The sequence below is a fragment of the Streptomyces sp. NPDC093510 genome (assembly GCF_040683555.1).
Classification (GTDB): domain Bacteria; phylum Actinomycetota; class Actinomycetes; order Streptomycetales; family Streptomycetaceae; genus Streptomyces.
The window spans coordinates 56,919-112,836 of record NZ_JBFBEE010000024.1 but is presented as its reverse complement, the minus strand read 5'-3'; the positions used below and the strand labels follow the sequence as shown (position 1 = coordinate 112,836).

The window sequence follows — 55,918 nt, the reverse complement described above, 5'->3', positions numbered from 1 at the left end:
GCCACCCACCGAGCCCCTGCCCACGCGGCGGTTGCCCGCCCAGCCCCTGCCCGCGCGGCGGTTGCCCAGGCAGCAGCCGCCCACCCAGCCCCTGCCCGCGCGGCGGTTGCCCAGGCAGCAGCCGCCTGCCCAGCCGCTGCCCGCGCCGCTCCTGCTCGCCCAGCCACTGCCCGCGCCGCGGTTGCCCGCGCCGCCCCTGCCCGCCCAGCCGCTGGGCGGCGGCTCTTCCCCGCTCGCCTGCCTGGGCACCAGGCGGTGGAAGGGCGGGTGGGTGGGGAGGTGACGTCCGGGCGACGACACGACGGTCAGCACTCCGCACCGCCCAAGGCGCCCACGCCAGAACCCGCGCCCACGCCAGACAACGCCTCCGCCCGCAACCCCGCCGCCCTCCGCAGCGCCGCCACCGCCGGATCGTCGGGGTCGCCCGACGAGCCGTGGGCGGCCGCCAGGACCTCGCCGATGGTCGTCAGGCCGCCGAGGTCACCGCGGAGCGAGCGGCCCAGGGCCGTCACCTCGTCCTCCTCGCGGGCCCGGTCCCGGCAGTGGAAGGCCAGCTCGCAGGTGGAGAGGCACTCGGGGGCGTACGCCGCGGGGACCGACTCGACCGCTGCCCTCAGCTCGTCGGCGGGGCGCCGCACGTCGAAGGTCGTGCCCTCGGGGAGCTCCGCCGCGATGTCCTCGACGCGGGTCAGGCGGGCCAGCTGGCGGCGGGTCACGGACAGCTGCTTGCGGACGTCGATCGCGGACGCCGTCGGCTGGTTCGAGAAGTCCTTGGGGCAGACCAGGAGGACGTGGTGCCGGACGCGGGGGGCGGCCTGGTCCGAGTGCATGCGTTCGGCCACCCGCTCCAGCGCCAGTGCGTACACCGCGGACTGGCGCGCGGCCGCGCCCACCTTCGCCGCGTCAGCGGAACCGTCGATCATCGGGAAGGACTTGATCTCGACGACCGTCCAGCTGCCGTCCGGGTGGACGACCACCGCGTCCGGCTCCAGGAAGGCGGGCGTTCCCGCGACGTCCAGGGCGAGCATGGGGTGGTCGAGGAGCGTCCAGCCACCGGCGCCGGTGGCGTCCCGCAACGCGAGCGCGGTCCGCGCGGCACGGCCCTCGGGGCCCGCCGCGGACAGGTCGGGGACGGAGGACCCGCCCGGCACCGGCTCGGGCCCGCCGCCCACACGCGCGTGCGTCAGGCGCAGCAGCTCCGCACCGCCGTCGGCCTTGACCCGCGCCTCGAAGGCGTTGCCCCGCATGAACGCGAACTGGGACTGGCCGAAGCCCGAGGGGGAGCCCAGCGACTGGGCGAGCGCCGTCTTGTCCACGCCCGCGCCGTCGAGCAGCGCGCGCCGTCTGCACCCGGGGTTCGCCGCGAGCGCGGCCAGCGCCCGGGCGTCCAGCGGCCGTGCGGGAAGGTCCGCGCCGCGCAGCTCAGTGAGCCTTGCCCAGGCTCTCGGCCTCGCTGGGGAGGGGGATTCCCCAGCCCGGAGCGGCTTCCCCCGCGTCGGCGGGTCGGCCGGCGTCTGCGGGGCGGGCACTCGACTCGGCGCCGGAGGTGGCACTTTGCTTGCGCTGTCGGGGAAATCGCTCACCTGTCGAAGTCTGGCATCCAGCACTGACAAACGAGGGCTCCGCGACGGATGAGGGACCGGAGGACGGCAGGAAGCGTGCCCGCAGCCGGTTCATCACGGGTTTCGTGAGCCGCTGCACGGGCCGCACGAGGAGCAGACCGACACCCATCACCGCGGCGCCCGCGAGCGCGTCGAAGAGGTAGTGGTTGGCGGTGCCCATGACCACGATCGTGGTGATGAGCGGATAGGCGATCGCGGCCACCTTGGTCACCGGGGAACGCCCGCACCGCCACAGCATCACGCCGCACCACAGCGCCCACCCCACATGCAGGCTGGGCATCGCCGCGTACTGGTTGGTCATCCCGCCGAGGCCGCGGGGCGCGCTCGCCTCGCCGCCCCACCAGCCGTAGTTGCTGTACTGCGCCATGGTGTCGACGAAGCCGTACCCCTTGCTGAGGAGCCGGGGCGGGCAGGTCGGCAGGAGCGTGAAGCCGACCAGGCCGATCATGGTGGAGATCATCAGCCACGCGCGTGCGGCCCGGTAGCGGATCGCGCGGCTGCGGAACAGCCAGACCAGGACGGCGGGCGTGACGAGGTAGTGCAGCGAGGCGTACCAGAAGTCCGCGGGGACGCCGATCCAGGCGTTGGCGGTGAAGAGACGGTTCAGCGGGGTCTCCGCGTCGATGCGCAGGAACCGCTCGGCGTTCAGGATTCCCACGCCGTGGTCGATCGCACTGGAGACATCGCCTCGGACGATCAGCCGGCCCGCCGAGTACGCGGCGTACACCAACACGATCAGCGGCAGCTCCGTCCACCAGCGCAGCCGGGGCGCGGATATGCCCGTGATGCCCGGCACGTCGGTCTTCGGCATCCGATAGGTCCCCCATCGTCTCTGTTCACACGGCGTATGCCGCCGCCTCACTTTACGGCGTACGCGAAGGCCGTCGAGGAGTCCCCCGGTCGTCTTAGACGCAGAGATCGGCGGCCGGGTTGCCAGACCCGGCAGGTGCTCGATCAAGGGTGGGCGATGATGGAGGGGGCAGGTGTGCCCTGTCCGTAAAAAGCATCAAAAGTGTCATCGGCACGAGTGGCCGGATGCACGTGCGTACGACTTGGAGAGATCTTCATGGCCCCCCGCATCCTGCTGGCCCGGCACGGACAGACGGAATGGTCCCTGTCCGGGAAGCACACCGGCAGGACCGACATCCCCCTTCTCGACGAGGGCCGCCGCGGCGCCAAGCTCCTGGGCGAGCGGCTGCAGCGCGCGCCTCACGACGGCCTTCCCGGCGTCGAGGTGCGCACCAGCCCGCTCTCCCGCGCGCGGGAGACCTGCGAGCTCGCCGGGTTCGGGGACCGTGCCACCACCTGGGACGCGCTCATGGAGTTCGACTACGGCGCGTACGACGGCATGACCCCCGCCGACATCCGGGCGATCCGTCCCGGCTGGCTGATCTGGCGGGACGGCGTCCCCGAGGGCGAGACGCTGGCGCAGGTCTCCGCGCGCGCGGACGAGGTCGTGGACTGGGCGAGGAGCGCCGACCGCGACGTGCTGGTCTTCGCGCACGGCCACATCCTGCGGGTCATCGGCGCGCGCTGGCTCGGCCTCGGCATCGAGTTCGCCGCCCGCATCCGGCTCAACCCGACGTCCCTCTCGATCCTCGGCTGGGCCTACGGAGAGCCCGCCGTCGAGTCCTGGAACGAGACGGGACACCTGGCGTAAGCCCTACCGCACGGCGCGCGGCACGCACGCGTGTCTCTCCAGGAAGTCGCTCACCCCGGAGGCGCTGCGGTGCGGCAGGAGCACCCGGGCCGTCGTGTCGAGCATCGACTGGATGCGGGAGGACTGCACCTCGCCGAGGAGGGCGAGGACCTCGAGTCCCGCCGCCGCAGCCTCGTCGGGGCGGCCGGCGCGCGCCAGGTCGTCGGCGAGCTCGGCGGTGTAGAGCGCGATGTTCCGGGTGAACTGCGGGGTCTGCGAGGAGGCGGTGGCCGCGGCGAGCCGGGCGTGTCCGCTCGCCCGCTCCCACTCGCCGAGGGCCGACCAGCACTGTGCCTCCAGGCCCGCCAGCTCGGCGGGGCCGTAGAAGCTCATCCACTCCGGGTCGTCGTCCCGGACGCCGCGGTCGAAGAGCCTGTGGGCGCGGGCGAGGGCCTGCTCGCACCCCGAGCGGTCGCCGAGGCCCGCCCAGCCGCCGGCCTCCCGCAGCACGATGAGCGAGAGCAGCCGGTGGGAGCCGAGGTGGCGGGCGGCGCGCGTGGCCGCCTGGGCCGCCCGCACCGCCTCCCGGGGCCGCCCCGCGTCGCGCGCGAGGAAGGCCGTGTTGCAGAAGGCGTGCGCCTCCAAGGCGGCGTCTCCGGAGACCCGGGCCGTCGCGAGAGCCTCGGCGTAGTGCGAGCGGGCGTCGTCGAAGCGGCCCGAGTCGTGCGCCAGCCAGCCGACGGAGATCGCCAGCTCACCGGCGCCCGCGTGCAGCCGGTCCGAGGTGGACTGCCGGGTGGTGGTCCCGGCGTCGAGCAGGGTGTAGGCGGTGCGCAGGGGGGCGGCCGCGCGCCGGTAGAGCCCGTCGGCGCCGTGCCGGTCGTCGAGCAGCCTGATCTTGCGCACGGCCTCCTCGACCGCGACGGCCTCGGCCTCGCCGACCTTGCGGCCGCGCAGGGCGACCGCTTCCGCAGGACCGCCCAGGGTGAGCCCGATGGGCCCCAGGGCGGCGGCCACGGTGGCCGTCGAGCCGGTCATGAACGCGCGACGCTGCACGTCGCTCTCCTCGTGGGTCTGGACCGCGTACGGATCGCAGGCGCGGGGATCGGACCCGGACGGATGGGACTCGTACAAGTGGATCGTGGTGGTCGGTTGTTCGGTGCGCGCCCCCCTTCCGCGCACCAGCGCGCGGGGGGCGAACCCCAGGTCCGTCAGCGTCCGGCCGGGGAACATATGCAGGAACACGCGTTCGTAGGCGTAGTTGGGGCAGCGGATCTCGCCCGCCTCCACGCGCCCGATGTAGCGGGCGTCGCAGCTGACGCGCTCGCCGATCTCGCGGGCGGAGCGCCGGACGGCCGCGGCGAACTCGCCCGGTGAGCGCTGTCCGCGGAGCTGTCGGAATGCAAGGTTCGGTCGTGGGGACTGAGTTGACGATGCCATCGGTGACGACGCCATGGCCGGACCCTCTCGTGCGGATCGTGCCGGATCGTGCACACGCTCGCGCACTGGACGCCGCGCCCTGGATCTCGCGGGCCCGCCCTGTTCCGGCGGAGCACGAACGTACCGGTTGTCATGGGTCCACCACGCGGAGTTTGGCTACAAACCGGATATCTCACCCGGCATCCGCCATGAACTGCCATCCTTTGCGGCGGCGTGCCGCAGTGCCTGTTGACGCTTTCGCGCGTTGAACCATGAGGAGCGGGAGCCGGGCGGCTGCCGCACTGGCGAGGAGGGTTTCCTTGTTGGAGATCGGCATGGAGAGCGGCGACCCCTGTACGGGGGACGGCTCGTCCCCGGCATCGCTGACGACGGCGCGGCACCGGCCCACCCAGGACGGCAGCGTCTTCCCGCCGTCCGGCGCGGCGACCTGCGACGACGAGTGCTGCGACCTGGTCACGGTGCCGGCCAGGCAGGGCCTCGAGGCGGTCGACATCCTGCGCCGCGGCGCGGGCGACACCATCGGCCCGGTGCTGCACGACGGCGGCTGCGACACCCTCGGCTTCCTCGTCCCGCCGGGCACCGCCGACGGCTGGGACCTGCCGGGCAGCGCCTGCACCCAGACCTTCGGACGCGGCATGAGCGTGTACGCGGAGCCGGGCCTCGCGCAGGGCGGGCAGACCGCCCCCGCCGTCCCCGAGCCGCCGGTCGCCGGCACCGGCTGGCTCCTCCCGCCGGGCGGCGAGACCGACCCCGTCACGGACCCGGCCGTCCTGCGGGCCGCGCTCGGCCAGGCCGCCCGCACCATCGAGGCCGCCGACAACTGCCGCTGACCTCTCCGGCCGACCTTTCCCGCATCCCGGCCCCCGCACGGGGGCCCCGCACGGGCCGGCGGGCCGCGTCGTCCGCGTACGCCGATAATGGCCGGATGGCTAGGAACAAGCGGGCCCGGGAAGCGCGGGAGGCCGTCGTCGAGAAGGTGGACGGCGGACTCGCCGAGCTCATGCCGGACCGGGACAGGCCGCGCGCCTGGACGCTGCTCGTGGACGGCGCCCCGCAGTCCCACGTCGACCTCGACGACCCCGCGTACCTCGACTTCGAGTACCAGCGCAGGATCGGCCACATCGCCGACCTCGTCGCCCCGCCCGGCAAGCCGATACACGCCCTGCACCTCGGCGGCGGCGCCTTCACCCTCGCCCGCTACATAGCCGCGACCCGCCCCCGCTCCACCCAGCAGATAGTCGAGCGCGACACCGCCCTCGTCCAGCTCGTCCGCCGCGAGCTGCCCCTGGACCCGCAGACCCGGATACGGGTGCGCGGCACCGACGCCCGCGAAGGTCTCGCCAAGATCGCCGACGGCTGGGCGGACCTCGTCATCGCCGACGTCTTCAGCGGCGCCCGCACCCCCGCCCACCTCACCAGCACCGAATTCCTCACCGACGTGCGCAGGGTTCTGAAGCCCGGCGGGTACTACGCCGCCAACCTCGCCGACGGGCCGCCCCTCGCGCACCTGCGCGGCCAGCTCGCCACCGCCGCCGCGCTCTTCCCCGAACTCGCCCTCGCCGCCGACCCCGCCGTGCTCCGCGGCCGGCGCTTCGGCAACGCCGTGCTGCTCGGCTCCGACCGGGCGCTGCCCGTCGCCGAACTGACCCGGCGCTGCGCGGGCGACCCGCACCCCGGCAGGGTCGAACACGGCCGCGGGCTCAAGGACTTCAGCGGGGGAGCGGCCGCCGTCACCGACGCCGCCGCGGTCGCCTCACCGGCGCCGCCGCCCTCGGTCTTCCGCTGACACGCCCCGGGCCCCTCGAAGCTCAGGACTTCTCGATCTCCACCCGCGGTGCCGTGTCGTGCCACGTGCAGAACACCGACACCTGGGCCGCGCCCCCGGTGAAGTCCACCCGGATCCACTTGTCCTGCTTCCACGTCCGCACCGACCAGCCCGCGGCCGGGGTCGCCGAGACCAGCGTCGCGGAGTCCTTGCCGAGATCGAGGACGACCCGGCCGCCGTCGGTGCTGTAGCTCTTCACCGTGCCGGTGCCGGAGCTTGTGGGCGGCGGGGAGGACTTGCCGGATTGCTTTCCGGAGGGGGCGGGGGATTTCGGGGACTCCGGTGACTCGGACGACTTCGCCGGTTTCGACGGCCGCCGGGACTTCTCGGCCGGCGCGGACTCGGGCCGGTGCGTCGAGGACGCCAGCGGCTCGGCGTGGTCCGCGCCGCCGTCGTCGCCCGCCAGCGGCAGGGCCCGCGGCGGGTCGTAGGCGGTGCCCGCCATCACCGTGTGGACGCCCCACCAGGACAGCGTGACCGCCGCGCCCGTGGCGAGCGTCCACGCGATGGTGTGTACGAGTCCTCTGTGCATCGCGGGCCATACTGCACCACGTTCCGCGGCTCTGTCCCCCGGGGCGGGGCGTCCTCCCGGAGAGGACCGCGTTCCTCCGTATGGCGTACGGTGCCGCCCATGGCAAGTGTGCTCGTCGTCGAGGATGACCAGTTCGTACGCTCCGCCCTCATCCGGCATCTGACCGAGGCATCGCACACCGTGCGCAGCGTCGGCACGGCCCTGGAGGCGCTGCGGGAGGTCGCCCATTTCCGCTTCGACGTGGTGATCCTGGATCTCGGCCTGCCCGACCTCGACGGGTCGGAGGCACTGAAGATGCTCCGCGGCATCACGGACGTCCCCGTGATCATCGCGACCGCGCGGGACGACGAGACGGAGATCGTGCGGCTCCTGAACGACGGCGCCGACGACTACCTCACCAAGCCGTTCTCCGTCGAGCACCTCTCGGCGCGCATGGCCGCCGTGCTGCGCCGCGCGCGTGTCCCGGCCGGCGACGTGCCGCCGAGCAGCGTGCTCCAGGTCGGCGGGCTCTGCATCGACCCGCTGCGGCGCCAGGCCGAGCTGGACGGGGCGCGCCTCGACCTGACGCGGCGCGAGTTCGACCTGCTCGCCTTTCTCGCCGGGCGGCCCGGCGTCGTCGTGCCGCGCAAGGAACTGCTCGCCGAGGTCTGGCAGCAGAGTTACGGCGACGACCAGACCATCGACGTACATCTGTCGTGGCTGCGGCGGAAGCTGGGCGAAACGGCCGCACGCCCCCGCTACCTCCACACTCTGCGCGGGGTCGGCGTGAAGCTGGAACCGCCCCTGCCGGAGCACGCGCGGTGAGGTGGGCCCTCGTCAAGGTCTGCCTGGCCGTCACGACGATGGTCGTGGTGGCCTTCGCGGTGCCGCTGGGCCTCGTCGTCAAGGAGATGGCGAGGGACCGCGCCATCTCGAACGCGGAACGGCACGGCGCGGGCATGGGCCCCACGCTCTCCATCACCACGGACCGCGAGGAGCTCACCCGGGCCGTCGCCTCGTCAGAGGCGGGCGGCGACGGCCGGATGGCCGTGTACGTACCGGCCGTCGACGGCGACGAGGCCTTCGAGGTCGGCGACCCGAGGGCCGGGGCGCGGGCCGTGGAGGCGACCCGCAAGGAGGGCCGGGCCAGGACCACCGGGGTGCCCGGCGGCTTCGTGGTCCTGCAGCCCACCGCGCTCAGCTCGGGCACGGCGGTCGTGGAGATCTACGTTCCCGAGGCCGAGGTCAGCAATGGCGTGACCACGGCGTGGCTGGTGCTCGCGGGCGTCGGTATCGCGCTCGTCATCGGCTCGGTGGCGGTCGCGGACCGGCTCGGCGTACGCATGGTCCAGCCCGCCAAGCGCCTGGTGGGCGCCGCGCACGACCTCGGCGAGGGAAAGCTGGGGGCGCGGGTGCCGGAGGAGGGGCCGACGGAGCTGCGGCTCGCCGCGGTGGCGTTCAACTCGATGGCCGACCAGGTCGTCCAACTCCTGGCGAACGAACGCGAGTTGGCGGCCGACCTCTCGCACCGTCTGCGTACGCCGCTGACCGTGCTCCGGCTCAACGCGGCCTCGCTCGGCGAAGGACCCGCCGCCGAACAGACGCGCACCGCGGTCGAGACGCTGGAGCGTGAGGTCGACACCATCATCCGCACCGCGCGCGACGCGAAGCCGCGGACCGCGGCGGTCGGGCCCGGCGCCGGCTGTGACGCCGCGGAGGTGATCCGGGAGCGGATGGCGTTCTGGTCGGCGCTCGCCGAGGACGAGGGCCGCGAGGTGCGGGTGGCGGGCGTCGAGAGGCCGGTCCGCATCCCGGTGGCCCGCCCCGAACTGGTCGCCGCACTCGACGCGTTGCTCGGCAACGTCTTCCGGCACACGGGCGAAGGCACCGCCTTCTCGGTGGACGTCCACAGCGGCGAGGACGCCGTGATCGTGCTCGTCTCCGACGCGGGACCCGGCATCGCCGACCCCGAGGCCGCGCTGGCCCGGGGCGCGGGCTCGGGCGAGGACGGCTCCACGGGCCTCGGCCTCGACATCGTGCGCCGCCTCGCCGAGTCGACGGGCGGCGACGTCCGTATCGGCAGGTCGGTCCTCGGCGGCACGGAGGTCCGCATCTGGATTCAGCTGGACGCCCGGCGCCCCGCGGAGGGACGCCGGGGTCACCGGGGGGACGCGGTACGCCGCCGCAAGCGGACGCCTTAGTTCCTGCGTTGGGAGGCGCTACTTTTTCTGTCCGCGTGGGTCATCGCGTCGCACAGTACGGATTTCTTCGGCCGGTTCGCTCCGGTGGCCGACGACGAGCGGCTCCTTGCGACGGCTCTCTGGGCGTACTGGGGTTTCGCCTTCGACGACGCCCGTCGTGACAGCGGACCGCTCAGCAGGTGCAGCGGGCCTGCGAGACCGGCACGGCGGCGACCGACTCCTGGTGAGCGCCTGTTGACCTCGTCGACCAGGGCAGGAATTTTAATTGATGCAATTGTGTGCGTGGAGGAGTTTCCTGTTCGGTGCGACGCATCCCTTCGGGTAATGCGGCGGCGTTTTCCGGCCTTACGTCAGCGACCGGGCGGTTAAGGTGAAATCACCGGTACCCGTTACCTGTGGCCGCCGCCTCGGTGCCGTCGGACCACAACCTCTCCGGTGGCTTCACGTGGGGTCCGCGCGACTGACGCCCGACGTCGCCGAAAGAGGGTGGGAGCCGTCCCGGGGGCGGCTCCCACCTCTTTCCTTCAGCGAGCACGAGCCTGGGTGACAGCGTCGTCTTGCCGCAGCCGCTGGGGCCGAGCAGACCCACGATGCAGCCGCGGGGGATGGTGGAGGTGACGTTCGACAGGACCGTGTGGCTGCCGCGGTCCACCCGCAGTCCATGGGCGTACGTTCGGTGCCTTTTGTGACGCGTCCACCGAACGGTCAACGGACCACCGGGCCGAAGGGCGGGGTTCAGGAATCGCGCCGGATCATCATCGAGGCGATCTCCTGCAGTTGGCGGTACGCGTCCGCCGTCGGCCGGGCGTGCGACAGGGCCCGCAGGGCGGCCGACATCTGACGGCGGGCCTCCTCCTCCGCGGCCTGCCTTCCACCGGCCTTCTCCACCAACTCCCCCGCCAGCTGCACCTCCTGGGCGTCCAGGGGGTGCGGCGACCGGTACAGGGATCGCAGGCGCTCCGCGGCGGAGCAGGAGCCGGCGAGCGCCGCCACGACCGGGAGGGACTTCTTGCGCGCCGCCAGATCGGCGCCGACCGGCTTCCCGCTGCGTGCCGCCCGGCCCCAGATGCCCATGACGTCGTCGGCGCACTGGAAGGCCACTCCGAGCCGGCGCCCGAACTCCCGGAGCCCCCGCACCCGCCCGCTGTCGGCCCCCGCGAGCACTCCGCCCAAGGCGCAGGCGCACCCCATCAGGGACCCCGTCTTGCCCTCCGCCATGGCCAGGTACCGCGCCACGGACACCTCGGGTGTCTGCTCGAAGGCCACGTCGTGGCTCTGGCCCTCGACCAGGTCGAGGAGGGCGCGGACCAGTTCCTGCACGGCCACGGCCGCGAACTCCGCCGGGGAGTGGGCGACTTCCCGCATCGCCGCGACGAGCAGGGCGTCCCCGGTCAGCACCGCCGACGCCGTGCCGAACGCCGACCAGACGGCCGGGCGGTGGCGGCGCAGGGCGTCCCCGTCCATGACGTCGTCGTGCAACAGCGTGAAGTCGTGCACGAGTTCCACGGCCACCGCGCCCGGCAGCGCGCTCTGCGGGGAGCCGCCCACGGCCACCGCCGAGAGCAGCGCCAGTGCCGGTCTGACCGTCTTGCCTCGGCCACTCGCCGCGACCAGAGGCGTGCCGTCGGCCTCGCACCAGCCGCGGTGGTAGCCCGCTGCCCTGCGTTCCGTCGCGGGCAGGGCCGCCACAGCGGCCTGGAGGGCGGGCAGGACAAGGTCGTCCACCCAGCCCAGGCGGGGGAAGGCCGCGCCGGATGCGGATGCGGATGCGGGTGCGGGTGCTGGCGCGGGTGCCGGGCCGGTGATCTGCGACATGCGCTACTCCTCAGACGTACGACGGGGAGCGGCGCGGCGACCGGGCCGGCCACGCCGTGGAACCGGGTCAGTCAATCGGGGTCGTCCGGCACGAAGAAGCCGCAGCACGCCACCCCGCTTGATGATCACTGGGGCGGCCCAAGCCTCATACGGTGGGCTCAGCGGAAAGTCACGGTGAGCCGCCCGGCGCGAGATCTTTAACCGGCTCCCATCCCTCCCTTAAGCGCACCCTAAGATCCCCGGCCGGGGTCCCGTACGGGCGTTTTGTCGTTTTCCGCGCGGCTAGCGTGCTGCCGCACCCCCACCCCCGTACAGCTAAGGCAGGCACGCGATGAGCAGCACGCACCGGCGCACGGTCAGCACCCGGTCCAAGGTGACAGGCGGGCTGGTGGCCGCGTCACTCGTCGGCGGCGGCGCCTTCCTCTTCTCGGGGACGGCGCTCGCGACGAAGGCTCCCGCAGAGAAGACCACAGAGAAGACCGCGGAGAAGACCGCGGGGAGCAAGTACGCCGCGGCCTCCGCCAAGTTCGCGCCCTTCGTCGACACCTCCCTCGCCCCGGCCCACGACCTCCTCGACACCGCCGAGAAGACCGGCGTCAAGGAGTTCACCCTCGCCTTCATCACCTCCGGCGGCGGCTGCGAGCCGCTGTGGGGCGGGGTCACCGGGCTCGGTGACGACAAGGTGGCCGCACAGATCGAGGGCCTGCGCGCCAAGGGCGGCGACGTCCGCGTCTCGTTCGGCGGCGCGGCAGGCTCCGAGCTGGGCCTGAAGTGCGACAGCGCCGACGCCCTCGCCAAGGCGTACGGCAAGGTCGTCGACGCGTACAAGCTCACCAAGGTCGACTTCGACATCGAGGGCGCCGCGCTGCCGGACACGGCGGCCAACACCCGCCGCGCCCGGGCGATCGCGCGGCTGCAGGAGGAGCACCCGGGCCTGGACGTGTCGTTCACGCTGCCCGTGATGCCCGAGGGTCTGACACAGCCCGGCGTCGAGCTGCTCGCCGACGCCAAGGAGCACGGCGTGCGGATCGACACCGTGAACATCATGGCCATGGACTACGGGCCCGCCTACAGCGGCGACATGGGCGAGTATGCGATCCAGGCCGCCACCGCCACGCAGCAGCAGATCAAGACCGCGCTCGGCCTCTCCGAGAAGGCCGCGTGGCAGACCGTCGCCGTCACCCCGATGATCGGCGTCAACGACGTCACGACCGAGGTCTTCAAGGTCGACGACGCCGCCCAGCTCGTGAAGTTCGCCGAGGAGAAGGGCATCGGCCACCTCTCGATGTGGTCGTCGACCCGTGACAAGGCCTGTGAGGGCGGCGCTTCCGGCTCGGCGCAGCCGACGTGCTCGTCGATCGAGCAGGAGCCGCTGGCCTTCACGAAGGCGTTCGCCAAGTTCTCCTAGGCGTTCGCCAAGTTCTAGGCGTTCGGCGCTCGCCACTCCTCCGCGTAGTCGTTGAAGATCTTCCGCAGGTGGTGGCCGATCTTCAGGTAGTCGAGGTCGTCGAGGTTGGCGAGCGAGACGCGCACGGACCACTGCGGGCCGTCGAAGCCGCCGCCGTTGAGCAGCACCACGGACGTCTGCTCGGCGAGGCGGAACAGCGGGTCGACCGGTTCGTAGTTCTGCTCTAGGTAGTCCGCGAACTCCTTGCCGTGGACGCGCTCGGCCTCCGCGAGCAGATCCAGCTCGATGTAGTAGGCGGCCCGCTGCGGATCGTCCGCGATCTTCATGTGGGCGCCTTCGAGGAGGAGGCCGAGGCGCTGCCGCACGATCGCGCGGATGCGCGCCTTGTACGCCTGGCCCTCTTCGAGCATGTCGAAGAGCGAGAAGAGGACCATCATCACCTGCTGGGGGAGCGAGAGCCCCGCCGTGTGGTTCAGGGCGACCTGGCGCGAGTCCGCGACGAGGCGGTCGATGAAGCGGATCTTCCCCGGTTCCAGCGACAGCGTCCCGTAACGGCTGTCGAGCCGCCGCTTCTCCGCGTCGGGCAGGGCCGCGATCAGCTCGTCGACGACGTTGTCGTCGTGCAGGCCGATGACGCCGAGCCGCCACCCCGTACAGCCGTAGTGCTTGGAGTACGAGTACACGAGCAGGGTGTTGCGCGGCAGGTCGCACGCGAGCGAGCGGAAGCCCTCCACGAACGTGCCGTACACGTCGTCCGTGACGATCAGCAGGTTCGGGTTCTCCGTCGCGACGATGTCCTTGATCTGGTCCGTGACGCGCCGGCTGAGCGCCAGCGAGGGCGGGTTGGACGGATTGACGAGGCAGAGCAGCTTGACCGACGGGTCCGCGAGCTTGGCGACCTCCTCGGCGGGGTAGCGCCACTCGCGCACCCCGGTCTCGGCGAAGAGGCTCGCCTCGACGTGTACGACGTCGAACTCGTACGTGTCGAGCTCGGGGATCTCGATGTACGGGGTGAACACCGGCACCATCAGGGCGATCCTGTCGCCCTTCTCCAGGACGCCGTTCTTCATGAGCGAGTCGAAGATGTAGCACATCGCCGCCGTGCCGCCCTCGGTCGCGAACAGCGAGAGCCCGTCGGCCTGCGGCTCACCGGCGTACAGCTCGTCGGCGAGATAGCCGCGCACGATCCGCTGGGCGTGCGACAACATGCGGTCGGGAACCGGGTAGTTGTCGCCGACCGAGCTGTCCGTCAGCTCGTGGACGAACTCGTCCCGGTCGAAGCCGAAGCGCTCGACGGCGTACTCCACGCACTTTTGCAGCAGCTCCACGCCCGGCAGGCCGGGGTGGCCGCGCACGAACGCGTCGAAGCGTTCGCCGGAGCCGGGCTTCTCCGGCATGCCGCCGAGGTTGTCGGCCGTCCACACGCGTCGCGACTCGGCGAGGGCGAAGTAGCCGAGGGCGTGGAAGGCCTCGCGCGGCCCCGTGGCGACCCAGTTGGGGTTGCCGCGGCCCGCGTTGAGCATCTGCGCGCTCGACTTCTCCTTCTGACCGGGCTTGTCGGCCTGCGCCGCCTGCGCGATCCCGATGAACTTGTCCTTCAGCTCGAAGGGGCTGAGCCGGGCGAAGGACTGGATCTCCGCGCGGGTGAACGTGGTCTTCGGCACGGCTTGCCTGCTTCCTTCTTGAGTGCGGCGGTCATGGCTCATGCTCCGAGTACGCCGACGAGGATCGGCCCGGTCAGGGGGAGCAGGAAGTTCGAGAGGGCGTACGTGATCGTGTAGCCGAGCATCGGGACGGAGCTCTGGGCCGTCTGGGTGACGGAGGTGATCGCCGGGGTCGAGCACTGCTGGCCCGCGATGGCGCCGATGAGGAGCGGCTTCTCGATCTTCAGGATCTTGCTGCCGACGATCAGGGAGACCGTCGCGGGAACGAGCACCATGGCGATCCCGGCGAAGGGCAGCAGCGCCCCGTACTCCTTGAGCAGCGGCCACGCCTGCGGTCCCGACACCAGCCCGGTGCAGGCGATGAAGACCGCGAGCCCCATGTCCTTGATGGTCGAGGCGGCCTGCGGCGGGAAGGCGCCGAAGGTCTGCCTGCGGGAGCGGAACCAGCCGAACAGCAGCCCGGAGATCAGACAGCCGCCGCCGGTGCCGAGCGACATCGGGACGTCGCCGAACTCCACGACGACCTGTCCGAGCAGGGAGCCCGCGGCGATGCCGAGCCCCAGATAGACGAAGTCGGTGGCGTCGTTCCTGACGACCGCGCCGATCTTCGCGACCAGCTTGTTCAGCCCGGAGCGGGCGCCGACGAGGGTGAGCACGTCGCCGCGGTGCAGCTCCGTGTCGCCTGCGGCAGGCAGCAGCTGGTCGCCGCGGAGCACGTCGGTGACGTACACGCCGTCCTTGATGAACTCGGGGTGCGTGCGCTGCAGCCGGTCGATGGTGAGGCCGTCCGTCGCCTTGTCGGTGACGGCGACCTGACTGGTGGCCAGCGGGGTGTCGACGCCGGGGATGCCGGGGGTCTCGGGGCCGATGAGGCGTCCGGCCTCGATGACGTTGGCACGCCGGCCGACCAGCAGGACCAGGTCGGAGAGGGTCAGCCGCAGGCCGGGAGCGACCGGCAGGAGCTTGCTGCCGCGCTTGACGGCCTCGACGGTGATGCGGCCGTCGAGCTCGCTCTGCAGGTCACCGACGGTCCTGCCGTCGCCCGTCGTCACGAGATGGGTGCGGCCGACCGTCCCCGGCAGCGCCTCGCGCTCGTCGGACTCCAGACCGCCGCCGCCCCCGCGCATCTTCTCCCACAGCTCGCGCGAGGCGTCCCGCAGATCGATGCGCAGGAGCATCGGCATGATCTGGCTGGTGTAGATCACGATGGTGATCAGGCCGAAGAGATAGCAGACGGTGTACGCGGTGGCGACGTGTCCCTGATACTCGGTGATCTGCGCCTGACCGAGGCCGTGCAGCTTCCCGATGGACTCGGTGGCCGTGCCCACCACCGCCGACTCGGTGGCGGCCCCGGCGAGAATTCCGGAGGCCGTGCCGACGTCCAGGTCGAAGGCCTTGGCGAGGCCGAACGCGATGCCGAGCACACAGACCAGCTCGATCCCGCAGAGCGCGAAGAAGCGCAGGCTCCCGCGGTTGAGGTGGGCGAAGAACTGCGGTCCCGCCATATAGCCGAGGGCGAAGATGAAGAGCGCGAAGAAGACCGTCTTGACGTCGTCGGAGACCGTGACCTTCGCCCAGGCGCCGATCAGCAGCGAGACGATGAGGGTGCCGCAGATGCCGCCCAGGGTGATGGGGCCGACGCGCAGTTTGCCCAGCAGGTGGCCGAGGGCGAGGCAGACGAAGAGCGCGAGTTCGGGATGGTCACGGAGAACACCCACGGACCGTCACCCGGCCCGGACTGTCACACAATGTGCTGCTGTCACAGAACGTGCTGCTGTCACAGAACGTGCTGCTGTTACGGAATGTGCAGAATTCGGCATAGTCGCAACGTAAGGAGCCGAGTGGCGGCACGCCACTCGGCTCCTGCGCCTCTTCCGTGTGCCGACGGGCGGCGCGGATCAGATCACGACGGACTCCGCGGGCAGCTCACCGGCCCCGGCGACCGTCGCGTACCAGTGGGCGCTGGACTTCGGGGTGCGGGCCTGCGTCTCGTAGTCGACGTAGACCGCCCCGAACCGCTTGCCATAGCCGTACGACCACTCGAAGTTGTCCAGGAGCGACCACAGGTAGTAGCCGCGGACGTCCGCCCCGTCGGCGATGGCGCGGCGCACGGCGCCCAGGTGGCCGTGCAGGTAGGCGATGCGCTCCGGGTCGTGGACGCGGCCGTCCGCGTCGGGCTTGTCGTCGTAGGCCGCGCCGTTCTCCGTGATGTACATCGGGAGGCCGGGCACCTCACGCGCGTACCGCATGATCAGCTCGTGCAGCCCCGACGGGTCGATGGTCCAGCCCATCTCGGTGCGCTCGCCCGGCGTCTGGTGGAAGGCGACGTCGTCGGAGCCCGGCCACGGGGAGTGCTCGCTCGCCCCGTGCCCGTCGGCGCGCCCGTTCGTGGTGCCGTCCGGCGCGGCCGAGACCAGCGCGGGCGTGTAGTAGTTGAGGCCCAGCGCGTCCAGGGGCTGGTGGATGGCGGCCAGGTCGCCGTCGCGCACGCAGGACCAGTCGGTGATCCGGGCGGTGTCCGCGAACAGGTCCGCCGGGTAGGCGCCGTGCAGCATCGGGCCGTGGAAGACGCCGTTGGCGAGGTTGTCGATGCGCCGCCTGGCGTCCTGGTCCGCCGGGTCGTCGGAAACCGCCCTGACCACCGCCGAGTTGAGGCTCACGGCGATACGGGCGCGGGCCGGCAGGGCGGCGCGCAGCGCCTGGGTGCCCAGGCCGTGCGCGAGGTTGAGGTGGTGGGCGGTGTGCAGGGCGGCGGCCGGGTCGGTGCGGCCGGGCGCGTGCACGCCGGAGCCGTAGCCCAGGAAGGCGCTGCACCAGGGCTCGTTGAGCGTGATCCAGGACGAGACGCGGTCGCCGAGCGCCTCGCCGACGATGCCCGCGTACTCGGCGAACCGGTACGCGGTCTCGCGCGCCGGCCAGCCGCCCGCGTCCTCCAGCTCCTGCGGCAGGTCCCAGTGGTAGAGGGTCAGGGCGGGCTGGATGCCCCGGGCGAGCAGCTCGTCGACCAGGCGCCGGTAGAAGTCCAGGCCGCGCTGGACGGCGGGCCCGCGTCCGGTGGGCTGCACGCGCGACCAGGAGACGGAGAAGCGGTAGGCGTTCAGGCCGAGGCCCGCCATGAGCTCCACGTCGTCGCGGTAGCGGTGGTAGTGCTCGACGGCGACGTCGCCGGTGTCGCCGCCGGCGGTCCGGCCCGGGGTGTGGCTGAAGGTGTCCCAGATGGAGGGGGTGCGGCCGTCCTCGCGCACGGCACCCTCGATCTGGTACGCGGAGGTGGCGGTGCCCCAGAGGAAGTCGGCCGGGAAGGCAAGGGACTCAGGCATGGAAGCGCTCCCATGAGAAAGAGGAAAGGGTACGAGAAGGGAGAGAAGAGAGAGGGGGAAAGGAGAGAGTGAGGAGAGGGGGGAGGGGGAGAGGGGGAGGTCCGGGAACCGGTCCGGGAGCCCGGGGGCTCCCGGAGGTTCAGCCCTTGACCGCGCCCTGCATGATCCCGCTCACGATCTGCTTGCCGAACAGCACGAACGCCAGAAGCAGCGGCAGCGTACCGAGCAGCGCCCCCGCCATGATCACCGCCCGGTCGGGGATGTAACCCGTACCGAGGGAGTTGAGTGCCACCTGGACGGTCGGGTTCGACTGGTTGAGCGCGATGATCGGCCACAGGAAGTCGTTCCAGGCCATGACGAACGTGAGCAGCCCGAGGACGGCCATCGCGGGCCGCGCCGCGGGGAACACCACGTGCCAGATGATCCGCAGACTGCTGGCCCCGTCCATCCGCGCCGCCTCGATCAGCTCACTGGGCAGCGCCTGTATCAGGTACTGCCGCATGAAGAAGACCCCGAAGGCGCTCACGAACGTCGGCAGGATCACCGCCTGGAGCTGGTTGGTCCACTGCAGGTCGGCGATCCACAGATAGAGCGGTACGACGCTGAGCTGCGGCGGCACCATCATCGTGCCGATGGTCAGCAGGAGCAGCGCGCCGCTGAACCTGAACTTCAGCTTGGCGAAGGCGAATCCGGCGATGGTGGAGAACAGCACGGTGCCGATCGTGATGCTGCCCGCCACGATCGTGGTGTTGAGCATCGCGTCGCCGAGGCTCGCCTCGGTCCAGGCCCGTTCGAGGTTCTTGAAGAGGTTCCCGCCGAACCACAGGGGCGGCGGTGTCTGGGCGAGCCGTCCGCTCGTCCGCGACGCCGCGATCGCCGTCCAGATCAGCGGCGCCAGCGAGACGGCCGTGAACAGCGCGAGGACGAGGTACGTCACGGGTCCCGCGTGCATCGTGCGGCCGGCCTTCGGGCCCAGCCGGCGCCCGCGGCCGCCCGGCCCCGGGCCCGCGGGGCGGTCGGTCCGTGCGTCCTCGGGGCGGTCGGCCACCCGGTCCACCGTGCGGGACTTCATCGGTCCTTCCTCAGGCGTCGGGCGATCAGCAGATTGACCGCGGCGATGAGCAGGAGGATCACGAGCATCAGCCAGGCGACGGCCGAGGCCCGGCCCAGGTGGCCGTTGATCCAGCCCTGGTCGTACAGATAGAGCCCCAGCGTCTGGAACTGGTGGTCGGCGCCGCCCTTGGACCCGGCCGTGCCGCCGAACAGCAGTGGTTCGCCGAAGAGCTGGGTCGCGCCGATGGTGGAGACGACCACCGTGAACAGGATCGTCGGGCGCAGCATCGGGATCGTCACGTGCCGGAACTGCTGCCAGCGCGACGCGCCGTCCAGCGAGGCCGACTCGTACAGGTCGTGCGGCACGGCCTGCATCGCCGCCAGGTAGATCAGCGCGTTGTAGCCGGTCCACCGCCAGATGACGATCGACGACACCGCGAACTGCGAACCCCACGACGACTCGCGCCAGTTGACGGGGTCGAAGCCGACCGAGCCGATCATCCAGTTGACCATGCCGCCGTCCCACGCGAACAGCAGCGTGAAGACCAGCGAGGCGCTGGCCACCGAGGTGGCGTACGGGGCGAGCATCGCCACGCGCCACAGGGTGGAGCCGCGCAGCTTGTAGTTGAGCAGATGCGCGATGCCGAGCGCGACGGCCAGCTGGGGCACGGTGGAGATGACACCGATGGTGAAGGTGTTGCCGAGCGCGTTCCAGAAGTAGTCGCTCTGCAGCAGGTTGGTGTAGTTCTCCAGGCCGATCCAGGTGCTGTCGTCGAGGTTGGTCAGCGACAGGCGGTGCATCGACGCCCAGCCGGTGTAGAGCAGCGGGAAGAGGCCGAAGGCACCGAAGAAGAGGAAGAAGGGCGCCACGAAGACGTACGGCGACGCTTTTATGTCCCAGCGGTACAGGCGGCTGCGCCACGAGGACGTGGGGGAGGCCTTGCGGCTCCCGGACGCGGCCGGGGCCGCGTCCCCCTCGCCGGGGGACGCGGTCTCGGCGTACTCAGCGGTCTCGGACATGCGCGTCACTGTCCCAGAACATCCTTGATCTCCTTCTGCGCGGCTTCCCAGCCCTGCGCCGGAGACTTGCCCTGCTGCTCCACCTGGAGCACACCGATGTCCGTGATGGACTGGCCGATCTGGGCGTCCTTCAGGCCGTAGACGGCCGAGGGGGTGTTCTTCGCGATGCCGGCGAAGATCTCGGTGATGGGCGCGTCACTGAAGTACGCCTTGGTCGCGGCCGAGGGCTTCAGCGTGTCGTACACCGACGGGGTGGACGGGAAGCTGGCCTGCTTGGCGAAGACCTTCGCGAGCTGCTCGGGCTGTGTCAGCCAGACGGCGAGCTCGGTCGCCTCCTTCTTGTGCTTGCCCGCGCTCGGCACGCCGAGGAACGTGCCGCCCCAGTTGCCGTCCGTGGGCGCCTTGGCCATGTCCCACTGGCCCTTGCCCTCGGGCCCCGTCTTCTCCTGGATGTAGCCGGCCATCCACGCCGGGCAGGCCACGGTGGCGAACTTGGCGTTGGCGAAGCCCTGGTCCCACGTCGGGTCGAACTGCTTGAGCTTGGCGGACATGTCGCCCTGCGCGACCTTCATCGCCGCGTCCCAGGCGTCCTTGCGGCCCTGGCTGTCCTCGTAGATCTCCTTGCCGCCCTTGTCGTAGTACCGCTCTTTCGCACCGGCGAAGACGGCGTTGTAGACACTGGAGGCGGAGTCGACGAACTTGGTCTCTCCGGGGGCCTTCTTCATGTACTTCTCGCCGAGCGCGACGTACTTGTCCCAGTCGCCGCCCCACTCCTTGGCGAGCTCCTCGCGGTCGGTGGGCAGGCCGGCCTTCTTGAACAGGTCCTTGCGGTAGCAGAGTGCCGTCGGGCCGATGTCGACGCCGAGGCCGATCGTCTTGCCGTCCTCGGTCGTGGCCTGCTGCCACTTCCAGTCGAGGTACGTCGACTTCTTGACGCCCTCGGCCTTGCCCAGGTCCTCGAACTTGGCGCCCTGGGTCTGCACGACCTCGGTGATGTTGCTGACCTCCACGGCGGCGACGTCGTTCACGCCGGCGCCCGACTGGAGCTGGGTGAGGAGCTTCGGGTAGTAGGCGTCGTTCCGCTCGATCACGTTCTCTTTGATCTTGATGTTCGGGTGCGACTTCTCGTACTCGTCGTAGAGGCCCGCCTGCTTCAGGCCCAGCACACCGAACGTGCCGACATTGAGCGTGATCTCGCCGTCGCCGCCCGCGGAGCCACTGTCGTCGTCGCTCGAACAAGCGGTCAGCAACCCCGTGGCCAGCGCCGTCGCGGCCGCGTAAGCCACGAGTCGGCGGGACCGGCGGTAATTGGTGCGCATGACGTCCTCCTGTTGCCTGACGTGCCGACCCCCCGGCCAACTGCATTGCTGGGCCCGTTGGTTCACGCTGCGGCTCGGGCGGGGAACGTGCGGGATGTGTACGTGGAAGGTAGTGTGGGAGCGCTCCCACAGGTGATGAGTTGAAGACTCGTGGCTGACGACGGGGGTGTCAAGGGACCGGACAGAGAGTTATGTCTTCGGTTATCGGGCCGTTACGGGGCAACCGCGCTTCGGCTCATCGGCCCGGCGAAGATCGGGCTGTTACATTCCTCGCCGGGGGAAGTGTGACGGGAGGCGGACAATGGCAGCTCACGCAGCGCGCGGCCGCAGTGGCGGACGGCCCACTCTGGAAGAGGTCGCCGCGCGGGCAGGGGTCGGCCGGGGGACGGTGTCCCGCGTGATCAACGGTTCGCCGCGGGTGAGCGAGGCGACCCGCACGGCCGTCGAGGCCGCCGTGGCGGAACTGGGCTACGTCCCGAACACGGCGGCACGCGCCCTGGCCGCCAACCGCACGGACGCGATCGCCCTCGTCGTCCCCGAGCCCGAGACCCGCTTCTTCGCCGAGCCGTACTTCTCCGACGTCCTGCGCGGGGTCGGCGCCGAGCTCGGTGAGACCGAGATGCAGCTGCTGCTGATCTTCGCGGGCAACGACCGCAGACGGCAGCGCCTGGCCCAGTACCTGGCGGCCCACCGGGTCGACGGGGTGCTCCTCGTCTCGGTGCACGCCGACGACCCGCTGCCCGACCTGCTGTCCCAGCTGGAGATCCCCGCGGTGATCAGCGGCCGCCGCTCCGCGGAGGAGGCGCTGCCCTCGGTCGACTCCGACAACTACGCCGGGGCCTGCTCGGCGGTGGAACACCTCCTGGCCCGCGGCCGTACGTCCATAGCCACCATCACGGGACGCCTCGACGTGTACGGGGCCCAGCGCCGCCTCGACGGCTACCGCGCCGCGCTCGAGGACGCGGGCCGCGAGGTCGACGAGCGGCTGATCGTGCCGGGCGACTTCACGGAGGAGGGCGGCCACCGGGCGATGCGGGAGCTCCTCGCCGCCCGCCCCGACGTGGACGCGGTCTTCGCGGGCTCGGACGTGATGGCGGCGGGCGCCCGGCAGGCGCTGCGCGAGGCGGGCCGCCGCATACCCGACGACGTGGCGCTCGTCGGCTTCGACGACTCGGCGATCGCCCGCCACATGGACCCGCCGCTCACGAGCGTGCGGCAGCCGATCGAGGAGATGGGCCGGGCGATGATCGGCCTGCTGCTCGCCGAGATCGCGGACAGCCGCCCCGCGGCCGCCCGGCGCCTGGAGCGGCGCCAGCTGGTGCTCCCGACCCGGCTGGTGGAGCGGGCCTCCTCCTGAGCCGCACGGCCGAGGAGCCAGGCGCATGAACTTTCCCGAGTACGAGGGTCAGGGCGACGGCGACGGCTGCGGCGTCGTCGACCACCACCCGGACGGCACCGCCGTCCGCTGCGCGAAGGCGGGCGCGTGGCACATCGCGTGGGAACACGAAGGCCCGGACGAGATCAGAACGTCCTTCGTGTGCGACGGCCACATGGAGACGGTGCGGGCCGCCCACCCCTATCTGGACAGACACCCGGCCGGCCCGGACTGCACACACCCCCACGCCCGCTGGACGGACAGCCGCATCGGCCCCTGGTGCCGCGTACCCGACGCCCCGTGACCGCTCCTCCTCGTCCGCGACTCGCCGTCGGCCCGCGCGAACGCGACGGCCGGGCCCGGGCATGAAGAAGGCCCGGCCTGCTTTCGCAGACCGGGCCTTTATCCTTCAGGGTGAGTGACGGGACTTGAACCCGCGGCCACCTGGACCACAACCAGGTGCTCTACCAACTGAGCTACACCCACCATGTCCGGTCGTTTGTCGTTCTTCCGACCGGCCGAGAAAAAGTGTACAGGGTCCGAAGGGGTGCTCGCGCACACGTTTCCCGGACCCCGTACACAGGGCACCCGCGGAGGCTACTCCGCAGGCAGGACGTGCTTGGCCGCGATCGCCCGCGCGGTCTCCGAGTCGGGTCCCGGCTGCGGCACGAAGACCGCCTCGCGGTAGTAGCGCAGCTCGGCGATGGACTCGCGGATGTCGGCGAGCGCGCGGTGGTTGCCGCTCTTGTCCGGGCTGTTGAAGTACGCCCGGGGGTACCAGCGCCGGGCCAGCTCCTTGATGGAGGAGACGTCGACGATGCGGTAGTGGAGGTACTCCTCCAGCGTCGCCATGTCCCGCAGCAGGAAGCCGCGGTCGGTGCCGACCGAGTTTCCGCACAGCGGAGCCTTCCGTGGCTCCTTGACGTGCTCACGTACGTACGCCAGGACCTGCTCCTCGGCGTCGGCCAGCGTGGTGCCGCCGGCCAGCTCGTCGAGGAGCCCCGAGGCGGTGTGCATGGCGCGCACCACCTCGGGCATGGTCTCCAGCGCCGCGTCCGGCGGGCGGATCACAATGTCCACACCTTCGCCGAGCACGTTCAGTTCCGAGTCGGTGACCAGTGCGGCCACCTCGATAAGTGCGTCATCCGTCAACGAGAGCCCGGTCATCTCGCAGTCGATCCACACCATGCGATCGTTCATGCCCCTAACCCTACGGCGCACTCCTCTGACCGGGCAGGGGCGCACGTCCCGGCGCGTACAGGTCCGAGTTCGGCTTGCCCGGCTCGGTCGGCACCGAAGTCGACGGGCCGAGCGCGCTGGCGGCCGCCGTGCGCCGGCTCTGGGTCGGCACCGGCCCCGCCTCGACGAGAGCGGGCATGGCCTGCGCCGTCGCCGACACGGACTCCAGCACGCGTTCGCCCTGTGGCCTGCGGGCGCGGTACGCGGCCCGGTAGGCGGCCGGGGACGAACCCAGCTGGCGCCGGAAGTGACCCCGCAGCGCCACCGGCGAGCGGAAGCCGCAGCGGCCCGCCACCTCGTCGACGGAGTAGTCGGAGGTCTCGAGGAGCCGCTGCGCCTGGAGCACCCGCTGGGTGATCAGCCACTGGAGCGGCGCGCTGCCCGTGAGCGAGCGGAACCTGCGGTCGAAGGTGCGCCTGCTCATGTACGCGCGCGCGGCCAGCGTCTCCACGTCGAACTGCTCGTGGAGGTGTTCGAGCGCCCACGCGACGACCTCGGCGAGCGGGTCGGCGCCGATCTCCTCGGGTAAAGACCTGTCGAGATAGCGCTCCTGGCCGCCGGCCCTGCGCGGCGGCACGACGAGCCTGCGGGCGAGCGCGCCCGCCGCTTCGTTGCCGTGATCCGTGCGCACGATGTGCAGACAGAGATCGATTCCGGCCGCGGTGCCCGCGCTCGTCAGGACGTCACCGTCGTCGACGAACAGCTCACGCGGATCCACGTGGACGGACGGATAGCGCTTCGCGAGCGTCGGCGCGTACATCCAGTGGGTGGTCGCCGGACGTCCGTCGAGCAGTCCCGCCGCGGCGAGGACGAACGCGCCCGTGCACAGCCCGACGATGCGGGCACCCTCCTCGTGCGCGCGGCGCAGCGCCTCGAGCGCCTCCGGCGGCGGCGGTGAGGTGATCGACCGCCAGGCCGGTACGACGACGGTGCCGGCCCGGCCGATCGCCTCCAGGCCGTGTGGCGCGGTGAGTTCGAGTCCGCCGGTGGTCCGCAGCGGGCCCTCCTCGCCGGCGCAGACCAGCAGCCGGTAGCGGGGGACCCCCGCGTCCTGCCGGTCGATGCCGAACACGGAGAGCGGTATGGAACTCTCGAAAATGGGACCGCCGCTGAAGAGCAGCACCGCTACGATCTCCCGGCGGCGCCGCCCCGAAAGTTTCCGAGCCGCGGCCTCCGGCGCGGCAATGGAGTCGTGGCTCATGGTGCTAAACTCCCCTCGGGCGTCGCGGCTCCGTGTTCCTGGCGTGCTTGACGTGCTTGACGTTTTTGACGTGCTTGACGCGCTTGCCTGGCTTGTCGCTGCTGCACGTTTCCCCTCGGTCCTCCACCAGTCCCCCGCCGTAATACAGTCAAGATCGAATCTACTGCGTCCCGTGCTGCCGGGGTGACCAGTTCATCACTCGGCAGATTGTCGACATGGCAACTTGGCGTGAAGCATTCGATCACGAAGCGTTGCACTCGCGCGGCTTGCTGGGAAGTGCGCCTTGGCTCCATGGCCGGTCCCCGTAGGGTGCGGGCGGCTTGAGCGCGGCTTTCAGCCCTGGTCGGACGGGGGTTGAGGGGGCGTTCGCCCAAGGAATCGGCCGCCCCCGGAAGTTGGCTGAAAAGCTACGGGAGCGTGTGTGTGAATCGGTCAGTCCACCGGCGCACTGTCGGCACTTTGACGAGTGCCCCTGTGCGCCCCCACGCCCGTTCTGCTGTGCCGTCCCCGGTGCCCCTTGTTCTGTTCTGCAAGCAGTCGCGCGGCGCCCCGCTCGGACTGCCGCAGGAGCACCCGGCAGACCCCGGTGACGGCCACGAGCCCGAGCGCCGCACCGGCGGCGCCGGCCAGTGAACCCCCGTAGACGACGAGGACGACGGGGACCAGAACGCAGCTGAACGCGGCCCAGCGGACCACATCGCTCACCGAGTCCTGCGGGGGCGCGTCCCGCGGCTCGCGCTGTCCGTGCCGAGCTTGCCGACCTTGCCGTCCTTGCTCGGGTGAAGACGGGAAGAGGGCGGAAGGCGAGGGCGCGGGCGAAGGTCCGGGCACGGCGTGCTCCCTGTGGCGGTGGCGTACGGAGATCCAGCGCTGTCCAACGCCTGGTCGGCCGGTGGGTCACTGGGGAGGCCGCAGGGTGGCGCCGGACGGGTGGGCAAACCGCCTGTAGGAGGCAGCAACCATTGCCATACGGGCGGCGCTCATGCATGCTCCGGTGAACGCCGGGAGGCCCTGTGCACGGCCCGGCGAGGCCTCAGTGCGGGGTTCTTCGCAGGCTCCGGGCAGGCCCTGGGCAGGAGAGGAGTGTCGCCGTACCCTTAGGGGTATGGGGTTGGGAAGATGATTCCCGGACGACCTTCCAGGTCCTGAACATTCGCACCACCAGAATAAGTCGCCCTCTCACAGAGGACTCCTTCGCCGAGACACCGATGGCCGGTCACGAATCCTTCGAATCTGCAGACCGCAAGCGGCAGGTCGCCGATCCCACGGCGACCCCCCGAGCGGCGGAAGAACCGCGTCACTCCTGCGATCCCGCCTTCAGGCACGGTGTCGTCGTCGGTTTCGACGGCTCGACCTCCAGTGAGCGGGCCCTCTCGTACGCGATCGGGATGGCCCACCGCTCCGGCTCCGGTCTGATCATCGTCCACGTCGCCAACCGGCTGCCCACCACCGTGTGGGCGGGCTGCGAGCCCCCGGTCTTCGTCGACGTGCCGGACCACCGCACCGAAGTGCTCGGCCTGGAGCTGGCCTGCGCGGACTATCTGTCCGAGGTGCCGTGGATCCTCGTCGAGCGCGGCGGCGACATCTGCCACGAGCTGGAGGAGGTCGGCCGCGAGTACAGCGCGGACGCGATCGTCGTCGGCTCCACGCACGGCATCGTCGGCCGCATCTTCGGCTCCGTCGCGGGGCGGCTGGCGCGCCGCGCACAGCGCCCCGTCGTCGTCATCCCGTAACGCCCCCCGACTCTCGACGAGTTGAGGGGGGCGCTCTCCCGGCCGCCCGCGCGGGGCGATTTTGTGAGCAGATAAATCTACTCGTGCGTAGAGGTGGTTTGAGCCCTTGTGAAGGGTACATAACGGTCGCCGACGCGGGTCGGGGTAATGGGCGACCCCGGCCCTTGAGGAACGACCCCCTGTGTGCTGGTGGCACGCACAGGGGGTCGTTCATGTCGCGGCTCTCGCGGCTCTCGCGGCTCTCGCGGCTCGGCCGTGCCGTCCGGCTACTCCACGGTGACCGACTTCGCGAGGTTGCGCGGCTTGTCGATGTCCCGGCCGAGCGCCAGCGCCGTGTGGTAGGCGAGGAGCTGCAGCGGGATGCCCATCAGGATCGGGTCCAGCTCGTTCTCGTTCTTCGGAACGAGGATCGTCTGGTCGGCCTTCTCCTGCTCCTGGTGCGCGACCGCGAGGATCTTGCCGCTGCGGGCCTTGATCTCCTCCAGAGCGGCGCGGTTCTTCTCCAGGAGGTCGTCGTCAGGGACGATCGCGACGGTCGGGAGCGCGGGCTCGATGAGCGCGAGCGGGCCGTGCTTGAGCTCGGAGGCGGGGTAGGCCTCGGCGTGGATGTACGAGACCTCCTTGAGCTTGAGCGAGGCCTCGCGGGCCACGGGGTAGCCGCGTACGCGACCGATGAAGAGCATCGAACGGGCGTCCGCGTACTGCTTGGCGATCTTCTTGATCTCGTCCTCCTGCTTGAGGATCTCCGAGATCTGTCCGGGCAGCTTGCGCAGGCCCTCGATGATCCGCTTGCCGTCGGAGACCGACAGGTCACGGATGCGGCCCAGGTGCAGGGCGAGCAGGCCGAAGGCGACCGTGGTGTTGGTGAAGCACTTGGTGGAGACGACGCAGACCTCCGGGCCCGCGTGGACGTACACGCCCGCGTCGGCCTCGCGGGCGATCGCCGAGCCGACGACGTTCACGACGCCGAGGACGCGGGCGCCCTTGCGCTTCAGCTCCTGCACGGCGGCGAGCACGTCGTACGTCTCGCCGGACTGCGAGACCGCGATGTAGAGGGTGTCGGGGTCCACGACCGCGTTGCGGTAGCGGAACTCGGACGCCGGCTCCGCGTCGGCGGGGATGCGGGCCAGCTCCTCGATCATCTGGGCGCCGATCATGCCCGCGTGGTACGAGGTGCCGCAGCCGAGGATCTTGACGCGGCGCACCTTGCGGGCGTCGTGCGCGTCGAGGTTCAGGCCGCCGAGGTGCACGGTGGAGAAGCGGTCGTCGATGCGGCCGCGCAGGACGCGGTCGACCGCGTCGGGCTGCTCGAAGATCTCCTTGTGCATGTACGTGTCGTGGCCGCCCATGTCGTACGACTCGGCCTCCCACTCCACGGTGGTCGGCGAGGCGGTCGTGCGCGAGCCCTCGGTGGTGTAGGTGCGGTAGTCGTCGGCCTTGATGGTGGCCATCTCGCCGTCGTCGAGGGTGACGACCTGGCGGGTGTGCGAGACGAGCGCGGCGACGTCCGAGGCGACGAACATCTCCTTCTCGCCGATGCCGAGGACGACGGGGGAGCCGTTGCGGGCGACGACGATGCGGTCGTTGAAGTCGGCGTGCAGGACGGCGATGCCGTACGTGCCCTCGATGTGGCGCAGCGCCTCGCGCACCTTCTCCTCGAGCTTGTCCGCCTGGGAGCGGGCGATGAGGTGGGTGAGGACCTCGGTGTCCGTCTCGGAGAGGAACTCGACGCCGTCGGCGGTGAGCTTGGCGCGCAGCTCGGAGGCGTTGTCGATGATGCCGTTGTGGACGACGGCGACCTTGCCGTCCTCGGACAGGTGGGGGTGGGCGTTCTCGTCGGAGGGGGCGCCGTGGGTGGCCCAGCGGGTGTGGGCGATGCCGGTCGTGCCCTTGAAGCGGGCGGGGACCTTGGCCTCCAGGTCGCGGACGCGGCCCTTGGCCTTGACCGTCTTGAGCCCCGAGGCCTTGGGGCCGGTGACGGCGATGCCCGCGGAGTCGTAGCCGCGGTACTCCAGGCGCTGCAGGCCTTCGAGGAGGAGCGGGGCGACGTCACGCTTGCCGATGTATCCGACGATTCCGCACATGGAGGGATTCCTAGCCGTAGACGATGCGGCGCAGCTGCCGGAGGGTGAGCTCCGGCGGCGCGACCGCGCGGTATGTGAGGTCCGCCGAGATCTGTTCGAAGATCGCCGCGTTCAGCAGGCCCTGACCCTGCAGCTCGCGGTGGCGGCGACGGACGAACTCTTCGGTCGTCTCGTCGAAGTAGGCGAGCACGTCCTGGATGACCCGCAGCGCTTCGCCCCGCTGGAGCGGGGTGCTGCGGGTGAGGTGGTCCACCAGGTCGTCGTGCATTCGTTGATCCTGGGGTATCGCATGCCCTTTCGCAAGAATCCTGCCCGGAATCGGGCAGGGTCGTGTCGGAACGGGCCGAGAAGGGGGCCGGCAGTGGCGGGAACGGCGCTCACATGCGGCGCAGGACCGCCTGTTTGGCCGTCGCGAACTCCTCGTCCGTGAGTATCCCGGCCTGGTGCAGCTCGCCCAGCTCGCGCAGCCGGCGCAGGAGGGCGTCGTGGTCGTCGGCCGGGGGCGGCGGGGCGGAACTCTTGCCGAGGGCGGGCGGCGCGTCCCGCCCGGGCGTGGGGGCCGACGGGTGCGGGAGGCGGGCCTGGACCGCGGCGGCGACCAGCGCCATCAGGGGGTCCTTCTTGAAGCCCCACAGCTCGACGGAGTTCGGGTCGTACTTCGGCGGGGCCTTGGTCGGCGCGTTCCTCACGGTGAACCGCAGGCAGCCGTTCTCCAGGCCGACAGCGGGCTGCCACTCCACCGCCGCGACGTCGGCGAGCGCCATCGACCGGGTGCCGGACGCCGACTTCGCCTCCTCCGTCTTCCAGTTCCACTCCAGGCGGACGGTCTCCCCGTCGAAACTCGCCGTACCGTCCCCGGCGGAGACGGACAGCGGCACGGAGGGGCCGGGAAGGAGATAGGCGTCGCAGGGCGTGACCTGCACCTGTTCGATCAGATGCGCGTTGCGGACCTCGTCGACCAGGTACTCCGCGACCCCGTACCGGTCCGGCTCCACCGTCAGCTGATACGGGTCCGAGGAGTCCGTCAGCTGCCCGCCCGTCGCCTGGAGCAGCGGGTCCGCGCCGTCCCGCAGCCGCAGTCGCAACCGGCCCGACTTCTTGCCCTGTTCGAAGGCGATGCCCGCCAACGCCGGGAGCGGTACGGCCAGTTCGCCCAGCGACTTGCGCAACAGGGAGACGTTCTTGTCGTGCCCCGGCACGAGGCGCAGCGTCTCCCCGTCGAAGGTCCAGGTCCCGTCACGCTGGATGATTTCCGCCATGCAGGGATTCTCGCACCGACCCCTTGGACAAATGGTCTACTCCCCTTGACCCCTTGTGGGGGCCGGGTTACCAATGGGGACCGTTCGATTGCGATGCACCACAGCCCTCCGTCCGAAGGGACCCGCTTGTGAGATCGCACAGAAGAACGAACAGCAGGGCCGACAGCCGGGCCAGCAGCAGGGCCGACAACCGGCCGAACAGAAGAACCGCGCGCATACTCGGCTCGCTGTTGCTCGTGGCGGCCGCCGGAATCTCCTCGTTCGCCGCCGCGCCCGGCCCCTCGGGGCAGCCGAAGTCCCCGCCCACACCGCTCGGCCAGGTCGTGCCCGCACCCCTGGCGGCCGAGGCGGGCGGCGCCGGGTACGAGATCACCGCCAGGACCCGCATCCGCGTCGGCAAGGGCAACCCCGAGGAGCGGCGCGTCGGCGAGTACCTCGCCAAGGTGCTGCGCCCCTCCACCGGCTACAAGCTTCCCGTCACCGCCGGCGAGGGCAGCGACGGCATCCGGCTGCGCATCAGCGCCGAACCGGAGAACAAGGCCCTCGGCGACGAGGGGTACCGCGTCATCTCCACACGCGGCTCCCTCACCATCACCTCCTGGACCGGCGCCGGCCTCTTCCACGGCGTGCAGACCGTGCGCCAGCAACTGCCCGCCGCCGTCGAGAAGAAGACGAAGCAGCGCGGCCCCTGGCGCATCGCGGGCGGCACCGTCAAGGACATGCCGCGCTACGGATACCGCTCCACGATGCTCGACGTGTCGCGGCACTTCTTCACCGTCGACCAGGTCAAGCGCTACATCGACCAGGCCGCCCTCTACAAGATGAACAAGCTGCACCTGCACCTCAGCGACGACCAGGGCTGGCGCATCGCCATCGACTCCTGGCCGCGGCTCGCCACGTACGGCGGGTCCACGCAGGTCGGCGGCGGCAAGGGCGGCTACTACACGAAGGCGCAGTACAAGGAGATCGTCGACTACGCGGCCTCGCGGTACCTGGAGGTCGTCCCCGAGATAGACATGCCGGGGCACACCAACGCCGCGCTCGCCTCGTACGCCGAGCTGAACTGCAACGGCGTCGCCCCGCCGCTCTACACCGGCACCGAGGTCGGCTTCAGCTCGCTGTGCGTGAAGAAGGACGTGACGTACGACTTCGTGGACGACGTGATCCGCGAGCTCGCGGCGATGACGCCCGGTGAGTACATCCACATCGGCGGCGACGAGGCCCACTCCACCAGCCACGAGGACTTCGTCGCGTTCATGGACAAGGTGCAGCCGGTGGTCGCCAAGTACGGCAAGAAGGTGATGGGCTGGCACCAGCTGGCCGGCGCGAAGCCCGCCGAGGGCGCCGTCGCGCAGTACTGGGGCTACGACAGGACCGGCGCCGCCGAGCGCGAGCAGGTCGTGAACGCCGCGAAGAACGGCACCAAGCTGGTCCTCTCGCCGGCCGACCGCTCCTACCTCGACATGAAGTACGACAAGGACACCCCGCTCGGACTGTCCTGGGCGGGCCTCGTCGAGGTGCGGCGCTCCTACGACTGGGACCCGGCCTCGTACCTCCAGGGCGCGCCCGCGGACTCGGTCCTCGGCGTCGAGGCGCCGCTGTGGACGGAGACGCTCTCGACCTCCGCGCACCTCGACTACATGGCGTTCCCGCGGCTGCCCGGCATCGCCGAGCTCGGCTGGTCGCCCGCGGCCACGCACGACTGGGAGAAGTACAAGGTGCGGCTCGCCGCGCAGGCCCCGCGCTGGGACGCGCTGGGCATCGGCTACTACGAGTCGCCGCAGGTGCCCTGGCCCGGCAAGTAGCCGGGGCCCGGAGCCAGATCCGCCACGTTCAGGAGCGGGGCCCCCGAGGACCGTCTCGGGGGCCCCGCTCGGTCAGGGGGCGGTCAGAGGGTCGGCGAACAGCTCGCGCAGCACCGCGGTGAGCACGCCACGGGTGAAGCCGGGGACGCGCACCTCGGACGGAGCGATCAAAAAGCGCATGCCGACGTCGCCGGAGCGCGGTTCGAAGAGGCCCGTCGGCGACGTGTACGCGGGGTCGTACCGCTCCACGAGGAACGACGGCACACCCTTGTACAGCCCGAGGAACGCCTCGTGGTGCCCGGAGGCCGCGAGCGCCATGTAGGTGCGCTCGACGTCCGTCAGGGTGGCGTCCCGCATCATCCAGTGCTCCGCCCGGGGGTGCGTCACCCAGGCGTGCACCAGCTCGCAGTCGGTCAGCGGGTCGAGCGTGCGGAGTGTGAAGTCGGCGCTCCCACGGCTGGAGAGCGGGCGGAGGTCAGCAAGCGCGGTCAAGGTGCTCTCCCAGGTACCGCTCGGCGTGGTCGGCGATCAGTTCGAGGACGGCCGTGATGTCCTCGGTGGTCGTCTCGGGGTCGAGGAGCGTGAACTTCAGGAACTGGCGCCCGCCCACCTCGGCGCCCGCCACCACCGCCTCCCCGGAGGCGAACAGGGCCTTGCGGGCGTACAGGTTGGCGCGGTCGATCGTGGCGGGGGCGCAGATCTCCGCGGGGATGTAGCGGAAGGTGAGCGTGGACAGCTGGGGCTCGGCCACGACGTCGAAGCGCGGGTCGGCGACCAGCAGTTTCCAGCCACGCGTGGCCAGGTCGCAGACCTCGTCGAAGAGGTCACCGATGCCGTCCGCACCCATCACGCGCAGCGTCATCCACAGTTTCAGGGCGTCGAAGCGCCGCCCGGCGGCGTCGGCCCGCAGGGACGTGCCGGCCCGGTCGCGCACCAGCACCGCCGACGAACTCACCGGCTGGAAGAAGGACTTGTGGTAATCCACGGTCACGGAGTCGGCGCGCTCGATGCCGTCGAGGAGGTGCCGGTTCCTGCGCGAGGCGAGCAGCCCGCAGCCGTACGCGGCGTCCACGTGCAGCCAGGTGTCGTACTGCGCACAGAGGCGGGCGATCTCGGGCAGCGGGTCGATGGAGCCGAAATCGGTGGTGCCCGCGGTGGCGACGACCGCCATGGGGGAGAGGTCGTCGCGTGCGCAGCGCTCCAGCGCCCGGGCGAGGGCCACGGTCTGCATGCGCTTGTTCCGGTCGGTGCGGACCGCCACGACGGCTTCGTCGCCGAGGCCGAGCAGCCGGGCCGTCCGCTGTACGCCGGGAAGCGCGGCCTCGGAGACGAAGATCCGCAGGGTGGCGGGGTCCCGGTCCCCGGCCTGCTCGCGGGCGAGGAGCAGTGCCTGCGCGTCGGACTGGGCGCCGCCGCCGGTGAACACTCCGTCGGCGGACGGTCCGAGGCCGATCCGTTCGGCGGTCCAGTCGATGACGCGGCGTTCGATGAGCGCGGCGCCGGCCGGCCGGTCCCAGGTGTCGAGGGGGGAGTTGACGGCGGAGAGCACCGCTTCGCCCAGGACGGCGGGGATGACGGCCGGGGAGTGGAGGTGGGCGAGGCGGCGGGGGTGGGTCAGGTGCGTGGCGCCGCGCAGGTACAGCTCTTCGAGCTCGTCGAGGGCGGCGATGGTGTCGTGCAGGGGCTCGTCGAGGTCGATGCCGTCCACGGCGCCGGGTCCGGGCCCGGACCCGGGTTCGGGTTCGGCGAATGTGCGGGCGCCCGCGGCGAGTTGGGCGGTCACCCGCTCGACCCCTTCGGTCACGGAGCTGCGGTACCGCTCCGCGGTGGTGCCGTTGAGCAGGTGCGAGCGCATGAACTGTCCTCCAGGGCCGGGAGTTGACTTAGGTAAGCCTAACCTAACTTCAACGCTCCTGGGAGTCCGGACCCGGAAAACGAAACCGCCCCCTCCGCGAGCGAAGGGGGCGGCGACGGCGGTGGCTACTTCAGCTTCTTCGCCTTCTCGATCGCGTCGGCGAGGTCCTCGAGGATCGGCGCGCACTTGTCGTACGAGAAGATGGGCTCCGCGATGCGCGGGATGACCTGTCCGGCCTTGACCGCGGGCAGCTTCTTCCAGGTCGGCTTGGAGATGTCGGCCGGCTGGATCGCCGAGGTGCGGTTGTCCATCATGATGACGTCCGCGTCGTACTTGTCGACGTTCTCCCAGCTGAGGTTCTCGAACCAGCCGCCGGACTCCTTCTTGGCCTTCTCCGGCGGCTCGACGAAGTTCACGCCGAGCGCCTTGAAGTACTCGAGGTCGACCGAGAGGTTCGTGCCGGAGACGTAGAACAGCTCCTGGCTCGCGGAGCCGACGAGGACCTTGATGTCCTTGTTCGCCCTGGCGACCTTGCGCAGCCGCTCCGACGCCTCCTCGAAGCGCTTCTTCGCCTTGACGACCTTGTCGGACCTCACGTCCGCGCCCAGCGACTCGGCGAGCGCCTGGATGCGCTGCAGCGGCTGGGTGAGCTGCCGGTCGTAGACGCTGATGCCGACGCTCGGGGCGAGGCCGAGGATCTTGTCCTTGCTCTCCTCGGGGACGTACCAGAGGGTGCCCTGGTCGTCGAACATCGTGGAGATCAGCACGTCGGGGGCGAGACCCGCGTACTTCTCGATGTTGAACTGACCCCATTCGTTGCCGATGATCGTCAGCTTGCTGATGTCCATGTCGCCGGCCTGGACGTCGGGCTTGCCGTCACCGGTCTTCGTCGGGCCGAAGACGCCCTTGACCTCGATGCCGTAGTCGAACAGGGCCGCGGCGACGCCCGTGAACGCCACGATGTTCTTCGGCGTGGCGTCCTTCTTCGCGGTCTTGCCGCGGTCGTCCTTGAAGCTCCACGGGCCGGACTTGCCCGCGCCGCCCTCGGTCTTGCCGGACCCGTCCTTCTTCTCGCTGCCGCAGGCAGCCAGGACGGCGGTGAGGCCGAGGGCGCCGCCGGCGGCGAGGATGCCGCGGCGGGACGGCTTGGGCAGGCGGGCCTGGGACATGTGGGTCTCTGCTTTCGTGACGTACGGCGATGGGGTCGCTGGCCGGAATTAGAGCTTAGGTTAACCTAAGCTAACTCGCGGGTGCGGCGGCCCCTCACGTCACGGCCGCGTCAGCTCGCGAAGCCCGCCGCGTCAGCTCGCGAAGCCCAGTTCCCTGGCGATCAGCATGCGCTGCACCTCGCTCGTGCCCTCGCCGATCTCCAGGATCTTCGAGTCCCGCCACATCCGGGCGACCGGATACTCGTTCATGAAGCCGTACCCGCCGTGGATCTGCGTGGCCTCGCGGGCGTTGTCCACCGCGACCGTCGACGAGTAGAGCTTCGCGATGGCCGCCTCCTTCTTGAAGGGCTCGCCCGCGACCAGGCGCGACGCAGCGTCGTACCAGCCGACGCGGGCCATGTGGGCCCGCGTCTCCATGTCGGCGATCTTGAACTGGATGGCCTGGTTCGCGCCGATCGGCTTCCCGAACGCGTGCCGCTCCTTGGCGTACTTCACGGACTCGTCCACACAGCCCTGCGCGAGCCCGGTGGCGAGCGCGGAGATCGCGACGCGGCCCTCGTCGAGGATGCGCAGGAACTGCGCGTACCCCCGGCCCTCCTCGCCCAGGAGGTTCGCGGCGGGGACGCGGACGTCGGAGAAGGACAGCTCCCGGGTGTCCGAGGCGTTCCACCCCACCTTCGAGTAGGGCGCGGCGACCGTGAAGCCGGGCGTCCCGGACGGCACGATGATCGAGGAGATCAGCGGGCGCCCGTCCTCCTTGCGGCCGGTGACGGCGGTGACCGTGACCAGGCCCGTGATGTCCGTCCCGGAGTTGGTGATGAAGCACTTGGAGCCGTTGATCACCCAGTCGTCACCGTCGCGCACCGCCGTCGTGCGCGCGGCGCCCGCGTCCGAACCGCCGTCCGGCTCGGTCAGGCCGAACGCGCCGAGGATCTCGCCCGCGCACAGCCGCGGCAGCCACTCCCGCTTCTGCTCCTCGGTGCCGAACAGGTGCAGCGGCATCGCGCCGAGGGAGACGCCCGCCTCCAGGGTGATGGCCACGGACGAGTCGACGCGGGCGAGCTCTTCGAGGGCGATGCCGAGCGCGAAGTAGTCGCCGCCCATGCCGCCGTACTCCTCGGGGAAGGGCAGGCCGAACAGGCCCATGCGGCCCATCTCGCGGACGATCTCGTAGGGGAACTCGTGGCGCTCGTAGAAGTCGCCGATCTTGGGGGCGACGACGTCGTGCGCGAACGCCTCTACCGTGCGGCGCAGTTCCTCGTGTTCGGGGCTCAGGCGGTGGTCCATCGTTCTTCACTGCTCCTGGGGGGAGGCGGTCGGCTCTTCGTGGGAGCGGGCCGTGAGGGCACGGACGGTGCGGGACGGGCTGGGTCGGCCCAACTGGTCGGCCATCCAGGCGCTTGTGGCGCTGAGACGGACGAGGTCGACCCCGGTGTCGATGCCGAGGCCGTGCAGCATCCACACGAGGTCTTCTGTCGCGAGGTTCCCGGTGGCGCTCTTCGCGTACGGGCAGCCGCCGAGGCCGCCCGCGGAGGCGTCCACCGTCGTCACGCCGTGCTGGAGGGCGGCGAGGGTGTTGGTGAGCGCCTGGCCGTACGTGTCGTGGAAGTGGACGCCGATGCGCTCGGTCGGCACCTGCACCGCGTTGAGCGCGGCGAGCATCGCCGAGACGTGGCCCGGCGTGGCCACGCCGATCGTGTCGCCGAGGCTCAGCTCGTCGCAGCCCATGTCGATCAGGGCGCGGGCGACGCGGACGACCTTGGAGATCGGCACGGCGCCCTCCCAGGGGTCGCCGAAGCACATCGACAGATAGCCGCGGACGTGCACGCCCTGCTCGCGCGCGCGGGCCACCACCGGGGCGAACATCGCGAGGGCCTCGTCCACCGTGCGGTTGAGGTTGGCCCGGGAGAACGACTCGGTGGCGCTGGCGAAGACGCCGACGCGGTGCGCGCCGAGCGTGAGGGCGCGGTCCAGGCCCCGCTCGTTCGGCACCAGGACCGGCAGGTGGACGCCCTGGAGGTCGCCGAGGAGCGGGAACAGCTGCTCGGCGTCGGCCAGTTGGGGCACCCACTTGGGGTGCACGAAACTGGTCGCCTCGACGGTGGTGAGGCCGGCGTCGGCGAGGCGGTGGATGAACTCCGCCTTGATCTCCGTGGGTAGAGCCGTCTTCTCGTTCTGCAGGCCGTCGCGGGCGCCCACTTCGTGGATGCGGACGTGGGACGGCAGGCCCCGGGTCGGCACGACCATGGGGAGCGGTGCGGACCCCAGTTCGAGCGGTTCGCCCCCGGCCCCCGGGCCGCACTCCGCGGGCGTCGGATCGGTGGTCATTCCTGCTCCTCCTCGGGGGCGACGACGGCGAGGACCTGGTCCATGGCGACGGTCGTGCCCGGGGTGACGTCGAGCTCGGTGACGGTGCCGGCGTGCGGGGCGGAGATGACGTGCTCCATTTTCATCGCCTCGACCACCAGCAGGCTCTGGCCCGCGCTCACCACGTCGCCGGGGGAGACCTTCACGACGGTGACCGTGCCGGGCATGGGGGCGGTGAGCGCGTCCGCCCCGGCGTGCGCGGCGCCGGTGAGGGAGGCGGCCACGGGGTCGTGGTCCTGGACGTGCCAGGCGTCGCCGTCCCGGCCGAGCCAGTCGCCGGCGCGGCGGAAGGTGTGCCGGACGCCGTCGAGCGTGACGTGCACGCGGTCCGGGGTGACCGTGCGGTCGGTGCCCCGCAGGCGGTGGGTGACGGGTTCAAGTCCCGCTGCCTTGAGCCAGTGTGTGACGGGCTTCGGGGTGCTCCCGAGCCGCCAGCCGCTCGGCACGGAGAACGGGTCGGTCCAGCCGCCGCCCACCGGCTCGAGGGCGGCCTCGCGCACCGCTGCCGCCGCCTCGTACACCTCGTCGGGCACGCCGTCAGGGACGAGTCCTTCCGCCTCGCGCTCCACGAGGCCGGTGTCCAGCTCGCCCGCGACCACGGAGGGGTGGGCGAGGAGCCTGCGCAGGAAGCCCGCGTTCGTCGGCACGCCGAGGGTGACCGTGTCCGCGAGGGCGGCGCGCAGCTTGCGCAGCGCCGTCGCGCGGTCGGGGCCGAACGCGATGACCTTCGACAGCATCGGGTCGTAGAGGCTGCCGACCTCCGTGCCCTCGCTCAGGCCGGAGTCGGTGCGCACGCCGTCGCCCCGCGGCTCGTGCAGGGCCAGGACCGTGCCGCCGGAGGGCAGGAAGCCGCGCGAAGGGTCTTCCGCGCAGACGCGGGCCTCCACCGCGTGCCCGGTGAGGCTGACGTCGTCCTGGGTGAAGGGCAGCCGCTCGCCCGCCGCGACCCGCAGCTGCCACTCGACCAGGTCGAGGCCGGTGACCAGCTCCGTGACGGGGTGCTCCACCTGGAGGCGGGTGTTCATCTCCATGAAGTAGTACGACGAGGGGTCGCCGCCCGGCACGATGAACTCGACGGTGCCCGCGCCCGCGTACCCGCAGGAGCGGGCGGCCTGGACCGCGGCCTCGCCCATCGCCGCGCGCGTGGCCTCGTCCAGGAGGACGCTCGGCGCCTCCTCGATGATCTTCTGGTGGCGGCGTTGGAGGGAGCACTCGCGCTCGCCGAGGTGCACCACGTTCCCGTGGCCGTCCGCGAGGACCTGGATCTCGATGTGCCGGGGCCGGTCGACCCAGCGCTCCACGAGCAGGGTGTCGTCGCCGAAGGAGGCGCGGGCCTCGCGGCGGGCCGCCGCGATCTCGTCGGCGAGGAGCGTCTCGTCCCGCACCAGGCGCATGCCCTTGCCGCCGCCGCCCGCGCTCGGCTTGAGCAGCACCGGGGTGCCGATCTCGTGTGCCGCGTCGGCCAGTTGGGCGTCGGTCAGGCCGCTGCCCGAGGAGCCGGGGACGACCGGCACGCCGGCCGCCCGGACGGTCGCCTTGGCGCGGATCTTGTCGCCCATGAGGGAGATGGCAGAGGCGGGCGGGCCGATGAAGGTCAGTCCGGCGGCGGCGCAGGACTGCGCGAACTCCGCGTTCTCCGCGAGGAAGCCGTACCCCGGGTGGACCGCCTGGGCGCCGGACTTCGCCGCCGCCTCCAGGATGCGGTCCACGCGCAGATAGCTCTCGGTGGCGGGTGCCGGGCCGATCCGCACCGCCGTGTCGGCCTCGCGCACGTGCCGGGCGTCGGCGTCCGCGTCGCTGAAGACGGCGACCGAGCGGACGCCGAGGGTCCGCAGCGTACGGATGACGCGGACCGCGATCTCGCCGCGGTTGGCCACCAGGACCGTGTCGAACATCGTCATTCGTTCCTCACATCCGGAAGACGCCGAAGCCGGGCGCCGAGGGGTCCCTCTGGGGGAGGGGGGCGCCCGCGCACGCGGTCAGGGCCAGACCCAGCACCTGCCGGGTGTCGAGGGGGTCGATCACGCCGTCGTCCCAGAGGCGGGCCGTGGCGTAGTAGGCGTTGCCCTGTTCCTCGTACTGCGCGCGGATCGGGTCCTTGAAGGTCTCCTCGTCCTCGGCGCTCCACTGCTCGCCGCGGGCCTCCAGCTGGTCGCGCTTGACCGTGGCGAGGACGGAGGCGGCCTGCTCGCCGCCCATCACGGAGATCTTGGCGTTCGGCCACATCCACAGGAAGCGGGGGCTGTAGGCCCGGCCGCACATCGAGTAGTTGCCCGCGCCGTACGAACCGCCGACGACGACCGTCAGCTTCGGGACGCGGGTGCAGGCCACGGCCGTCACCATCTTCGCGCCGTGCTTGGCGATGCCGCCCGCCTCATAGTCCCGCCCGACCATGAAGCCGGAGATGTTCTGCAGGAAGACCAGGGGGATGCCGCGCTGGTCACAGAGCTCGATGAAGTGGGCGCCCTTCTGGGCGGACTCGGAGAACAGGATGCCGTTGTTCGCGACGATCCCGACCGGGTGGCCGTGGATGTGGGCGAAGCCGGTCACCAGCGTCGTGCCGAACTCCGCCTTGAACTCGGCGAAGCGGGAGCCGTCGACCACGCGCGCGATGACCTCCCGCACGTCGTAGGGCGTGCGGGAGTCCGTGGGCACCGCCCCGTACAACCCCAGGGGGTCGGTCTTCGGCTCCTCGACGGGCTGCACGGACCACGGCAGCGGGGCGCGGTCGGGGAGCGTCGAGACGATCGTGCGCACGATGCGCAGGGCGTGGGCGTCGTCCTCGGCGAGGTGGTCGGTGACTCCGGAGGTGCGGGAGTGGACCTCGCCGCCGCCGAGCTCCTCGGCCGTGACGACCTCGCCGGTCGCGGCCTTCACCAGCGGCGGGCCGCCGAGGAAGATCGTGCCCTGGTCGCGCACGATCACCGCCTCGTCGCTCATCGCGGGCACGTACGCCCCGCCGGCCGTGCAGGAGCCGAGGACGGCGGCGATCTGCGGGATGCCGGCCCCCGACATCCGCGCCTGGTTGTAGAAGATCCGCCCGAAGTGCTCCCGGTCGGGGAAGACGTCGTCCTGCATGGGCAGGAAGGCGCCGCCCGAGTCGACCAGGTAGAGGCACGGGAGGTGGTTCTCCAGGGCCACCTCCTGGGCGCGCAGGTGCTTCTTCACCGTCATGGGGTAGTACGTGCCGCCCTTGACCGTGGCGTCATTGGCGACGATCACGCACTCGCGGCCCGAGACACGGCCGATCCCGGCGATGACGCCGGCCGCCGGGGCACCTCCCCCGTACAACCCGTCGGCCGCGAGGGGGGCCAGTTCCAGGAAGGGGGAGCCGGGGTCGAGGAGCGTGTCCACCCGGTCGCGGGGCAGCAGCTTGCCGCGCGCCACATGGCGGGCCCGCGCCCGCTCGCCGCCGCCGAGCGCGGCCGCCGCGAGCTTGGCCCGCAGCTCGTCGACGAGGGCGGTGTGCGCCGCCTCGTTCGCCCGCCATGCCTCGGACGCGGGGTCAGCCGCGCTCGTCAGCACTGGTGCCTGCCGCATCAGTCGAGCCCCCTTGCTCGGTCCATCCGGTTCACCCGGTCGACCTCTGATCGGTTAATGAGCGTTAACGCGTTTCCTTCAGGTTAACGAGCGCTAACCGGCCTGTCTAGAATCAATTCCATGGCCACCAGAACCGACGCCCCCACCCGTCGCGAGCAGATCCTCAAGGAAGCCGCCCGGCTCTTCGCCGAGCGCGGCTTCCACGGGGTCGGTGTGGATGAGATAGGAGCCGCCGTCGGCATCAGCGGGCCGGGCCTCTACCGGCACTTCGCGGGCAAGGACGCGATGCTCGCCGAGCTGCTCGTCGGCATCAGCGGGCAGCTCCTCACGGGCGGCAAGCACTGCGTGGCCGACGTGGGCGGATCACCCGAACGGGTTCTCGACGCGCTCATCCAGGGGCACATCGACTTCGCGCTCGACGACCGCTCCCTGATCACCCTGCACGACCGCGAGCTGGACCGCCTGCGGGACAGCGACCGCAAGCTGGTCCGCCAGCTCCAGCGGCAGTACGTGGAGATCTGGGTCGACGTCGTCCGCAAGGTCTACCCGGACCTCGCGGAGAACGCGGCTCGCGTGGCCGTCCACGCGGTCTTCGGGCTGCTGAACTCCACCCCGCACCTGAGCCGCCGCGACGCGCTGCCCAGCCGGACGGCCATGGCGGAACTCCTGCACCGCCTGGCCCGGGGGGCGTTCGCAGCCGCCGCGGAGTGACACGCGTCTCTGGACGCTCTGGTGACCGCCGGGTAACCTGCCTCTGAGCAAGCGCTTAGTCGCCGTAGGCAGATGTTGGCAGAGGGAGTTCTCCGTGCGCCGTACCGTTTTCAATGAGGACCACGAGGCGTTCCGGGAGACCCTCCGCGCCTTCATCGAGGCCGAGGTCGTCCCGGTCCACGACGAGTGGTTCGCGGCCGGTCAGGTGCCGCGCGAGTTCTACTACAAGCTCGCCGATCTTGGCCTCTTCGGGATCAACGTCCCCGAGGAGTTCGGCGGCGCCGGCCTGGACACCCACAAGTTCGAGGCCATCCAGTACGAGGAGACCGCCCGCGCGGGCGTCTCCTTCGGCGGCTCCGGCGTCCACGTGCTGCTCGCCCTGCCGTACATCAAGATGCTCGCCACCGACGAGCAGAAGAAGCGCTACCTGGAGAAGTTCGTCTCCGCCGAGGAGATGTGGGCCCTCGCGATGACCGAGCCGGGCACCGGCTCCGACCTCGCGGGCATGAAGACCACCGCCAAGCTCTCCGAGGACGGGTCCCACTACGTCCTCAACGGCTCCAAGACCTTCATCACCGGCGGCGTCCACGCCGACCGCGTGATCGTCTGCGCCCGCACCGCCGCGCCGACCGCCGACGACCGCCGCTTCGGCATCTCCCTCTTCGCCGTCGACACCAAGTCCGAGGGCTACTCCATCGGCCGCAAGCTCGACAAGCTGGGCCTGAAGACCTCCGACACCGCCGAGCTGGCGTTCGTCGACGTCAAGGTCCCCGTCGAGGACCTCCTCGGCGAGGAGAACAAGGGCTTCTACTACCTCGGCAGCAACCTCCCCTCCGAGCGCTGGGGCATCGCCTTCGGGGCGTACGCACAGGCCAAGGCCGCCGTCCGGTTCGCCAAGGAGTACGTCCAGGACCGCACGGTCTTCGGCAAGACGGTCGCCTCCTTCCAGAACACCAAGTTCGAACTGGCCGCCTGCCAGGCCGAGGTGGACGCCGCCGAGGCCGTCGCCGACCGCGCCCTGGAGGCCCTGGACGCGGGCGAGCTGACCGCCGCCGAGGCCGCCTCCGCGAAGCTCTTCACCACCGAGGTCGCGCACCGCGTCATCGACAAGTGCCTCCAGCTGCACGGTGGCTACGGCTTCATGAACGAGTACCCCATCGCCCGCCTGTACGCGGACAACCGCGTCAACCGCATCTACGGCGGCACCAGCGAGGTCATGAAGATGATCATCGCGAAGAACATGGGCCTGTAGAACGCCTGTAGAACCACCTCCATGAACCAGGCACTCGAAGCCCTCCTCGATCTGCTCGACCTGGAGCAGATCGAGGAGGACATCTTCAGGGGCGTGAGCCGCTCGGCGCTCGTGCCCCGCGTCTTCGGCGGCCAGGTCGCCGCACAGGCCCTCGTCGCCGCCGGCCGCACCGTCCCCGACGACAGTTCCCCGAGCTCTCGGCTTCGCTCGAACAGGGAAGGCCCCGACGCCCACTCCCTGCACGCGTACTTCCTGCGCCCCGGGGACCCCGGCGCCCCCATCGTGTACACGGTCGACCGGATTCGCGACGGCCGCTCCTTCACCACGCGCCGCGTCGTCGCCGTCCAGCACGGGCAGCCGATCTTCCACCTCTCCGCGTCCTTCCAGACGTACGAGGACGGCCTGGAGCACCAGGCGCAGATGCCGCCCGCGGCCGACCCGGAGACGCTGCCCACCGCCGCCGAGACGCTCCCGCGCCACCTGCCGCGGGAGGTCGCCGACCGGCTTCTGGAGACCCGCGCCGCCGTCGACCTGCGGTACGTCGACGAGCCGCCCTGGGCCACCGTCGGACAGCCGCGCGAACCGCGCTCCCAGGTGTGGTTCCGCGCCAACGGCAAGCTGGCCGACGACTCCTTGCTGCACGTCTGCCTCGCCACGTACGTCTCCGACATGACCCTGCTCGACTCCGTGCTGCTCGCGCACGGCCGCGGCGGCTGGGCCGTCGGCGACGTCGTCGGCGCCTCGCTCGACCACGCCATGTGGTTCCACCGGCCCTTCCGCGCGGACGAATGGCTGCTCTACGACCAGGAGTCGCCCTCGTCCTCCGGAGGGCGGGGCCTGGGCCAGGCGCGGATCTGGACGCAGGACGGACGGCTCGCGGTCACGGTCATCCAGGAGGGTGTCATTCGCGTTCCCCGCTGATCGGACATACCGTCCGATACATGTCGGAGCAAGTGGAACAGAAGGACAACGGCGAGAGCACCTTCACCGTCATCGTCGCGGCCGTCGCCAACCTCGGGATCGCGGTGGCGAAGGCCGTCGCGGGTGTCATCAGCGGCTCCAGCGCCATGCTCTCCGAAGCGGCGCACTCCGTGGCCGACACCGTCACCGAGCTGATGCTCCTCGTCTCCCTGAAGGCCAGTGACAGACCCGCCGACGAGGAGCACCCGCTCGGCTACGGAGGGGCCCGCTACATCTGGGCGCTGCTCGCCTCCGTGGCCACCTTCGTCGGCGGCGGCGTCTTCGCCGTCTACGACGGCATCCACACGCTCACCCACGGGGAGGACCCCGGCGACCCGCTCATCTCGTACATCGTGCTCGGCATCGCCTTCCTCCTGGAGGGCTACTCGCTGCGCACCGGCCTCAAGCAGGCGCGCGGCGAGGCCGACCGCTTCGGAGTGCACCTCAAGCGCTATCTGCGCCACACCCCCGACACCGCGGTCAAGGCCGTCGTGATGGAGGACTCGGCGGCGCTCGCGGGCCTCGTGCTCGCCGCGGCCGGACTGCTCGGCGGACAGCTCACCGGGTCCGGCGCGTGGGACGGCGTCGCCTCGCTCTGCATCGGCGTGCTCCTCGTGTACGTCGCCTGGGTCCTCGGGCACGCCAACTCCGAGCTGCTCATCGGGCGGCCGCTGCCGCCGGAGATGCGGGCCGCGGTCCGGGCCGAACTGCTCGCCGACCCGCACGTCGTGGACGTACTGGAACTGACCACGCTCCTCCAGGGGCCCAAGGAGGCCCTGGTCGCCGCGAAGGTCGACTTCCGGGACGTGTCGACCGCCGGGGACATCGAGCGCGCCTGCGACCGGATGGCGCAACGCATCCAGGAGCGCTTCCCCGCCGTCCGGCGGGTCTACCTGGACCCGACGCCGGGCCCGGCTCAGGACGCGGGCGTCAGCCCCGCCGCGGCCAGCAGATAGGCCGTCAGAGGGTCGTAGTGGCGCGGGCTCGTCACGTGGTCGTCGAGCGGCACGGTCACCTGCACGGTGCCCTCGGCCTCGCCGATGAACAGTGCCGGGTCGTTGCAGTCCGCGTACCCCACGGAGTCCAGGCCGCGCTGGCCCGCGCGCCCCGCCCAGCCGTGGTCGGCGACGACGAGGTCGGGCAGCGGGCGGCCCTCGCGCTCCAGACCGTCCAGGATCGCGTTCATCGGCTCGGGGGAGTGGGTGTGCCACAGCGTCGCGCCGCGCTCGAGCATCGCCACGTCCGCGAACTGGAAGACCATGCCCTCGTCGGCCATCAGGCCCTCCGGGATCACCACGATCTCGCAGCCCGCCGTGCGCAGGGCCGCGGCCGTCGCACGGTGCACGTCGAGCAGCCCTCCGGGGTGGCCGGTCGCGAAAAGCACCCTCTCCTTGCCGGCGGCCGCCTTGCGCAGCCGCGCCGCCATCCGCTCCAGGGCGTCGACCGTCAGCTCCGGGTCGATGGTGTCCTGGCCGTGCCGGTGCTGCGGGTCGTCGATGACGCCGCAGCGCTCCGCCATCACCGCGAGGACGTCCTGCTCGTCGGTCCACCGGTCGCCGAGCTCCAGACCGAGCCAGTAGTGGCGGTCGCCGTTCGCGAGCTTCCTGTAGTGGCTGAGGTTGTTGTCGCGGGGCGTGGCGACGTCACCCGCGATGCGGGTGCGGACTAGATGGTCGACGAGCGCGGCACGGCTGGGTATCGGCATGGCTCCCATTCTGCCGTCGGCGACGGCCCGGCGGTGGGCTGTCCCGAACCCCGGGCCTGTGACCTGTGCCCCTTCCGCCTCAGGACACGCGGCCGAGCGCGAACCACAGCTCCATGCGGACGTCCGGGTCGTTCAGATCCGTGCCCAGGAGCGACTCGCAGCGGGCGATGCGCTGGCGGACCGTGTTGCGGTGGACGGAGAGGGCGGTCGCCGTGCGGTCCCAACTGCCGTGCAGGGAGAGCCAGGTGCGCAGGGTGGCGGTCAGTGCCTCGTTTCCGGCCAGCGGCGCGAGCAGCACGCGCGCGTGGGCGTCGGCCTCCTCGGGGGCGATCAGGGCGCCGAGACCGCTCTCGTGGTGGCGTACGAGGGGCTGCCGGGTCGCCTCGGCGCGGCGCAGCGCACGGGCCGCCTGGACGTCGGCCGCGGGCAGGTCCTCGGGGGCCGCCGGGGCGGCGACGCCCAGCGTCCAGCCGTCCGTCGCGGTGACCTCGCGGTCGGCGGGGACGAGGAGGCGTACGACGTCCTCGCGCGGGTCGACCAGGCCGCTGCCCAGAGCCGCGGCGAGCGCGGACGCGGCCAGCGGGGTGTGCTCCCCGCGCGCGTGGACCACCCTCCACAGGCCGCTCCCCAGGAGAGGGCCGGTCTCCTCCGGGGACGCCCCGAGGAGGAGCCGCACCAGCGCCGCCGAGCGGGCCGCCTCGGTGGCGCCCTGGTGTTCGCCGGTGAGCAGCGAGAGCAGCACGACGGCCGCCCCGGCGATGGTGTGGTCGCCCGGCTCGCGGCGCTCCGTGGCGGTCCCGAGCGCGAAGCCGCGGCCGCCGCCGAGCGCGTAGGCGGCGAGGTGCGTGGACCCCGCCGTGTCGGCGGCGGACGCCGGGGCGGCGGGCGCGGGTCGGCGTACGACTTCGGTCAGCGCCCGCAACGCCTCGCGCGTGGCGTCCCGCGCCCGCCCGGCCGCCTGCAGCTCCGCCCCGTCCGGCCCGTACAGCACCGCCGCCCCGCCGAGCCTGGCCGCCAGCTGACGCAGCACGGCCGGCACCGGGTCCGGCCTGGCCGCCGCCGTGGCGAGGCCCTGCTGGGCCTCCGTCACCCGGCGCAGCTCCGCGTGCCTGGCTTCGGCCATGAGCCGCCACACGGCACGCGCGACCCCGCTGAAGGTGGTGCGCGGCGGCACCTCGACGAGCGGCAGCCCGTACCGGTCGCACGCCTCGGCCAGGGCGCGCGGGACCGTGTCGTGCACGGGCGCGACGCCGAAGCCGAGGGCCGCGCCGCCCGCCGCGAGGATGCGGGCCACGTAGTCGTCGAGGTAGGCGTCCGAGCCCGCCGGGTCCGTGATGTGCACGCCCGCCGTGAGGAGCAGTTCGCCGCCGAGCAGGTACGGGTACGGGTCGGCCATCTCCGAGGTGTGCACCCACTGCACGGCCGTGCCCGCGGCCTCCGCGCCCGGTCCCGCGATCTGTCGCAGGCCGAGGTCCTCGCGCGCGAGCAGCGCGGCGAGCGGGACGGGCGGGGTGGGGGGAGCCGTGGGATCGGCCATGTGGACGTTCCATCCCTCTGAGTCGCGGAGAGTGGAGGAAACGTACACTTCAGCGTTGCTTTCCGGCCACCTAAGGTCGTGCCGACCACAGGCCGCGGGTACGGGCGGATGTCCCCGCGGCCGGTCCTCACTCCCATCTGCACGACACGCCACCGAGGTGCGCGAAGGAGGCCCCCTATGGCCGTCGACTACACAGTGATCGTCGTCTATCTCGCCGGGATGCTGGCCATGGGCTGGTGGGGCATGCGCCGCGCCAAGTCCAAGAGCGAGTTCCTCGTCGCGGGGCGCCGCCTCGGACCCTGGATGTACTCCGGGACCATGGCCGCCATCGTGCTCGGCGGCGCCTCCACCATCGGCGGCGTCGGCCTCGGCTACCAGTACGGGCTGTCCGGCGCCTGGATGGTCTTCACCATCGGCCTCGGCCTGCTCGCGCTCAGCGTGTTCTTCTCGGCCCGCATCGCGCGCCTGAAGGTGTACACCGTCTCCGAGATGCTCGACCTGCGCTACGGAGGGCGCGCGGGCGTCATCTCCGGAGTGGTCATGTGGGCGTACACGCTGATGCTCGCGGTCACCTCGACCATCGCGTACGCCACGATCTTCGACGTCCTCTTCGACCTGAACCGCACCGTGGCGATCATCCTCGGCGGCTCGATCGTCGTCGCGTACTCCACGCTCGGCGGCATGTGGTCCATCACGCTCACCGACATGGTGCAGTTCGTGGTGAAGACGATCGGCGTGCTGCTCCTGCTCCTGCCCATCGCGGTCGTCAAGGCCGGCGGCTTCGGCGAGATGAGGGCGAAGCTGCCCACCGAGTACTTCGACCCGCTCGGCGTCGGCGGCGAGACGATCTTCACGTACGTGCTGATCTACACCTTCGGCATGCTCATCGGGCAGGACATCTGGCAGCGCGTCTTCACCGCCCGCAGCGACAAGGTCGCCCGCTACGGAGGGACCGTCGCCGGCACGTACTGCCTCGTCTACGCGATCGCGGGCGCCGTCATCGGCACCGCCGCCAAGGTCATGTACCCGAAGCTGCCGAGCGCCGACGCGGCCTTCGCGACCATCGTCAAGGACGAACTGCCCATGGGCGTACGCGGCCTGGTCCTCGCCGCGGCGCTCGCCGCCGTCATGTCGACGTCCTCCGGAGCGCTCATCGCCTGCGCGACCGTCGCCAACAACGACATCTGGTCGCGGCTGCGGGGCGCCGTCGGCAAGCGGAACGACGAGCCGCACGACGAGGTCAAGGGCAACCGCGTCTTCATCCTCGTCATGGGCGTCGGGGTGATCGTCATCGCCATCGCGCTCAACGACGTCGTCGAGGCCCTGACCGTCGCCTACAACCTGCTCGTCGGCGGTCTGCTCGTGCCGATCCTCGGCGGGCTGCTGTGGCGCCGAGGCACCGCGTCCGGCGCGCTCGCGGCCGTCGCCACGGGCGGCCTCTCGGTCATCGGGCTCATGTGGGGGTACGGAATCCTCGCCAACGAGCCCGTCTACTACGGCCTGCTGACCTCACTCGCCGTCTACGTAGTGGTCTCTTTCGCCACGAAGCCCACTGACGCCGCGGTCCTCGCCGCCTGGCGCGAACGCCTCGCCGGGCGCGGCGCCGAGCCCGGGCCCGCGGCCGAACCGACCCCCGTACCTCAGTAAAGTCAGAAAGCGCCCACAAAGCGCATCGAAGCGTAAAAAGGAAGGCACTCCCCACCATGAGCAGCAACGAGACGCCCCGCGGCCCCGTCGACTCCTCCCGCATCCCCCGGTACGCGGGCCCGGCGACGTACGCCCGGCTGCCCCGCCTCGACGAGGTCGGCGGCAAGGCGGACGTCGCGGTGGTCGGCGTGCCCTTCGACTCCGGCGTCTCGTACCGCCCCGGCGCCCGCTTCGGCGGCAACGCGATCCGCGAGGCCTCCCGCCTCCTGCGCCCCTACAACCCGGCGCAGGACGCCTCGCCCTTCGCGCTCGCGCAGGTCGCCGACGCGGGCGACATAGCGGCCAACCCGTTCAACATCAACGAGGCCGTCGAGACCATCGAGGCCGCCGCCGACGACCTCCTCGGCTCCGGCGCCCGCATGATGACCCTCGGCGGCGACCACACCATCGCGCTGCCGCTGCTGCGTTCCGTCGCCAAGAAGCACGGCCCGGTCGCCCTGCTCCACTTCGACGCCCACCTGGACACCTGGGACACCTACTTCGGCGCCGAGTACACGCACGGTACGCCGTTCCGCCGGGCCGTCGAGGAGGGCATCCTCGACACCGAGGCGCTCTCCCACGTCGGTACCCGCGGCCCGCTGTACGGCAAGAAGGACCTCACCGACGACGAGAAGATGGGCTTCGGCATCGTCACCTCGGCGGACATCTACCGCCGCGGCGCCGACGAGGTCGCCGACCAGCTCCGCCAGCGCATCGGCGACCGCCCCCTCTACATCTCCATCGACATCGACTGCCTCGACCCGGCCCACGCCCCCGGCACCGGCACCCCCGAGGCGGGCGGCATGACCTCCCGCGAGCTCCTGGAGATCCTGCGCGGCCTCGCCTCCTGCAACCTCGTCTCCGCCGACGTCGTCGAGGTCGCCCCGGCCTACGACCACGCGGAGATCACGGCGGTCGCGGCCTCCCACACCGCGTACGAACTGACCACGATCATGTCCCGCCAGATCGCCGAGGCGCGCCTGCCCCGCCAGGCGGTGAGCGAGCGGTGAGCCACGACCACGACGTAGTCCTGCGGCCCACCGCCGCCCAGACCGAGGCCGCCCTGAACCCGCCCCCCGGGCGCAACGGCGGCGACCTCGTCGTCGAGACCCTCGCCGGGCTCGGCGCGACCACCGTCTTCGGACTCCCGGGCCAGCACGCGCTCGGCATGTTCGACGCGCTGCGGCGCTCCTCGCTCTCGTACGTCGGGTTCCGCGTCGAGAACAACACGGGGTTCGCGGCGGACGCGTACGGCCGCATCACCGGCGAGGTCGCCCCGCTGCTGCTGTCCACCGGGCCCGGCGCGCTCACCTCGCTCGCCGCGCTCCAGGAGGCGGCGGCGGGCTCGTCGCCGGTCCTCGCGATCGGCAGCCAGGTCCCGGTGGCCGGGCTCGGCGGCGGCCGCCACGGCTATCTGCACGAACTCCGCGACCAGCAGGCCTCGTTCCGTGACGTGGTCAAGTCCGTGCACACGGTCCGCACGGCCTCGCAGATCCCCTCCGCCCTCGCCGCGGCCTGGGAGTCGGCGCTCACCGCACCGCACGGCCCTGTCTGGGTGGAGATCCCGCAGGACGTGCTCCTCGCCGAGACCACCCTGCCGGTCGTCACCGCGATGGACGCGACGCCCGAGGAGGTCGTGCCGCGCCCCGAGCTGACCGCCGTGGCCGCCGATCTGCTGTCGCGTGCCGAACGCCCGGCAATCATCGCGGGCGGCGGCGTCGTGCGCTCGGACGCGAGCGGCAAGCTGCTGGCACTCGCCGAGCTGATCAACGCCCCCGTCGTCACGACCTTCGGCGGTAAGGGCGCCTTCCCCTGGGAGCACCCGCTCTCGCTCCAGTCGTGGCTGGAGGACCGGCACACCACGGACTTCCTGGAGGACGCCGACGTCCTGCTGGTGGTCGGCTCCGGGCTCGGTGAGCTCTCCTCGAACTACCACACCTTCAAGCCGCGCGGCCGGGTGATCCAGATCGAGGCGGACGCCGGGAAGCTGGAGTCCAACCACCCCGGACTCGGCATCCACGCGGACGCGCGGATCGCCCTGTCCGCGCTCCTGGAGACGATCGATACGCCCAGGGAGGACGCCGAGGCTCCCCAAAGGGTGGCCGCTCTCCTCGGCAAGGTCCGCGAGCGGATCGACGCGCAGGACCTCACCCTGGAGCAGCAGATCCTCGCCTCCGTGCGCGAGGCCCTGCCGGACGCGTCCCCGTCCTTCTGGGACATGACGATCCTCGCGTACTGGGCGTGGTCGGCGTTCGACGCGCGGCGCCCGAACACCATGCACTCGGCGCAGGGCGCGGGCGGCCTCGGCTACGGCTTTCCGGCGGCGCTGGGCGCGGCCGTCGCGGACCCCTCCCACCCGGTCCTCGCCGTCTCCGGAGACGGCGGCGCGATGTACTCGATCGCGGAGCTGGCCACGGCGAAGCAGTACGACCTGCCGGTGACCTGGCTGATCGTCGACGACGGCGGCTACGGCATCCTGCGCGAGTACATGTCCGACGCCTTCGGCGAGGCGACCGGCACGGAGCTGGCGCGGCCCGACTTCGTGAAGCTCGCGGAGTCCTTCGGGGTGCCGGGCGTGCGGACGACTCCGGAGACGCTGTGTGACGACCTCGCGAAGGCGCTGGCCGAGCCCGGGCCCTCCGTAGTGGTGCTTCCGGCGGTCCTGCGGATGTTCGCTCCGACGCATCTCGCCGGGAACTGATCGGGCGTCAGTCGGCGAGGTGGCCGGACTTGACCGCCGTGATGAACGAGGACCAGCCCGTCGACGGGAAGACCAGCGCGGGGCCGTGCGGCGCCTTGGAGTCGCGGACTGGTATGCCGGTGGGGTGGTTGTCCAGAACCTCTACGCAGCTTCCACCTTCGCTGCCGCTGTAGGACGACTTCCGCCAGCCGTTCAGTGCGGCAGCGTTCGGGATGATGTGGCTAGTCACAGTTCTCATGGTCCTTCGCTGTTGCCCGCAACAGGGCGAGTGATTCCTTAAGCGGCAGTGCGTCGCTCAGTGCGTGATCGTAACGAGATTGCAGCTGGTGGACCATGGAGGGGGAGTCATGCACCTTGCCCATACCCACCCCTTCGCTGTACGCCACGGGTGGCTGGTCCTCGAACCACAGCAGTGTGAGCATGCTCTCCAGCAGTGGATGAAAGCCCAAGGCGAGCGGCAGCACGTGTACACGCACGCGCCCTGACTCCACCAATGCCACAACGTGCCGGAGTTGCTCCGCCATCACCTCGGGGCTGCCGATCACCCGGCGCAGCACCGCCTCATCAAGCAACGCCCACACTACGGGCCGCACCGGATGCTCCAGGATCTTCGCGCGGTCCAGGCGTGTGACAACGAGCCTGTCACATTCCTGTTCACTCACAGGAGGGAACGACGTCCCCAGAACCGCACGCGCGTACCTCTCCGTCTGGAGAATCCCGGGGATGAACGACAGGGCGAACTCCCGGATCATCGTCGCCTGTTGTTCGAGTTGCAGCGCCGTCTCGAAGTACTCGGCCACCGCCATGTCGTCGTCCGGCAGGAAGCTGCTCAGTACATTCCCCGTGCCCAGCGCCCTGTCGAGCCTCCGCGCGTCCTCCTTGGAAGGAATCCGGCGGCCCGCCTCGATGTGCGCGATGTGCGAACGCGTCATGAGTGCCATGTCGGCCAACTCCTGCTGTGTGAGCCCAGCCGCTTCCCGTTGGGCCCTCAGCCATTCCCCATAGATGTTACTCATCGTCAACTCCCGTGTGACAGGCGCTTTGTCACGCCCCTCCCCCTGGTGAGAGTAATCCGGACCGTCTCACTCTGTGAGTGGATCGCTACACAGCGATGCGTAGGCCCTCGCTAGGAGTTGAAGACGTGTTGCGCTGTATCACCCGCCTCGCGGAACCCCTGTTGCGGTTCCTGCTGCCCGCCTCCGGGCGCCACCGCCTCGTGGCGGTCGAGCCGGTCGGCATGCGGGATGAGGAAGCCAAGCGCCGGCGCGCCCGCCGCCGCGCCCTCTGGCTCGCCGTGCACGGTGTCGACGTAGGCCCCCGCCACATCCATGGCATCGAGGTGGCTGCCGCGTGATCGCACACGAACCTCCCGAGGCCCCTTCCACCGGCGTGCCGGCCCCTCGCCTCCTTCCCTGGTCCAACTCCGACGGCAACCCCTGCTACCTCATCGGCGACGGAACCGGCCCTGTCTCCCATATCGCCGACAACATCGAATCCATCCAGCTCGGCATGGCCGACGCGCTGCTCGGGCACGCGGCCGACTTGGCCGACGATCCGACGACCACCGCGCCTCAGCTCCGCTTCCTGGCCGACCGCATGGCCGAGTCCCTGCGGGACGTGACCCGGATCGCCCGCAGCCGGGGGGCCCGCCTTCCCGCACCCGCGTACGACGACGATCCCGAAGAGGAGGGAGTTCTTCGCTGATCAGCGCTGTTTTTCGTACAACCGTCCTCGGTACTGGTGAGTCATCTGGGTTAGGCGCGCAGGGGGCGCGCCTTGTACGGGCCCACGGGGGACCCCGTACGACCACCCGAGGGGAAACACTCCATGACTCACCCGGTATCCGGGATATCCCGGCGTGCCCGCATACTCTCGGCGGGTCTCGCCGCCGGAGTGCTCGTACCGCTCGGCACGGCCGCCACCGCCACGCCCGCCGCAGCGGCGGCGGCGCCGCAGGTCGCCTGCACCTCCGCGCAGGCCGGCCTCGCCGCCAAGCTCACCAAGGACATCACCGCCGCGCTGAAGAACCGCAAGGGCACCGTCGCGGTCGGCCTCCACGACCGCACCACCGACACCACCTGCACCCTGCGCGCGGGCACCTCCTTCGACTCGGCGAGCGTCGTCAAGGTGACCGTCCTCGCGGCGCTCCTGTGGGACGCGAAGAAGACCGAGCGGAAGCTGTCCGAGCGTGAGTCGGACCTCGCCTACGCCATGATCACCAAGTCGGACAACGCGGCGACCACCAAGCTCTGGCGTCAGCTCGGCACGGGCAAGATCAAGGCGTTCCTCGCGGCCGCGAAGATGACGAAGACCGTGCCCGGCTCCGGCGGCTACTGGGGGCTGACCCGGATCAACGCCACCGACGAGCAGAAGCTCCTCGCGCTGGTCACCGCCAAGAACTCCGTCCTGAGCGACAACGCCCGCGCCTACATCCTCAAGCTGATGGGCAAGGTCGTCTCCTCGCAGCGCTGGGGCACCCCGGCGGGCGCCCCGTCCACCGTCAAGATCCACGTCAAGAACGGCTGGCTGCAGCGGTCGACCCACGGCTGGCGGGTGCACAGCGTCGGCGCGTTCAAGGGCGGCGGCCACGACTACACGATCTCCGTGCTCTCGCACGGCAACAGCACGATGAACTACGGCGTCGCCACGATTCAGGGCGTGGCCAAGGCGATCCACAAGGACCTCACGCCCCGTGCGACGTCGGCGAGCAGGTACACGCCCACGGATCAGCCCCGTGAGGCCTTCGTCGCGGTGCCCGGCAGCTGAGTCTCCGCTGACATTTGTTGCGGCGGGATGAAAATCGCATCCCGCCGTGTTGGGCCTCTCGGCAGGTCAGGTCGACGGGAGGCAGCACGTGGCGGAGCAACGGGGTGGGGCCGAGCCGGAGAAATCCGGCTGGGCCAAGCGGCTCACCGGGTACGCGTGGCGGTATCCGAAGGACGTCGTGCTCGCGCTCGGGTCCTCGCTCGGCGGCATGGCCGTCATGGCCCTCGTGCCGCTGATCACCAAGGTGATCATCGATGACGTCATAGGGCAGGACGGACAGGGCGGCGGCCGGTCCATGGGGCCCTGGGCAGGCGCGCTCATCGGCGCCGCCGTCGTCGTCTACGTCCTCACCTACATCCGCCGCTACTACGGCGGCCGCCTCGCCCTCGACGTCCAGCACGACCTGCGGACCGAGATGTACGGGACGATCACGAAGCTCGACGGACGGCGCCAGGACGAACTGTCCACCGGGCAGGTCGTGGGGCGGGCGACGAGCGACCTCCAGCTCATCCAGGGGCTGCTCTTCATGCTGCCGATGACCATCGGCAACGTCCTGCTCTTCGTGATCTCCCTCGTGATCATGGCGTGGCTCTCGCTGCCGCTCACCCTCGTCGCACTCGCCGTCGCCCCCGCCCTCTGGTTCATCGCCCGCCGCTCCCGCTCCCGCCTGCACCCCGCCACCTGGTACGCGCAGGCCCAGGCCGCCGCCGTCGCCGGTGTGGTCGACGGCGCCGTCAGCGGCGTACGCGTGGTGAAGGGCTTCGGGCAGGAGGACCAGGAGACCGGCAAGCTCAGGGAGGTCGGGCGCAAGCTCTTCGCCGGACGGCTGCGGACCATCCGCCTCAACTCCCGCTACACCCCCGCCCTCCAGGCCGTCCCCATGCTCGGCCAGGTCGCCATGCTCGCCGTCGGCGGCTGGCTCGCGGTCAAGGGCGACATCACCCTCGGCACGTTCGTCGCCTTCTCCACCTACCTCGCGCAGCTCGTCGGACCCGTGCGCATGCTCGCCATGGTCCTGACCGTCGGCCAGCAGGCCCGCGCCGGCGTCGAGCGCGTCCTCGAACTCATCGACACCGAGCCGAGCATGAAGGACGGGGAGAAAGAGCTGCCCGCCGATGCTCCCGCCACCGTCGAGTTCGACGATGTCTCCTTCGCCTACGAAGACGACCGGCCCGTCCTCAGCGGTCTCTCCTTCGAGATCCGCCCCGGCGAGACCCTCGCCGTCGTCGGCTCGTCCGGCAGCGGCAAGTCGACCGTCTCGCTGCTCCTGCCCCGCTTCTACGACGTGTCGCACGGCGCCGTCCTCATCGGCGGCCACGACGTGCGCGAGCTGACCCTCGACTCCCTGCGGTCCGCCATCGGGCTCGTCCCCGAGGACTCCTTCCTCTTCTCCGACACCGTGGGCGCCAACATCGCCTACGGCCACCCGGAGGCGACCCGCAAGGAGATCGAGACCGCCGCCCGCGCCGCCCAGGCCCACGGCTTCATATCCGACCTGCCCGAGGGGTACGACACCAAGGTCGGCGAACAGGGCCTCACCCTCTCCGGCGGCCAGCGCCAGCGCATCGCGCTCGCCCGCGCCATCCTCACCGACCCCCGCCTCCTCGTCCTCGACGACGCCACATCGGCCGTCGACGCGCGCGTGGAGCACGAGATCCACGAGGCGCTGCGCGGCGTCATGGCGGGCCGCACCACCCTCCTCATCGCCCACCGCCGCTCCACCCTCGGCCTCGCCGACCGCATCGCCGTCCTCGACGACGGCCGGCTCGCCGACCTCGGCACGCACGAGGAGCTGGAGGAGCGCTCCGCCCTCTACCGGCGGCTGCTCACCGACCCCGACGAGCTGGGCGGCGTATCGCCGGGCCACGCCCTCCCCGCCGGGCTGCCCGAGGACACGTCCGTACGCGATTCCGTACGCGACGAGCTGGACGCCGAGTTCGACGCGGAGCGCGGCATCACGCCCGCGCTGTGGACCGGCGACCGGGAGCCGAAGGACACCACTCTCGCCGGAATGCCGTCCACCCCCGAGCTCCTCGCCCAGGTCGAGGCGCTGCCCCCGGCCACCGACACCCCCGGCATCGACGAGGCGCGCGCCGTCACGCCCGAGGAGTCGTACGGACTGCGCAGACTGCTCGC

49 protein-coding genes and 1 tRNA gene (1 of these 50 running past the window's edge) are annotated in these 55,918 nt (G+C 71.2%); 21 read left to right on the top strand and 29 right to left on the bottom strand.

The genetic code is table 11. From position 1 onward, the window contains the following. Positions 1-305: 305 nt before the first annotated feature. Both AB0N81_RS32190 and AB0N81_RS32185 read right to left on the bottom strand, forming a co-directional pair. Positions 306-1,421: a hypothetical protein gene (locus tag AB0N81_RS32190; protein ID WP_365364592.1), complete on the bottom strand. Its 1,116-nt coding sequence runs from the start codon at positions 1,419-1,421 to the stop codon at positions 306-308. Position 1,422: 1 nt separating this feature from the next. Continuing rightward, positions 1,423-2,433 carry a phosphatase PAP2 family protein gene (locus AB0N81_RS32185; protein WP_365364556.1) on the bottom strand — a complete coding sequence of 337 codons (1,011 nt, stop codon included), beginning with the start codon at positions 2,431-2,433 and terminating at the stop codon, positions 1,423-1,425. Positions 2,434-2,688: 255 nt separating this feature from the next. On the opposite strand from AB0N81_RS32185, the gene AB0N81_RS32180 reads away from it, so the two are divergent. Further along, entirely contained in the window at positions 2,689-3,282 is a 594-nt protein-coding gene (locus AB0N81_RS32180) for a histidine phosphatase family protein (protein ID WP_365364554.1), read from the top strand. A gap of 3 nt (positions 3,283-3,285) precedes the next feature. Here the strand turns inward: AB0N81_RS32180 and AB0N81_RS32175 are convergent, their stop codons facing one another. Further along, positions 3,286-4,701: a tetratricopeptide repeat protein gene (locus tag AB0N81_RS32175; protein WP_365364552.1), complete on the bottom strand. Its 1,416-nt coding sequence runs from the start codon at positions 4,699-4,701 to the stop codon at positions 3,286-3,288. Between the two features lie 299 nt (positions 4,702-5,000). On the opposite strand from AB0N81_RS32175, the gene AB0N81_RS32170 reads away from it, so the two are divergent. Together AB0N81_RS32170 and AB0N81_RS32165 are read left to right on the top strand one after the other, a co-directional pair. Next, a complete protein-coding gene (locus AB0N81_RS32170) occupies positions 5,001-5,531 on the top strand; it encodes a hypothetical protein (protein WP_365364550.1) in 531 nt (176 codons plus the stop codon). A gap of 95 nt (positions 5,532-5,626) precedes the next feature. Further along, positions 5,627-6,487, top strand: a complete 861-nt coding sequence (locus tag AB0N81_RS32165) for a fused MFS/spermidine synthase (protein WP_365364548.1) — start codon at positions 5,627-5,629, stop codon at positions 6,485-6,487. Between the two features lie 22 nt (positions 6,488-6,509). On the opposite strand, the gene AB0N81_RS32160 is transcribed toward AB0N81_RS32165, so the two are convergent. Beyond that, positions 6,510-7,058, bottom strand: a complete 549-nt coding sequence (locus AB0N81_RS32160) for a hypothetical protein (protein WP_365364546.1) — start codon at positions 7,056-7,058, stop codon at positions 6,510-6,512. Positions 7,059-7,157: 99 nt separating this feature from the next. On the opposite strand from AB0N81_RS32160, the gene AB0N81_RS32155 reads away from it, so the two are divergent. Together AB0N81_RS32155 and AB0N81_RS32150 are read left to right on the top strand one after the other, a co-directional pair. Then, complete coding sequence (locus AB0N81_RS32155) at positions 7,158-7,862, top strand: response regulator transcription factor (protein WP_365364544.1); 705 nt, start codon at positions 7,158-7,160, stop codon at positions 7,860-7,862. Next, on the top strand, positions 7,859-9,238 hold the full coding sequence (locus AB0N81_RS32150) for a HAMP domain-containing sensor histidine kinase (RefSeq protein WP_365364542.1): 1,380 nt from the start codon (positions 7,859-7,861) through the stop codon (positions 9,236-9,238). Before AB0N81_RS32155 ends, AB0N81_RS32150 begins: the two co-directional genes overlap by 4 nt. 735 nt (positions 9,239-9,973) lie before the next feature. Here AB0N81_RS32150 and AB0N81_RS32145 read toward each other — a convergent pair. Beyond that, on the bottom strand, positions 9,974-11,053 hold the full coding sequence (locus AB0N81_RS32145) for a polyprenyl synthetase family protein (protein WP_365364540.1): 1,080 nt from the start codon (positions 11,051-11,053) through the stop codon (positions 9,974-9,976). Positions 11,054-11,384: 331 nt separating this feature from the next. On the opposite strand from AB0N81_RS32145, the gene AB0N81_RS32140 reads away from it, so the two are divergent. Next, positions 11,385-12,461 (top strand): chitinase, encoded by a 1,077-nt coding sequence (locus tag AB0N81_RS32140; protein WP_365364538.1) that lies wholly within the window; start codon positions 11,385-11,387, stop codon positions 12,459-12,461. Between the two features lie 14 nt (positions 12,462-12,475). Here AB0N81_RS32140 and AB0N81_RS32135 read toward each other — a convergent pair whose 3' ends face one another. The 6 genes from AB0N81_RS32135 to AB0N81_RS32110 all read right to left on the bottom strand — a co-directional run bounded on the left by AB0N81_RS32135 (position 12,476) and on the right by AB0N81_RS32110 (position 20,837). Continuing rightward, positions 12,476-14,125 carry a bifunctional aspartate transaminase/aspartate 4-decarboxylase gene (locus AB0N81_RS32135; RefSeq protein ID WP_365364536.1) on the bottom strand — a complete coding sequence of 550 codons (1,650 nt, stop codon included), beginning with the start codon at positions 14,123-14,125 and terminating at the stop codon, positions 12,476-12,478. Positions 14,126-14,163: 38 nt separating this feature from the next. Continuing rightward, on the bottom strand, positions 14,164-15,843 hold the full coding sequence (gene aspT, locus AB0N81_RS32130) for an aspartate-alanine antiporter (protein ID WP_365364534.1): 1,680 nt from the start codon (positions 15,841-15,843) through the stop codon (positions 14,164-14,166). 180 nt (positions 15,844-16,023) lie between these two features. Beyond that, positions 16,024-17,445, bottom strand: a complete 1,422-nt coding sequence (locus tag AB0N81_RS32125; RefSeq protein ID WP_365364532.1) for a GH1 family beta-glucosidase — start codon at positions 17,443-17,445, stop codon at positions 16,024-16,026. Between the two features lie 139 nt (positions 17,446-17,584). Beyond that, a complete protein-coding gene (locus AB0N81_RS32120; RefSeq protein WP_365364590.1) occupies positions 17,585-18,397 on the bottom strand; it encodes a carbohydrate ABC transporter permease in 813 nt (270 codons plus the stop codon). Positions 18,398-18,513: 116 nt separating this feature from the next. Beyond that, positions 18,514-19,518 carry a sugar ABC transporter permease gene (locus AB0N81_RS32115; RefSeq protein ID WP_365364530.1) on the bottom strand — a complete coding sequence of 335 codons (1,005 nt, stop codon included), beginning with the start codon at positions 19,516-19,518 and terminating at the stop codon, positions 18,514-18,516. A 5-nt stretch (positions 19,519-19,523) separates the two neighbouring features. Beyond that, positions 19,524-20,837, bottom strand: a complete 1,314-nt coding sequence (locus AB0N81_RS32110) for an ABC transporter substrate-binding protein (RefSeq protein ID WP_365364528.1) — start codon at positions 20,835-20,837, stop codon at positions 19,524-19,526. Positions 20,838-21,138: 301 nt separating this feature from the next. Between AB0N81_RS32110 and AB0N81_RS32105 the strand changes: the two genes are divergently transcribed. Further along, positions 21,139-22,194, top strand: a complete 1,056-nt coding sequence (locus tag AB0N81_RS32105; protein WP_365364526.1) for a LacI family DNA-binding transcriptional regulator — start codon at positions 21,139-21,141, stop codon at positions 22,192-22,194. A 25-nt stretch (positions 22,195-22,219) separates the two neighbouring features. Further along, positions 22,220-22,516: a hypothetical protein gene (locus AB0N81_RS32100; protein WP_365364524.1), complete on the top strand. Its 297-nt coding sequence runs from the start codon at positions 22,220-22,222 to the stop codon at positions 22,514-22,516. Positions 22,517-22,625: 109 nt separating this feature from the next. On the opposite strand, the gene AB0N81_RS32095 is transcribed toward AB0N81_RS32100, so the two are convergent. The 4 genes from AB0N81_RS32095 to AB0N81_RS32080 all read right to left on the bottom strand — a co-directional run bounded on the left by AB0N81_RS32095 (position 22,626) and on the right by AB0N81_RS32080 (position 25,357). Further along, positions 22,626-22,698, bottom strand: a tRNA-His gene (locus AB0N81_RS32095). A 111-nt stretch (positions 22,699-22,809) separates the two neighbouring features. Continuing rightward, positions 22,810-23,412 carry an oligoribonuclease gene (gene orn, locus AB0N81_RS32090; protein ID WP_365364522.1) on the bottom strand — a complete coding sequence of 201 codons (603 nt, stop codon included), beginning with the start codon at positions 23,410-23,412 and terminating at the stop codon, positions 22,810-22,812. A 10-nt stretch (positions 23,413-23,422) separates the two neighbouring features. Further along, complete coding sequence (locus AB0N81_RS32085) at positions 23,423-24,652, bottom strand: helix-turn-helix domain-containing protein (protein WP_365364520.1); 1,230 nt, start codon at positions 24,650-24,652, stop codon at positions 23,423-23,425. A gap of 432 nt (positions 24,653-25,084) precedes the next feature. Then, a complete protein-coding gene (locus tag AB0N81_RS32080) occupies positions 25,085-25,357 on the bottom strand; it encodes a hypothetical protein (protein WP_365364518.1) in 273 nt (90 codons plus the stop codon). A 503-nt stretch (positions 25,358-25,860) separates the two neighbouring features. On the opposite strand from AB0N81_RS32080, the gene AB0N81_RS32075 reads away from it, so the two are divergent. Further along, positions 25,861-26,385: a universal stress protein gene (locus AB0N81_RS32075; protein WP_365364516.1), complete on the top strand. Its 525-nt coding sequence runs from the start codon at positions 25,861-25,863 to the stop codon at positions 26,383-26,385. Between the two features lie 266 nt (positions 26,386-26,651). Here AB0N81_RS32075 and glmS read toward each other — a convergent pair whose 3' ends face one another. From glmS to AB0N81_RS32060, 3 genes are all read right to left on the bottom strand, one after another. After that, a complete protein-coding gene (glmS, locus tag AB0N81_RS32070; RefSeq protein WP_365364514.1) occupies positions 26,652-28,469 on the bottom strand; it encodes a glutamine--fructose-6-phosphate transaminase (isomerizing) in 1,818 nt (605 codons plus the stop codon). 10 nt (positions 28,470-28,479) lie between these two features. After that, positions 28,480-28,737, bottom strand: coding sequence for a hypothetical protein (locus tag AB0N81_RS32065; protein WP_365364512.1), 258 nt, complete (start codon positions 28,735-28,737; stop codon positions 28,480-28,482). Between the two features lie 109 nt (positions 28,738-28,846). Then, the gene (locus AB0N81_RS32060) at positions 28,847-29,728 is read right to left on the bottom strand and encodes a DUF4429 domain-containing protein (protein WP_365364510.1); all 882 of its coding nucleotides are present in this window, start codon (positions 29,726-29,728) and stop codon (positions 28,847-28,849) included. A 215-nt stretch (positions 29,729-29,943) separates the two neighbouring features. On the opposite strand from AB0N81_RS32060, the gene AB0N81_RS32055 reads away from it, so the two are divergent. Beyond that, positions 29,944-31,533 (top strand): beta-N-acetylhexosaminidase, encoded by a 1,590-nt coding sequence (locus AB0N81_RS32055; RefSeq protein ID WP_365364588.1) that lies wholly within the window; start codon positions 29,944-29,946, stop codon positions 31,531-31,533. Positions 31,534-31,605: 72 nt separating this feature from the next. Here AB0N81_RS32055 and AB0N81_RS32050 read toward each other — a convergent pair whose 3' ends face one another. The 7 genes from AB0N81_RS32050 to AB0N81_RS32020 all read right to left on the bottom strand — a co-directional run bounded on the left by AB0N81_RS32050 (position 31,606) and on the right by AB0N81_RS32020 (position 40,464). Next, entirely contained in the window at positions 31,606-32,025 is a 420-nt protein-coding gene (locus AB0N81_RS32050) for a GNAT family N-acetyltransferase (protein ID WP_365364508.1), read from the bottom strand. Then, on the bottom strand, positions 32,009-33,388 hold the full coding sequence (locus tag AB0N81_RS32045; RefSeq protein WP_365364504.1) for an aspartate aminotransferase family protein: 1,380 nt from the start codon (positions 33,386-33,388) through the stop codon (positions 32,009-32,011). Before AB0N81_RS32045 ends, AB0N81_RS32050 begins: the two co-directional genes overlap by 17 nt. Before the next feature lie 125 nt (positions 33,389-33,513). Then, positions 33,514-34,557: an ABC transporter substrate-binding protein gene (locus AB0N81_RS32040; RefSeq protein WP_365364502.1), complete on the bottom strand. Its 1,044-nt coding sequence runs from the start codon at positions 34,555-34,557 to the stop codon at positions 33,514-33,516. Between the two features lie 132 nt (positions 34,558-34,689). Further along, the gene (locus tag AB0N81_RS32035) at positions 34,690-35,844 is read right to left on the bottom strand and encodes an acyl-CoA dehydrogenase family protein (protein ID WP_365364500.1); all 1,155 of its coding nucleotides are present in this window, start codon (positions 35,842-35,844) and stop codon (positions 34,690-34,692) included. Between the two features lie 6 nt (positions 35,845-35,850). Then, the gene (locus AB0N81_RS32030) at positions 35,851-36,804 is read right to left on the bottom strand and encodes a hydroxymethylglutaryl-CoA lyase (RefSeq protein WP_365364586.1); all 954 of its coding nucleotides are present in this window, start codon (positions 36,802-36,804) and stop codon (positions 35,851-35,853) included. A 77-nt stretch (positions 36,805-36,881) separates the two neighbouring features. Next, on the bottom strand, positions 36,882-38,819 hold the full coding sequence (locus AB0N81_RS32025) for an acetyl/propionyl/methylcrotonyl-CoA carboxylase subunit alpha (protein ID WP_365364584.1): 1,938 nt from the start codon (positions 38,817-38,819) through the stop codon (positions 36,882-36,884). Between the two features lie 13 nt (positions 38,820-38,832). Beyond that, positions 38,833-40,464 carry a carboxyl transferase domain-containing protein gene (locus AB0N81_RS32020; protein ID WP_365364498.1) on the bottom strand — a complete coding sequence of 544 codons (1,632 nt, stop codon included), beginning with the start codon at positions 40,462-40,464 and terminating at the stop codon, positions 38,833-38,835. Between the two features lie 120 nt (positions 40,465-40,584). On the opposite strand from AB0N81_RS32020, the gene AB0N81_RS32015 reads away from it, so the two are divergent. The 4 genes from AB0N81_RS32015 to AB0N81_RS32000 all read left to right on the top strand — a co-directional run bounded on the left by AB0N81_RS32015 (position 40,585) and on the right by AB0N81_RS32000 (position 44,343). Beyond that, entirely contained in the window at positions 40,585-41,175 is a 591-nt protein-coding gene (locus AB0N81_RS32015) for a TetR/AcrR family transcriptional regulator (protein ID WP_365364496.1), read from the top strand. A 94-nt stretch (positions 41,176-41,269) separates the two neighbouring features. Beyond that, a complete protein-coding gene (locus tag AB0N81_RS32010) occupies positions 41,270-42,427 on the top strand; it encodes an acyl-CoA dehydrogenase family protein (RefSeq protein ID WP_365364494.1) in 1,158 nt (385 codons plus the stop codon). 21 nt (positions 42,428-42,448) lie between these two features. Beyond that, positions 42,449-43,348, top strand: a complete 900-nt coding sequence (locus tag AB0N81_RS32005; RefSeq protein ID WP_365364492.1) for an acyl-CoA thioesterase II — start codon at positions 42,449-42,451, stop codon at positions 43,346-43,348. 20 nt (positions 43,349-43,368) lie between these two features. After that, a complete protein-coding gene (locus tag AB0N81_RS32000; RefSeq protein WP_365364490.1) occupies positions 43,369-44,343 on the top strand; it encodes a cation diffusion facilitator family transporter in 975 nt (324 codons plus the stop codon). Here the strand turns inward: AB0N81_RS32000 and AB0N81_RS31995 are convergent. Together AB0N81_RS31995 and AB0N81_RS31990 are read right to left on the bottom strand one after the other, a co-directional pair. After that, a complete protein-coding gene (locus tag AB0N81_RS31995) occupies positions 44,304-45,092 on the bottom strand; it encodes a phosphatase (RefSeq protein WP_365364488.1) in 789 nt (262 codons plus the stop codon). The genes AB0N81_RS32000 and AB0N81_RS31995 overlap by 40 nt on opposite strands. A 79-nt stretch (positions 45,093-45,171) precedes the next feature. Further along, on the bottom strand, positions 45,172-46,629 hold the full coding sequence (locus AB0N81_RS31990; protein ID WP_365364486.1) for a PucR family transcriptional regulator: 1,458 nt from the start codon (positions 46,627-46,629) through the stop codon (positions 45,172-45,174). 177 nt (positions 46,630-46,806) lie between these two features. Here AB0N81_RS31990 and AB0N81_RS31985 point away from each other — a divergent pair, with 177 nt between their 5' ends. From AB0N81_RS31985 to AB0N81_RS31975, 3 genes are read left to right on the top strand one after another with little or no spacing between them, the layout of a single operon-like run. Further along, positions 46,807-48,276, top strand: coding sequence for a sodium:solute symporter (locus AB0N81_RS31985; RefSeq protein ID WP_365364484.1), 1,470 nt, complete (start codon positions 46,807-46,809; stop codon positions 48,274-48,276). A gap of 56 nt (positions 48,277-48,332) precedes the next feature. Beyond that, the gene (gene speB / locus AB0N81_RS31980) at positions 48,333-49,325 is read left to right on the top strand and encodes an agmatinase (RefSeq protein ID WP_365364482.1); all 993 of its coding nucleotides are present in this window, start codon (positions 48,333-48,335) and stop codon (positions 49,323-49,325) included. After that, positions 49,322-51,016: a thiamine pyrophosphate-binding protein gene (locus tag AB0N81_RS31975; RefSeq protein WP_365364480.1), complete on the top strand. Its 1,695-nt coding sequence runs from the start codon at positions 49,322-49,324 to the stop codon at positions 51,014-51,016. Before speB ends, AB0N81_RS31975 begins: the two co-directional genes overlap by 4 nt. A gap of 7 nt (positions 51,017-51,023) precedes the next feature. Here AB0N81_RS31975 and AB0N81_RS31970 read toward each other — a convergent pair whose 3' ends face one another. Next, on the bottom strand, positions 51,024-51,245 hold the full coding sequence (locus tag AB0N81_RS31970; RefSeq protein WP_365364478.1) for a DUF397 domain-containing protein: 222 nt from the start codon (positions 51,243-51,245) through the stop codon (positions 51,024-51,026). Then, a complete protein-coding gene (locus AB0N81_RS31965) occupies positions 51,238-52,032 on the bottom strand; it encodes a helix-turn-helix transcriptional regulator (protein WP_365364476.1) in 795 nt (264 codons plus the stop codon). The genes AB0N81_RS31970 and AB0N81_RS31965 overlap by 8 nt, the downstream gene beginning before the upstream one ends. Positions 52,033-52,157: 125 nt before the next feature. On the opposite strand from AB0N81_RS31965, the gene AB0N81_RS31960 reads away from it, so the two are divergent. The 4 genes from AB0N81_RS31960 to AB0N81_RS31945 all read left to right on the top strand — a co-directional run. Further along, a complete protein-coding gene (locus AB0N81_RS31960) occupies positions 52,158-52,370 on the top strand; it encodes a hypothetical protein (protein ID WP_365364474.1) in 213 nt (70 codons plus the stop codon). After that, positions 52,370-52,720: a hypothetical protein gene (locus AB0N81_RS31955; protein WP_365364582.1), complete on the top strand. Its 351-nt coding sequence runs from the start codon at positions 52,370-52,372 to the stop codon at positions 52,718-52,720. Before AB0N81_RS31960 ends, AB0N81_RS31955 begins: the two co-directional genes overlap by 1 nt. Before the next feature lie 123 nt (positions 52,721-52,843). Beyond that, entirely contained in the window at positions 52,844-53,782 is a 939-nt protein-coding gene (locus AB0N81_RS31950; RefSeq protein ID WP_365364472.1) for a serine hydrolase, read from the top strand. A gap of 88 nt (positions 53,783-53,870) precedes the next feature. Beyond that, positions 53,871-55,918, top strand: the 5' portion of a protein-coding gene (locus AB0N81_RS31945) for an ABC transporter ATP-binding protein (protein WP_365364470.1). 1,717 nt of this gene lie beyond the right edge of the window; 2,048 of the gene's 3,765 nt are visible here — the first part of the coding sequence; the start codon lies at positions 53,871-53,873; its stop codon lies off the right edge, out of view.

What these genes read in the sequence shown, in the direction of transcription:
- AB0N81_RS32185 (WP_365364556.1), bottom strand. Translation starts at nt 2,433, where the DNA reads ATGCCGAAGACCGACGTGCCGGGCATCACGGGCATATCCGCGCCCCGG.
- AB0N81_RS32180 (WP_365364554.1), top strand. Translation starts at nt 2,689, where the DNA reads ATGGCCCCCCGCATCCTGCTGGCCCGGCACGGACAGACGGAATGGTCC.
- AB0N81_RS32175 (WP_365364552.1), bottom strand. Translation starts at nt 4,701, where the DNA reads ATGGCATCGTCAACTCAGTCCCCACGACCGAACCTTGCATTCCGACAG.
- AB0N81_RS32165 (WP_365364548.1), top strand. Translation starts at nt 5,627, where the DNA reads ATGGCTAGGAACAAGCGGGCCCGGGAAGCGCGGGAGGCCGTCGTCGAG.
- AB0N81_RS32160 (WP_365364546.1), bottom strand. Translation starts at nt 7,058, where the DNA reads ATGCACAGAGGACTCGTACACACCATCGCGTGGACGCTCGCCACGGGC.
- AB0N81_RS32155 (WP_365364544.1), top strand. Translation starts at nt 7,158, where the DNA reads ATGGCAAGTGTGCTCGTCGTCGAGGATGACCAGTTCGTACGCTCCGCC.
- AB0N81_RS32145 (WP_365364540.1), bottom strand. Translation starts at nt 11,053, where the DNA reads ATGTCGCAGATCACCGGCCCGGCACCCGCGCCAGCACCCGCACCCGCA.
- AB0N81_RS32140 (WP_365364538.1), top strand. Translation starts at nt 11,385, where the DNA reads ATGAGCAGCACGCACCGGCGCACGGTCAGCACCCGGTCCAAGGTGACA.
- AB0N81_RS32125 (WP_365364532.1), bottom strand. Translation starts at nt 17,445, where the DNA reads ATGCCTGAGTCCCTTGCCTTCCCGGCCGACTTCCTCTGGGGCACCGCC.
- AB0N81_RS32120 (WP_365364590.1), bottom strand. Translation starts at nt 18,397, where the DNA reads ATGCACGCGGGACCCGTGACGTACCTCGTCCTCGCGCTGTTCACGGCC.
- AB0N81_RS32115 (WP_365364530.1), bottom strand. Translation starts at nt 19,518, where the DNA reads ATGTCCGAGACCGCTGAGTACGCCGAGACCGCGTCCCCCGGCGAGGGG.
- AB0N81_RS32110 (WP_365364528.1), bottom strand. Translation starts at nt 20,837, where the DNA reads ATGCGCACCAATTACCGCCGGTCCCGCCGACTCGTGGCTTACGCGGCC.
- AB0N81_RS32105 (WP_365364526.1), top strand. Translation starts at nt 21,139, where the DNA reads ATGGCAGCTCACGCAGCGCGCGGCCGCAGTGGCGGACGGCCCACTCTG.
- AB0N81_RS32100 (WP_365364524.1), top strand. Translation starts at nt 22,220, where the DNA reads ATGAACTTTCCCGAGTACGAGGGTCAGGGCGACGGCGACGGCTGCGGC.
- orn (WP_365364522.1), bottom strand. Translation starts at nt 23,412, where the DNA reads ATGAACGATCGCATGGTGTGGATCGACTGCGAGATGACCGGGCTCTCG.
- AB0N81_RS32085 (WP_365364520.1), bottom strand. Translation starts at nt 24,652, where the DNA reads ATGAGCCACGACTCCATTGCCGCGCCGGAGGCCGCGGCTCGGAAACTT.
- AB0N81_RS32075 (WP_365364516.1), top strand. Translation starts at nt 25,861, where the DNA reads ATGGCCGGTCACGAATCCTTCGAATCTGCAGACCGCAAGCGGCAGGTC.
- glmS (WP_365364514.1), bottom strand. Translation starts at nt 28,469, where the DNA reads ATGTGCGGAATCGTCGGATACATCGGCAAGCGTGACGTCGCCCCGCTC.
- AB0N81_RS32065 (WP_365364512.1), bottom strand. Translation starts at nt 28,737, where the DNA reads ATGCACGACGACCTGGTGGACCACCTCACCCGCAGCACCCCGCTCCAG.
- AB0N81_RS32060 (WP_365364510.1), bottom strand. Translation starts at nt 29,728, where the DNA reads ATGGCGGAAATCATCCAGCGTGACGGGACCTGGACCTTCGACGGGGAG.
- AB0N81_RS32045 (WP_365364504.1), bottom strand. Translation starts at nt 33,388, where the DNA reads ATGCGCTCGCACCTGCTCAACGGCACCACCGCGGAGCGGTACCGCAGC.
- AB0N81_RS32040 (WP_365364502.1), bottom strand. Translation starts at nt 34,557, where the DNA reads ATGTCCCAGGCCCGCCTGCCCAAGCCGTCCCGCCGCGGCATCCTCGCC.
- AB0N81_RS32035 (WP_365364500.1), bottom strand. Translation starts at nt 35,844, where the DNA reads ATGGACCACCGCCTGAGCCCCGAACACGAGGAACTGCGCCGCACGGTA.
- AB0N81_RS32030 (WP_365364586.1), bottom strand. Translation starts at nt 36,804, where the DNA reads ATGGTCGTGCCGACCCGGGGCCTGCCGTCCCACGTCCGCATCCACGAA.
- AB0N81_RS32025 (WP_365364584.1), bottom strand. Translation starts at nt 38,819, where the DNA reads ATGTTCGACACGGTCCTGGTGGCCAACCGCGGCGAGATCGCGGTCCGC.
- AB0N81_RS32020 (WP_365364498.1), bottom strand. Translation starts at nt 40,464, where the DNA reads ATGCGGCAGGCACCAGTGCTGACGAGCGCGGCTGACCCCGCGTCCGAG.
- AB0N81_RS32015 (WP_365364496.1), top strand. Translation starts at nt 40,585, where the DNA reads ATGGCCACCAGAACCGACGCCCCCACCCGTCGCGAGCAGATCCTCAAG.
- AB0N81_RS32005 (WP_365364492.1), top strand. Translation starts at nt 42,449, where the DNA reads ATGAACCAGGCACTCGAAGCCCTCCTCGATCTGCTCGACCTGGAGCAG.
- AB0N81_RS32000 (WP_365364490.1), top strand. Translation starts at nt 43,369, where the DNA reads ATGTCGGAGCAAGTGGAACAGAAGGACAACGGCGAGAGCACCTTCACC.
- AB0N81_RS31995 (WP_365364488.1), bottom strand. Translation starts at nt 45,092, where the DNA reads ATGCCGATACCCAGCCGTGCCGCGCTCGTCGACCATCTAGTCCGCACC.
- AB0N81_RS31990 (WP_365364486.1), bottom strand. Translation starts at nt 46,629, where the DNA reads ATGGCCGATCCCACGGCTCCCCCCACCCCGCCCGTCCCGCTCGCCGCG.
- AB0N81_RS31985 (WP_365364484.1), top strand. Translation starts at nt 46,807, where the DNA reads ATGGCCGTCGACTACACAGTGATCGTCGTCTATCTCGCCGGGATGCTG.
- speB (WP_365364482.1), top strand. Translation starts at nt 48,333, where the DNA reads ATGAGCAGCAACGAGACGCCCCGCGGCCCCGTCGACTCCTCCCGCATC.
- AB0N81_RS31965 (WP_365364476.1), bottom strand. Translation starts at nt 52,032, where the DNA reads ATGAGTAACATCTATGGGGAATGGCTGAGGGCCCAACGGGAAGCGGCT.
- AB0N81_RS31950 (WP_365364472.1), top strand. Translation starts at nt 52,844, where the DNA reads ATGACTCACCCGGTATCCGGGATATCCCGGCGTGCCCGCATACTCTCG.